General features: G+C 71.0%; 59 protein-coding genes (1 of these 59 only partly in view). 31 read left to right on the top strand and 28 right to left on the bottom strand.

What is annotated here, in order from left to right; all coding sequences use genetic code 11:
* Positions 1 to 265 carry the 5' portion of a Fur family transcriptional regulator gene (locus tag ACWCPY_RS17880; protein ID WP_451265965.1) on the bottom strand. Its footprint begins 185 nt before the window's first position, so only the first 265 of its 450 coding nucleotides appear in the window; it begins with the start codon at positions 263 to 265; the stop codon falls past the left edge of the window.
* Positions 266 to 303: 38 nt separating this feature from the next.
* Complete coding sequence (locus tag ACWCPY_RS17875) at positions 304 to 876, bottom strand: FABP family protein (protein ID WP_362450025.1); 573 nt, start codon at positions 874 to 876, stop codon at positions 304 to 306.
* 425 nt (positions 877 to 1,301) lie between these two features.
* Here ACWCPY_RS17875 and ACWCPY_RS17870 point away from each other — a divergent pair.
* A protein-coding gene (locus tag ACWCPY_RS17870; RefSeq protein ID WP_451265962.1) for an IS5 family transposase occupies positions 1,302 to 2,182 on the top strand; the annotation gives its coding sequence in 2 pieces (ribosomal slippage) (positions 1,302 to 1,662 and positions 1,662 to 2,182; 882 coding nt in all).
* Between the two features lie 6 nt (positions 2,183 to 2,188).
* On the opposite strand, the gene ACWCPY_RS17865 is transcribed toward ACWCPY_RS17870, so the two are convergent.
* From ACWCPY_RS17865 to ACWCPY_RS17850, 4 genes are read right to left on the bottom strand one after another with little or no spacing between them, the layout of a single operon-like run.
* Positions 2,189 to 2,362: a hypothetical protein gene (locus ACWCPY_RS17865; protein ID WP_451265960.1), complete on the bottom strand. Its 174-nt coding sequence runs from the start codon at positions 2,360 to 2,362 to the stop codon at positions 2,189 to 2,191.
* Positions 2,363 to 2,384: 22 nt separating this feature from the next.
* Complete coding sequence (locus tag ACWCPY_RS17860; protein WP_451265958.1) at positions 2,385 to 3,245, bottom strand: hypothetical protein; 861 nt, start codon at positions 3,243 to 3,245, stop codon at positions 2,385 to 2,387.
* Entirely contained in the window at positions 3,242 to 4,066 is an 825-nt protein-coding gene (locus tag ACWCPY_RS17855) for a hypothetical protein (protein ID WP_451265956.1), read from the bottom strand. Before ACWCPY_RS17855 ends, ACWCPY_RS17860 begins: the two co-directional genes overlap by 4 nt.
* Complete coding sequence (locus tag ACWCPY_RS17850; protein ID WP_451265954.1) at positions 4,063 to 4,917, bottom strand: hypothetical protein; 855 nt, start codon at positions 4,915 to 4,917, stop codon at positions 4,063 to 4,065. Before ACWCPY_RS17850 ends, ACWCPY_RS17855 begins: the two co-directional genes overlap by 4 nt.
* A 106-nt stretch (positions 4,918 to 5,023) precedes the next feature.
* Between ACWCPY_RS17850 and ACWCPY_RS17845 the strand changes: the two genes are divergently transcribed.
* The gene (locus ACWCPY_RS17845; RefSeq protein ID WP_124717294.1) at positions 5,024 to 5,386 is read left to right on the top strand and encodes a DsrE family protein; all 363 of its coding nucleotides are present in this window, start codon (positions 5,024 to 5,026) and stop codon (positions 5,384 to 5,386) included.
* A gap of 10 nt (positions 5,387 to 5,396) precedes the next feature.
* On the opposite strand, the gene ACWCPY_RS17840 is transcribed toward ACWCPY_RS17845, so the two are convergent.
* From ACWCPY_RS17840 to ACWCPY_RS17805, 8 genes are all read right to left on the bottom strand, one after another.
* Positions 5,397 to 5,654: a DUF3099 domain-containing protein gene (locus ACWCPY_RS17840; protein ID WP_072488000.1), complete on the bottom strand. Its 258-nt coding sequence runs from the start codon at positions 5,652 to 5,654 to the stop codon at positions 5,397 to 5,399.
* A gap of 161 nt (positions 5,655 to 5,815) precedes the next feature.
* Positions 5,816 to 6,103 (bottom strand): DUF1416 domain-containing protein, encoded by a 288-nt coding sequence (locus tag ACWCPY_RS17835; protein ID WP_018490348.1) that lies wholly within the window; start codon positions 6,101 to 6,103, stop codon positions 5,816 to 5,818.
* A 51-nt stretch (positions 6,104 to 6,154) separates the two neighbouring features.
* The gene (locus ACWCPY_RS17830; RefSeq protein WP_451265952.1) at positions 6,155 to 7,000 is read right to left on the bottom strand and encodes a sulfurtransferase; all 846 of its coding nucleotides are present in this window, start codon (positions 6,998 to 7,000) and stop codon (positions 6,155 to 6,157) included.
* A gap of 159 nt (positions 7,001 to 7,159) precedes the next feature.
* Positions 7,160 to 7,267, bottom strand: a complete 108-nt coding sequence (locus tag ACWCPY_RS17825) for a putative leader peptide (protein WP_350983699.1) — start codon at positions 7,265 to 7,267, stop codon at positions 7,160 to 7,162.
* Positions 7,268 to 7,567: 300 nt separating this feature from the next.
* Positions 7,568 to 8,257 carry an LmeA family phospholipid-binding protein gene (locus ACWCPY_RS17820; RefSeq protein ID WP_451265949.1) on the bottom strand — a complete coding sequence of 230 codons (690 nt, stop codon included), beginning with the start codon at positions 8,255 to 8,257 and terminating at the stop codon, positions 7,568 to 7,570.
* Positions 8,258 to 8,389: 132 nt separating this feature from the next.
* Entirely contained in the window at positions 8,390 to 9,823 is a 1,434-nt protein-coding gene (locus tag ACWCPY_RS17815; RefSeq protein WP_451265947.1) for a hypothetical protein, read from the bottom strand.
* A 10-nt stretch (positions 9,824 to 9,833) separates the two neighbouring features.
* Positions 9,834 to 10,088 (bottom strand): MoaD/ThiS family protein, encoded by a 255-nt coding sequence (locus tag ACWCPY_RS17810; protein WP_072488004.1) that lies wholly within the window; start codon positions 10,086 to 10,088, stop codon positions 9,834 to 9,836.
* A 41-nt stretch (positions 10,089 to 10,129) separates the two neighbouring features.
* The gene (locus ACWCPY_RS17805) at positions 10,130 to 11,026 is read right to left on the bottom strand and encodes an alpha/beta hydrolase family protein (protein WP_451265944.1); all 897 of its coding nucleotides are present in this window, start codon (positions 11,024 to 11,026) and stop codon (positions 10,130 to 10,132) included.
* Positions 11,027 to 11,302: 276 nt separating this feature from the next.
* Between ACWCPY_RS17805 and ACWCPY_RS17800 the strand changes: the two genes are divergently transcribed.
* From ACWCPY_RS17800 to ACWCPY_RS17775, 6 genes are all read left to right on the top strand, one after another.
* The gene (locus tag ACWCPY_RS17800; RefSeq protein ID WP_451265942.1) at positions 11,303 to 12,106 is read left to right on the top strand and encodes a winged helix-turn-helix transcriptional regulator; all 804 of its coding nucleotides are present in this window, start codon (positions 11,303 to 11,305) and stop codon (positions 12,104 to 12,106) included.
* A 24-nt stretch (positions 12,107 to 12,130) separates the two neighbouring features.
* Entirely contained in the window at positions 12,131 to 13,168 is a 1,038-nt protein-coding gene (locus ACWCPY_RS17795; RefSeq protein WP_451265940.1) for a LacI family DNA-binding transcriptional regulator, read from the top strand.
* Positions 13,169 to 13,284: 116 nt separating this feature from the next.
* On the top strand, positions 13,285 to 14,400 hold the full coding sequence (locus tag ACWCPY_RS17790) for a S1C family serine protease (protein WP_451265938.1): 1,116 nt from the start codon (positions 13,285 to 13,287) through the stop codon (positions 14,398 to 14,400).
* A gap of 10 nt (positions 14,401 to 14,410) precedes the next feature.
* Positions 14,411 to 14,581 carry a hypothetical protein gene (locus ACWCPY_RS17785; protein ID WP_451265936.1) on the top strand — a complete coding sequence of 57 codons (171 nt, stop codon included), beginning with the start codon at positions 14,411 to 14,413 and terminating at the stop codon, positions 14,579 to 14,581.
* 47 nt (positions 14,582 to 14,628) lie between these two features.
* On the top strand, positions 14,629 to 15,360 hold the full coding sequence (locus tag ACWCPY_RS17780) for a response regulator transcription factor (RefSeq protein WP_451265934.1): 732 nt from the start codon (positions 14,629 to 14,631) through the stop codon (positions 15,358 to 15,360).
* Positions 15,357 to 16,781, top strand: a complete 1,425-nt coding sequence (locus ACWCPY_RS17775; protein ID WP_451265932.1) for a sensor histidine kinase — start codon at positions 15,357 to 15,359, stop codon at positions 16,779 to 16,781. Before ACWCPY_RS17780 ends, ACWCPY_RS17775 begins: the two co-directional genes overlap by 4 nt.
* Before the next feature lie 138 nt (positions 16,782 to 16,919).
* Here the strand turns inward: ACWCPY_RS17775 and ACWCPY_RS17770 are convergent, their stop codons facing one another.
* Both ACWCPY_RS17770 and ACWCPY_RS17765 read right to left on the bottom strand, forming a co-directional pair.
* Positions 16,920 to 17,813 carry a phosphatidylinositol-specific phospholipase C gene (locus ACWCPY_RS17770; protein WP_451265930.1) on the bottom strand — a complete coding sequence of 298 codons (894 nt, stop codon included), beginning with the start codon at positions 17,811 to 17,813 and terminating at the stop codon, positions 16,920 to 16,922.
* Between the two features lie 97 nt (positions 17,814 to 17,910).
* Positions 17,911 to 18,867: an ArsR/SmtB family transcription factor gene (locus ACWCPY_RS17765; RefSeq protein WP_451265928.1), complete on the bottom strand. Its 957-nt coding sequence runs from the start codon at positions 18,865 to 18,867 to the stop codon at positions 17,911 to 17,913.
* Between the two features lie 284 nt (positions 18,868 to 19,151).
* Here ACWCPY_RS17765 and ACWCPY_RS17760 point away from each other — a divergent pair, with 284 nt between their 5' ends.
* Entirely contained in the window at positions 19,152 to 19,610 is a 459-nt protein-coding gene (locus tag ACWCPY_RS17760) for a hypothetical protein (protein WP_451265926.1), read from the top strand.
* A gap of 89 nt (positions 19,611 to 19,699) precedes the next feature.
* The gene (locus tag ACWCPY_RS17755; protein WP_451265924.1) at positions 19,700 to 20,701 is read left to right on the top strand and encodes a hypothetical protein; all 1,002 of its coding nucleotides are present in this window, start codon (positions 19,700 to 19,702) and stop codon (positions 20,699 to 20,701) included.
* A 299-nt stretch (positions 20,702 to 21,000) separates the two neighbouring features.
* Here ACWCPY_RS17755 and ACWCPY_RS17750 read toward each other — a convergent pair whose 3' ends face one another.
* Positions 21,001 to 22,851, bottom strand: a complete 1,851-nt coding sequence (locus ACWCPY_RS17750; RefSeq protein ID WP_451265922.1) for a bifunctional metallophosphatase/5'-nucleotidase — start codon at positions 22,849 to 22,851, stop codon at positions 21,001 to 21,003.
* A 196-nt stretch (positions 22,852 to 23,047) separates the two neighbouring features.
* Between ACWCPY_RS17750 and ACWCPY_RS17745 the strand changes: the two genes are divergently transcribed.
* From ACWCPY_RS17745 to pstB, 12 genes are all read left to right on the top strand, one after another.
* Positions 23,048 to 23,365 (top strand): PDDEXK nuclease domain-containing protein, encoded by a 318-nt coding sequence (locus ACWCPY_RS17745; RefSeq protein ID WP_451265920.1) that lies wholly within the window; start codon positions 23,048 to 23,050, stop codon positions 23,363 to 23,365.
* A gap of 80 nt (positions 23,366 to 23,445) precedes the next feature.
* Positions 23,446 to 24,369, top strand: coding sequence for a mycothiol synthase (gene mshD / locus ACWCPY_RS17740; protein ID WP_451265918.1), 924 nt, complete (start codon positions 23,446 to 23,448; stop codon positions 24,367 to 24,369).
* 103 nt (positions 24,370 to 24,472) lie between these two features.
* The gene (locus tag ACWCPY_RS17735) at positions 24,473 to 24,883 is read left to right on the top strand and encodes a GntR family transcriptional regulator (RefSeq protein WP_259931416.1); all 411 of its coding nucleotides are present in this window, start codon (positions 24,473 to 24,475) and stop codon (positions 24,881 to 24,883) included.
* A complete protein-coding gene (locus ACWCPY_RS17730; protein WP_451265916.1) occupies positions 24,880 to 25,779 on the top strand; it encodes an ABC transporter ATP-binding protein in 900 nt (299 codons plus the stop codon). Before ACWCPY_RS17735 ends, ACWCPY_RS17730 begins: the two co-directional genes overlap by 4 nt.
* Positions 25,776 to 26,744: an ABC transporter permease subunit gene (locus ACWCPY_RS17725; RefSeq protein ID WP_451265914.1), complete on the top strand. Its 969-nt coding sequence runs from the start codon at positions 25,776 to 25,778 to the stop codon at positions 26,742 to 26,744. Before ACWCPY_RS17730 ends, ACWCPY_RS17725 begins: the two co-directional genes overlap by 4 nt.
* A 269-nt stretch (positions 26,745 to 27,013) precedes the next feature.
* Entirely contained in the window at positions 27,014 to 29,269 is a 2,256-nt protein-coding gene (locus tag ACWCPY_RS17720; protein WP_451265912.1) for an RNA degradosome polyphosphate kinase, read from the top strand.
* The gene (locus ACWCPY_RS17715) at positions 29,256 to 30,254 is read left to right on the top strand and encodes a CHAD domain-containing protein (RefSeq protein ID WP_451265910.1); all 999 of its coding nucleotides are present in this window, start codon (positions 29,256 to 29,258) and stop codon (positions 30,252 to 30,254) included. Before ACWCPY_RS17720 ends, ACWCPY_RS17715 begins: the two co-directional genes overlap by 14 nt.
* Positions 30,251 to 30,700 (top strand): NUDIX hydrolase, encoded by a 450-nt coding sequence (locus tag ACWCPY_RS17710; protein ID WP_451265908.1) that lies wholly within the window; start codon positions 30,251 to 30,253, stop codon positions 30,698 to 30,700. Before ACWCPY_RS17715 ends, ACWCPY_RS17710 begins: the two co-directional genes overlap by 4 nt.
* A gap of 200 nt (positions 30,701 to 30,900) precedes the next feature.
* Entirely contained in the window at positions 30,901 to 32,037 is a 1,137-nt protein-coding gene (gene pstS, locus ACWCPY_RS17705) for a phosphate ABC transporter substrate-binding protein PstS (protein ID WP_362449954.1), read from the top strand.
* A gap of 165 nt (positions 32,038 to 32,202) precedes the next feature.
* The gene (gene pstC / locus ACWCPY_RS17700; protein WP_451265906.1) at positions 32,203 to 33,198 is read left to right on the top strand and encodes a phosphate ABC transporter permease subunit PstC; all 996 of its coding nucleotides are present in this window, start codon (positions 32,203 to 32,205) and stop codon (positions 33,196 to 33,198) included.
* Entirely contained in the window at positions 33,195 to 34,280 is a 1,086-nt protein-coding gene (pstA, locus tag ACWCPY_RS17695) for a phosphate ABC transporter permease PstA (protein WP_451265904.1), read from the top strand. Before pstC ends, pstA begins: the two co-directional genes overlap by 4 nt.
* A 28-nt stretch (positions 34,281 to 34,308) precedes the next feature.
* Entirely contained in the window at positions 34,309 to 35,085 is a 777-nt protein-coding gene (gene pstB / locus ACWCPY_RS17690) for a phosphate ABC transporter ATP-binding protein PstB (protein WP_072488029.1), read from the top strand.
* A 158-nt stretch (positions 35,086 to 35,243) separates the two neighbouring features.
* Here the strand turns inward: pstB and ACWCPY_RS17685 are convergent, their stop codons facing one another.
* Both ACWCPY_RS17685 and ACWCPY_RS17680 read right to left on the bottom strand, forming a co-directional pair.
* On the bottom strand, positions 35,244 to 36,242 hold the full coding sequence (locus ACWCPY_RS17685) for an anion permease (protein WP_451265902.1): 999 nt from the start codon (positions 36,240 to 36,242) through the stop codon (positions 35,244 to 35,246).
* Positions 36,243 to 36,247: 5 nt separating this feature from the next.
* Complete coding sequence (locus ACWCPY_RS17680; protein ID WP_072488031.1) at positions 36,248 to 36,868, bottom strand: DUF47 domain-containing protein; 621 nt, start codon at positions 36,866 to 36,868, stop codon at positions 36,248 to 36,250.
* 200 nt (positions 36,869 to 37,068) lie between these two features.
* On the opposite strand from ACWCPY_RS17680, the gene ACWCPY_RS17675 reads away from it, so the two are divergent.
* On the top strand, positions 37,069 to 37,419 hold the full coding sequence (locus ACWCPY_RS17675) for a metal-sensitive transcriptional regulator (RefSeq protein WP_326766861.1): 351 nt from the start codon (positions 37,069 to 37,071) through the stop codon (positions 37,417 to 37,419).
* 30 nt (positions 37,420 to 37,449) lie between these two features.
* On the opposite strand, the gene ACWCPY_RS17670 is transcribed toward ACWCPY_RS17675, so the two are convergent.
* Positions 37,450 to 37,644, bottom strand: a complete 195-nt coding sequence (locus tag ACWCPY_RS17670) for a hypothetical protein (RefSeq protein WP_451265899.1) — start codon at positions 37,642 to 37,644, stop codon at positions 37,450 to 37,452.
* A gap of 132 nt (positions 37,645 to 37,776) precedes the next feature.
* Positions 37,777 to 38,685: a hypothetical protein gene (locus tag ACWCPY_RS17665; RefSeq protein WP_451265897.1), complete on the bottom strand. Its 909-nt coding sequence runs from the start codon at positions 38,683 to 38,685 to the stop codon at positions 37,777 to 37,779.
* Positions 38,686 to 38,818: 133 nt separating this feature from the next.
* Here ACWCPY_RS17665 and ACWCPY_RS17660 point away from each other — a divergent pair, with 133 nt between their 5' ends.
* Together ACWCPY_RS17660 and ACWCPY_RS17655 are read left to right on the top strand one after the other, a co-directional pair.
* The gene (locus ACWCPY_RS17660) at positions 38,819 to 39,046 is read left to right on the top strand and encodes a hypothetical protein (protein ID WP_451265895.1); all 228 of its coding nucleotides are present in this window, start codon (positions 38,819 to 38,821) and stop codon (positions 39,044 to 39,046) included.
* 94 nt (positions 39,047 to 39,140) lie between these two features.
* Entirely contained in the window at positions 39,141 to 40,769 is a 1,629-nt protein-coding gene (locus tag ACWCPY_RS17655) for an FAD-binding oxidoreductase (RefSeq protein WP_451265893.1), read from the top strand.
* 63 nt (positions 40,770 to 40,832) lie between these two features.
* On the opposite strand, the gene ACWCPY_RS17650 is transcribed toward ACWCPY_RS17655, so the two are convergent.
* The 7 genes from ACWCPY_RS17650 to ACWCPY_RS17620 all read right to left on the bottom strand — a co-directional run bounded on the left by ACWCPY_RS17650 (position 40,833) and on the right by ACWCPY_RS17620 (position 48,926).
* Positions 40,833 to 41,561, bottom strand: a complete 729-nt coding sequence (locus ACWCPY_RS17650; protein WP_451265891.1) for a phosphatase PAP2 family protein — start codon at positions 41,559 to 41,561, stop codon at positions 40,833 to 40,835.
* Between the two features lie 284 nt (positions 41,562 to 41,845).
* Positions 41,846 to 42,793 (bottom strand): C40 family peptidase, encoded by a 948-nt coding sequence (locus tag ACWCPY_RS17645; RefSeq protein ID WP_451266109.1) that lies wholly within the window; start codon positions 42,791 to 42,793, stop codon positions 41,846 to 41,848.
* 216 nt (positions 42,794 to 43,009) lie between these two features.
* Positions 43,010 to 43,612: a hypothetical protein gene (locus tag ACWCPY_RS17640; protein ID WP_451265889.1), complete on the bottom strand. Its 603-nt coding sequence runs from the start codon at positions 43,610 to 43,612 to the stop codon at positions 43,010 to 43,012.
* The gene (locus tag ACWCPY_RS17635; RefSeq protein ID WP_451265887.1) at positions 43,609 to 45,912 is read right to left on the bottom strand and encodes an alpha/beta hydrolase; all 2,304 of its coding nucleotides are present in this window, start codon (positions 45,910 to 45,912) and stop codon (positions 43,609 to 43,611) included. The genes ACWCPY_RS17640 and ACWCPY_RS17635 overlap by 4 nt, the downstream gene beginning before the upstream one ends.
* Before the next feature lie 283 nt (positions 45,913 to 46,195).
* Entirely contained in the window at positions 46,196 to 46,651 is a 456-nt protein-coding gene (locus tag ACWCPY_RS17630; protein ID WP_451265885.1) for a hypothetical protein, read from the bottom strand.
* 101 nt (positions 46,652 to 46,752) lie between these two features.
* Positions 46,753 to 48,540: an alpha/beta hydrolase gene (locus tag ACWCPY_RS17625; RefSeq protein ID WP_451265883.1), complete on the bottom strand. Its 1,788-nt coding sequence runs from the start codon at positions 48,538 to 48,540 to the stop codon at positions 46,753 to 46,755.
* The gene (locus tag ACWCPY_RS17620) at positions 48,537 to 48,926 is read right to left on the bottom strand and encodes a hypothetical protein (protein WP_451265881.1); all 390 of its coding nucleotides are present in this window, start codon (positions 48,924 to 48,926) and stop codon (positions 48,537 to 48,539) included. Before ACWCPY_RS17620 ends, ACWCPY_RS17625 begins: the two co-directional genes overlap by 4 nt.
* Before the next feature lie 389 nt (positions 48,927 to 49,315).
* On the opposite strand from ACWCPY_RS17620, the gene ACWCPY_RS17615 reads away from it, so the two are divergent.
* The 6 genes from ACWCPY_RS17615 to ACWCPY_RS17590 all read left to right on the top strand — a co-directional run.
* Positions 49,316 to 50,071 (top strand): DUF4232 domain-containing protein, encoded by a 756-nt coding sequence (locus tag ACWCPY_RS17615; protein WP_451265880.1) that lies wholly within the window; start codon positions 49,316 to 49,318, stop codon positions 50,069 to 50,071.
* Between the two features lie 184 nt (positions 50,072 to 50,255).
* The gene (locus ACWCPY_RS17610) at positions 50,256 to 50,855 is read left to right on the top strand and encodes a hypothetical protein (RefSeq protein WP_451265878.1); all 600 of its coding nucleotides are present in this window, start codon (positions 50,256 to 50,258) and stop codon (positions 50,853 to 50,855) included.
* A gap of 295 nt (positions 50,856 to 51,150) precedes the next feature.
* On the top strand, positions 51,151 to 51,999 hold the full coding sequence (locus tag ACWCPY_RS17605; protein ID WP_451265876.1) for a serine/threonine protein kinase: 849 nt from the start codon (positions 51,151 to 51,153) through the stop codon (positions 51,997 to 51,999).
* A complete protein-coding gene (locus ACWCPY_RS17600; protein ID WP_451265874.1) occupies positions 51,968 to 53,353 on the top strand; it encodes a serine/threonine-protein kinase in 1,386 nt (461 codons plus the stop codon). Before ACWCPY_RS17605 ends, ACWCPY_RS17600 begins: the two co-directional genes overlap by 32 nt.
* 114 nt (positions 53,354 to 53,467) lie before the next feature.
* Positions 53,468 to 53,941, top strand: coding sequence for an RICIN domain-containing protein (locus tag ACWCPY_RS17595; protein ID WP_451265872.1), 474 nt, complete (start codon positions 53,468 to 53,470; stop codon positions 53,939 to 53,941).
* A 102-nt stretch (positions 53,942 to 54,043) separates the two neighbouring features.
* Positions 54,044 to 54,757: hypothetical protein (locus ACWCPY_RS17590; RefSeq protein WP_451266108.1), on the top strand; the 714-nt coding region annotated here is incomplete at its 3' end.

The raw sequence follows: 54,757 nt of genomic DNA, 5'->3' as shown, positions 1-54,757 counted from the left end.
TGTGGTGGTGACGGTCGGCCAGGTGGTACGTGGGCGCCCCGTGCCCCAGGTGGGCGTGGCTGACCAGCCCCAGCTCCTCCAGGAGTTCGAGGGTCCGGTAGACGGTGGAGATGTTCACACCGGACGCGGTCCTGCGGACCTCGGAGAGGATGTCGTCGGGTGTCGCGTGTTCCAGCGTGTCGACGGCTTCCAGGACAAGCTGCCGCTGCGGCGTCAGCCGGTAGCCGCGCTGTCGGAGATCGGTCTTCCAGTCGGTGCTCACCACACGCCCAGTGTAGGACCGGGTGAGCACCCGCCCGCCGACTACTTGAAGAAGGCGATGCCGTCGTCCGGCAGGTCGCCGAGGCTCTTCGCCATCTCCTCGACCTCTTCCGGGGTGACGACCTTCTTCAGGTGCGCCGACATGTACGGACGCAGCTCCACCTCGGGGGTGGCCTTCTCGCCGACCCACATCAGGTCGCTCTTCACATAGCCGTACAGCCGCTTGCCACCGCTGTACGGGCCGGAGGCCGCGGTCCGGGCCACCGCGTCGGTGACCAGGTCGATCTGCGGCTTCTTGTCGGCCAGCTCGCCGTACCAGATCTCGATGACGCCCTGGTCGCGGGACATGACGACCTCGACCTTGCGGTCCTTGTCGATGCGCCAGTAGCCGGACTCGGACTCCAGCGGCCTGACCTTCTTGCCCTCGGAGTCGAGCACCCAGGTGTGCGAGACGTACTCCAGGAAGTCCCGGCCGTCGTGGCCGAAGGAGACTTCCTGGCCGAAGTTGCACTGCTCGGCGCCGGGGAAGTCGGAGACACCCGCGCCCGCCCAGTTGCCGAGAAGGAAGGCCAGCGGGACGAGGTCCGGGTGGAGGTCGGACGGGATCTCGATCATGAGCGGCTCAGGCGATCTGTGAGGTGGGGTGGCTGCGGACGGAGGCGGGGACCGGGAAGGAGAACGGTCAGCGCTGACCCTGGTAGAGCTTCTTCACGGTCACGCCGGCGAAGGCGAGAACGCCGACGCAGACCAGGACCAGCAGGGCGGAGAAGAATGCCTCAAGCACGGGAACTCCTTGCAACGAGCGTTATGGCAGCAGTACGGGGCCGGGCCCCAGCCTAATGGGTTGGGGCCCGGCCCGCCGGTCCGGGGTTTGCCCGGGGACCGGCGGGGGGCGGGTCAGCCCAGCAGCTGGTTCTGCAGGATCAGCGTCTGGTGGAACGGGACGCTCCGGGTGCTCTCCTCGCCCTTGCGGGACTGGACGACTAGGGCCTGTCCGGCGGATCATGTGACTTTCTGACCAGTCGCTCGTTGCTTGGGGCATGGGTCGGGGGGAGCTAACGAATCGCGAGTGGTCATTGCTGGAGCCGCATCTGCCTTCGCCGGGTGGCCGGGGCGGCCGGTGGAACGATCACCGGACGGCGATCAACGGGATCCTGTTCCGGGTCCGCACCGGTGTTCCGTGGCGGGACCTGCCGGAACGCTACGGATCGTGGAAGACCGTCTATGAGCGGCACCGCCGCTGGTCGGCGGACGGTACTTGGGACCAGCTCCTGCAGGCGGTCCAGGCCGACGCCGACTTTGCCGGGGGGATCGACTGGGGCATGGTCGGCGTCGACTCGACGTCCTGCCGGGTCCACCAGCACGCGGCCGGCGCCCGCAAGGCGAGGCCGCGGGTCCCGAAAAAAGGACGACGCCCCGGCATCACCGCCCCGATGAGGGACTCGGGCGGTCCCGGGGCGGTCTGACCTCCAAGATCCACCTCGCCGGTGAAGGCGGCTGCCGCCCCATGGCTCTTCTGGTCACTCCAGGTCAGTGGGGTGATGCCCCGCAGATGATTGAGGTCCTGGACCGGATTCGGGTTCCCCGCCCGCTTGGCGGACGGCCCCGGACCCGACCCGCTCACGTCAGTGGCGACAAGGCTTACAGCTCCCGCCGCAATCGCCGCTACCTGCGAAGACGCCGCATCAAGCACACAATCCCCGAGCCGAAGGACCAGCGGGCCAACCGACGGCGCAGAGGCAGCGCGGGCGGTAGACCTGCCGGCTTCGACCGCGAGCGCTACCGGCGACGCAACGAGGTCGAGCGGACCATCAACCGACTCAAGAACTCCCGTGCGGTGGCCACCCGTTATGACAAGAGGGCCTACGTCTTCCACGGCACAGTTACGGTCGCAGCGATCCGACTCTGGCTTCGCCCCTGAGCGGGCTCACTCTTTCTGAGTCGACGCCCAGGAAAACAGCAGCAGCGCGACAAACGAGACCACGGGATAGACACCCGCGCTCCACGGTTGCGGCACGATCTTCCCGGCCGCAACCGCCACGACTGCGAGCACAACCCAGCTCAGGATCAGCCATGGACGCTTGACCAGCGTCCTAGCCACGAACGCCCAACGGCTCCGGAAATTATCCCCCATTGATCCCATGGCCAGACGATAGCCCCCGCGGGGAGCAACCATCCAAGATCCGCCGGACAGTGCCTAGGGCGAGCGTGTCGCCGGCGACCACGTAGCCCTGGCGGACCCGCGCCTCGCCGTACGGCTTCGCCTCGTCGTACACGTAGGACGAGGTGCCCTCCACCTTGCCGCCGCCGCTCCAGCCTTCGTCGAGAACCGTCTCGGGCGCCCCGGCGAGCGGCACCGGTGATCCGCTGACGGTGATCGAGTCCAGGAAGGACTGGGCGAAGGCCGTCGAGTTGAACCGGACGAGATAGATCCGGGTCGATGTGCCGTCCGGCATGGTCCAGCCGCGGGCGGCCACGTGCCGCGGAGCCGAGTCCTTCAGCGTCTGCGCGATGCCGGAGCGCCCGCCCTTCGCGTACTCGGAGAGGTACAGCTCCGTGCTCACCCAGCCGCCGTCCAGCTTCTTGTCCGCGGTCGCTCCGGCCGGGGCGGGCAGCAGCAGGCGCCGCAGGTCGGCGTGGTGGATCTCGGCGACGTTGCCGTCGCTGTACGGGCGGGGCGAGCCGGCCGGGAGCGCGGGCAGGCTGAGCTCGGGGTAGTCCCAGCGGCCGTCGCTCTCGGTGGCCAGGCCGGGCACGTCGGTGCGCTCCATCGAGGTGATGCCGAAGGCCGTACCGGCACCGAACCCCCCGAGGACCAGGGCGGCGACGGTCCACCGGGCGACGGCCCGCAGCACGCGCCGCGGCGGCTTCGGGTCCGGGGCCGGAAGGGGCTCGGGCGCCTGCGGTACGGGGACGGCCCCGGCGGACGCGGCGGGCGCGGCGGGCGCGGTCCCGGCGGGTGTTCCCGTCGTCTGCTCGGTCATACGTACTCTCCCGGGGACGCGATGTGGTCGAGCTGGTCCTTCAGGAGTTCGGCGACGGCCTTCCGGTCGAAGGGCCTGGTGCCGGACGCGGAGAGGCTGACGCTCAGCTCGCCGTCGTACGCCAGGCAGTTCATCGACTCGATGGAGTCCTCGCTGCCCTTGCGCAGGACGTAGCACCTGGCGTTCCTCGTGTGCCCCTTGATCTTCGGCTCCGTGCGGAAGATGCCGATGCCCTCGAAGAGGCCGGTCCTGAAGGCGTAGAGGTTCCGGACGGCCCTCTTGTCCTTCATCCGCGTGATCTCGGTGCTGATCGCCAGGGTGTTGGCGTCCTCGGTATAGGAACGGGTGGCGATGCCCTCGATACGGAGCTTGTCGATCCGCTTCTCGTAGGCCCGGCGCTCCCTGCCCGCGAGGCCGCGGGCGTTCTGCTTCATGGCGGCGGCCGCCTTCTTGCCGCTCAGCTCGCCGTCGTTGCCCAGCTCCCCGTTGTCGGGGCCGAGCCGGTAGCCGGCCGGGACCGGCAGCAGCAGCTTGCTGAGCTCGGTGGAGGCCCGGCCCCGGGACACGTCACCGGCCGGGTCCTTGCCCGGCTCGTGCTCGCTCTCCGCCACGAGGCGGGTCCCGACGCCGCGGTCGGCGCCGTCCACCGAACTCTTCGTGTACGCGGCCGCGCCCGCGACCGCGGCGACCACCAGCACGACGGGAAGCGCCAGGAGGATCGTCCGGCGCGGACGGCCGGAGGCAGCGGTCCCGGAAGCGCCGGTACCGGAGGGGTCGGCGTTCTCGTCGGGCGTGGTCACCTGCGGGGTCACGTCGCTCACAGGCGCTCCAGCTGTCTCTCGGCCAACGTCCGGATGTCCTTCTTGCTGATCGGTACGGTGTCGTACAGGTGGATGTCGGCCACGATGTCGCCGCGGTACACGGTGGCCCTGGCGTGGTAGGACGGCAGGTAGCCCGGTTTCCGGTCGACCTCGTAGAGGAAGTAGCGGCCGTTGCCGCTGCCCTTGATCGCGTCGCCGCTGTTGCCCGCGCCGATCTCGGTTCCGGGCATGTACCTGAGCTGGGCCTCGGCGAATTCCTGGGCCCCCTGGAAGGTCGACGAGCCGAACTGCACGAGACTGGTCTCGGCGGTGCGGTGCTGCCCGCGCTTCCAGGCGGCGCCGGCGATCCGGCGTACGTCGCTCTCCAGGAAGTACTCGTACATGGAGCCCTCCTCCTCGTAGGAGCGGGCGTAGACGTCCGGGCTCAACCAGCCGTCGCCGATGCCCGGCACCGAGCTGTCGTCGTCGCTCCAGCCCGCGGGCCGGTCGGCGATCAGCTTGCGCAGGTCGCCGTCGGTCCTGACCCGGCGGTCCTGGGACGCGGGCAGCGGGTCGGGAGCCCTGCCCGGGGGCAGTGCCTTCGCCGGGTACGCCAGATCGGGCTGCGACAGGGCGGGCAGCGGGGTCGGGGCGCGCTCGGCCTGCACGTCGTAGCCCACGGCGGTGCCGCCCGCGATGCCGAGCACCGCGGCGGCTACGACGATCAGTGCCGTACGCCCGCGCGGGCGCTTCGTGACGGGCGCGGCGACCGGTGCGGTTTCGGGCTCGGCCACGAGGGCCTCGGGAACGGGCCGGGGCTCGGGTCCGCCCTCGGGCGGCGACCCGTCGGACATGGTGTTCTTCGGTTCCAATTGGGGTCCCCCCACGAGACCAGAGGCGCTGATTCCGTTATCCGCGCACACCCCTGACTGCCACCGGGGAACCGAGGTTGCCCTCCCGACGATTACAGTTCGGCATATGCCGAAGAAGCTCGTGATCAAGGTGACCGCAGGTGCCGACTCCGCCGAGCGCTGCTCGCAGGCGTTCACGGTGGCCGCGGTCGCCGTCGCCAGTGGCGTGGAGGTCTCGCTCTGGCTGACCGGGGAGTCCTCCTGGTTCGCGCTGCCGGGACGCGCCGCCGAGTTCGAACTGCCGCATGCCGCGCCGCTGCCGGACCTGATCGAGTCGATCCAGGCGGGCGGGCGGATCACCCTGTGCACGCAGTGCGCGGCCCGGCGTGACATCACCGAGCAGGACGTCCTGGAGGGCGTGCGGATCGCCGGTGCCCAGGTCTTCGTCAGCGAGATCATGGCCGACGGCGTCCAGGCGCTCGTCTACTGACGCGAGAGCGTCACCGCCGCTTCTTGCCGTCGAGTTCGTCCCACCACTCGTCGGACTTCGGGTCGCCGGACGGATCGTCCCACCAGCGGTCCTCCGGCCCCCGCCGGTTGGCGACCATGGCCGCGACGGGCGGGATGACCATCGCGACGAGGCACATCGCTATAGCGGCCGGCATCGACCACAGCCTGACGAACGACCAGGCCGACACGAAGAGGACGATGCAGGCCCCCATCATCAGGAAATAGCCGCGACGGCGTCGCGCGTACATGCCTCCAGGGTAGGTCCCGGGGCCGCCCGTGCGACCGGCGCGCACCCGCCCGCACGGCACGAAGGGCCGTACCCCGTCCAGGAAGGCGTCCAACCCCCTGGGGTACGGCCCTTCGGCCGATCTGTGTCGCGGTACGCGGACCGCGGCGGGACCCGCCCGTACTAGACGGCGATCGCGACCTCGGAGAGGCCACCGGTCTGCGCCACGACCGTGCGGTCGGCGCTGCCGCCCGGGACGAGGGCGCGCAGCGTCCACGTGCCCTCGGCCGCGTAGAAGCGGAACTGTCCGGTCGCCGAGGTCGGGACCTCGGCGGTGAACTCGCCGGTCGAGTCCAGCAGGCGCACGTAGCCGGTGACGGGCTCGCCGTCGCGGGTCACGCTGCCCTGGATCGTGGTCTCACCGGGCTTGATGGTCGAAGCGTCGGGGCCGCCGGCCTTTGCTCCACACATGGTGTCTCGTCCTTCTGGGTCGGGGGTCGTGCTGATCCGGGTCGTGCGGAGTTACTTGTTGGCGCCGAGCTCGATCGGCACACCCACGAGGGAGCCGTACTCGGTCCACGAACCGTCGTAGTTCTTGACGTTCTCCTGGCCGAGCAGCTCGTGCAGCACGAACCAGGTGAGCGCGGAGCGCTCGCCGATGCGGCAGTACGCGATGGTGTCCTTCGCCAGGTCGACCTGCTCGGCCTCGTAGAGGGCCTTGAGCTCCTCGTCCGACTTGAAGGTGCCGTCGTCGTTGGCGTTCTTCGACCACGGGATGTTGCGGGCGCTCGGCACGTGGCCGGGGCGCTGGGACTGCTCCTGCGGGAGGTGTGCCGGGGCGAGCAGCTTGCCGCTGAACTCGTCGGGCGAACGCACGTCGACCAGGTTCTGGCTGCCGATCGCCTTCACGACGTCGTCGCGGTAGGCGCGGATCGACTCGTCCTGCGGCTGGGCCTTGTACTCGGTGGCCGGGCGGGACGGGATCTGGTCGCCGTCGACCAGGTCGCGGGAGTCGAGCTCCCACTTCTTGCGGCCGCCGTCGAGCAGGCGGACGTCCTGGTGGCCGTAGAGCTTGAAGTACCAGAACGCGTAGGACGCGAACCAGTTGTTGTTGCCGCCGTACAGGACGACCGTGGTGTCGTTGCCGATGCCCTTCTCGGACAGCAGCTTCTCGAACCCGGCCTGGTCGATGAAGTCACGTCGGACCGGGTCCTGGAGGTCCTTGGTCCAGTCGATCCGGATCGCGTTCTTGATGTGGTTCTTCTCGTACGCCGAGGTGTCCTCGTCGACCTCGACGAGAGCGACCTTCGGGTCGTCGATGCGGGCCTCGACCCAGTCGGCGTCTACCAGGACGTCACTGCGGCTCATTCTGTTCTCCTCCGGGGCAGTCTGCGGCGAGATGATGCGAGACGGTGCGTGATGCGGGTGTACGGCGGCGCGGCGTGCGGCACACGTACAACGGCGATCGGGATGGGCCCTGACATCGGTCGAAGGGCCGGGGGAACGCGGGGCGCCGAGGGCTCCCGCTCAGACAGTGCGACAGAGCATGGCGGCGACGCGGCACAGGTCCACTGCCCGCCGCTTCGTGAGATCCGCCCGTCCCCGCTGCGGGAGACCGCCAATAGAGCACTGCATGGGACCGATCGTAGGGAGGTACGGGCGGACATGTCACCGCCGTGTCGAATTCTGAGACACGATCGTCCGCCATGCGAGACGGGAAGGGGGTCGCGGCATCCCCCGCACGGCTCCCGTGCCGTCGGCGGCCGTCGGCCATCTACAGATCGGACACGGCCGTCTCAGTATGTGGCGCGCCGAGGCGTCGAAGCGCGCGGCGCGCGGGGTGTGGTCCGCCGGACGGGGCGGGGCGCCCAGGGTCTTTCGTTCGGATCGGGCCGGATCAGGCCCCGCGAGCCCGGCATGATCCGAACGAGAGACCTAGGCGGCGAGCTTCACGTCCGTGCCCGTCACCGAGATCTCCAGGCCGTCGGCGGTCGGCTGGATCCGCTGGAGCTTCAGGCCGCTCGGCAGGGCGCCGACCTCCCGGTCGAAGTCGGTCTTCTGGCGGACCAGCCCCTCCAGCCCGGGGATGCCCTCGCCCGGCACCTTGTCCGCGTGCACCCGGAGCGTGTGGCCGTCGACCAGGGTGACGGTGGAGAGCACGCTGCGCGAGACCGGGTTGCCGAGGACGTCGACCGTGCCGGTCACCTTCACCTTGTTGTTGCCGCCGTACTCGACGGCGACGCCGTCGCTGGCGGCCTTGGTGAGGTCCTCGTACGAGATGACGGCGGTGCCCGTGGCGCGGGCGGCGGTGGCGCTGGTGTAGCCGTCGGCGAGCTTCACGTCGTGCAGTGCGGCGTTCATCCTGCTGATCCGGAGCCTTCGGCCGTTGGCGGCGGTCTCGATGCCGGTGATCTCGACATCGACCTCGTCGAGCCGGGCACCGGCGATCTGCGTCAGGAACGGGAATCCCTTGATGGAGACGTCCGTCGAGCCGATCGTGGCGTCCGTGATCCGGATCCGCCCCGCGGCCTCCGACTCGGCGAAGTACACCGCGGCCCGGTCGACGGCGACGAAGATCCCGCCCAGGACCACCACGATGACCAGCAGTATCCGCAGTGCACGCATGCCCGCTCTTTCCCCCACCCTGCATTCCGGCCGGACCCCCGGCGCCCCGCACGTCCGGATGAATGTGCGCGGCGCCCCGGGGGATCGACGAGCAGGCACCCCTCTTCGGTTCCCTGGGTGGTGCGGCCCCCGTTACGAGAGTGCGCGGCCGAGCAGGTACACGGCGGGCGCCGCGGCGGTGAGCGGCAGTGCCACACCGGCGGTCATGTGGACGAAGCGGGACGGGTAGTCGTAGCTCGCCACCCGCAGCCCGATCAGCGCGCAGACACCCGCCGCGAGGCCGAGCAGCGCGCCCTTCGTGCCCAGGTCGGTGAGCGCGCCGGCCACGGCGCCACCGCCCGCCGAGGCGAGCAGCGCCGCCACGACCGAGGCCGGTCCGGGCAGCGGCAGCGCGCGGACGAGCACCGCGACCGCGACGGCCACCGCGCCCACCGTCACCGCGTCCGGGACCGCCGCGAGGTGTCCGGCGGCCAGGACCGAGAGGGCGGCCGACGCGACGGTGGCCATCAGCCCCTCCATCCGCTCGTCGGCGCCCGCGTGGCTGCGCAGCTGGAGGACCACGGTGAGCAGCACCCAGACGCCGAGGGTGCCGAGGATGGCGGCCGGTCCGTTCTCCCGGCCCGCGGCGAGCAGCGCGACGTCGGCGACGAGGCCGCCCGCGAAGGCGAGCGCGATGCCCTGCCGGGCCGGCCACATGCCGTTGAGCCGGAACCAGCCGGCCGCGGTCACGGCCTGGAGCAGCACGAGGGGCACGACCAGGGCGTACTGCCCGATCGCGGCGCCCAGGGCGAGCAGCAGCCCGAGTCCGGCGGTGATCGCGGCGGGCTGCATGCCGGGCGGGATGATCGGCGAGCGGCCCTCGGCGCGGGCGCGCTGGGCGTCGGTGATCCGGCTGTTGCCCAGGGTGGTGGGGGCGCTGTAGCCGTCCGTGCCGTGTGCGGATGCGGGTGCGGGTGCGGGTGCGGCAGCGGCGACCGGCTCGGCGGCGGGGGGCGCCGCCGGTGCCTCGGGCGGCAGCGGGTACGAGCCCGAGGCTCCCTGCGGCGGCAGAGGGGGCGGCAGGTAGGCCGTCTCGTCGGCGGCCGGACCGGGCCCGGCGGGCCGGGAGGGCTGCGCGGGCTGGGAGGACTGGAGGACCGGCTGGTACTGGGTGTCCCAGGTCTGGCCCTCCCAGGTCTGCGCGACCGCGGGGTCGTGGGCCACGGGCGCGGCGGGCTCCTGGGCGTACCCGGCCGGCCAGCCCTGGCCGGGGTCCGCCTGCGGTGCCTGCTGCGCGGCTCCGTACGAGGGGTACGGGGGCTGCTGCCCGTACGGCTGCGCGCCCTGGGCCCCGCCGCCGTAGGACTGGTCGCCGTAGGACTGGTCGCCGTAGGACTGGTCGCCGTAGGACTGGTCGCCGTACGGCTGCGCGCCGTAGGCCTGCGCGCCGTAGGCCTGCGCGCCGTACGACTGATCGCCGTACGGCTGCGGCTGCGGCTGCCCGCCGTTCGACGGGTCGTGGCCGGGGCCGTACCCGTAGCGCGGGTCCTGTCCGTACGGATGCTGCTGATCGTTGCTGCTGCTCATGTTCTGCGGTTCACCCTCCTGCGAACGGCGGGAGCACCTCGACCGTGCCGCCCTCGGCAAGGCGTACGGTCTCATGGCCGCGGGTCCCCACGGGGTCACCGTCGATGAGGAACGAGCACCTTTGCAGCACTCGGGTGAGCTCTCCGGGGTGCCGTTCACGCACCGCGTCGAGCGCCTCGGCGAGGGTCGCAGCCGTGTACGGCTCCTCCGCGGTCCCGGCCGCGGCCTTGGCGGCGGCCCAGTAGCGGATCGTTACCGCAGGCATGGCGCCACTCCTCTCGTCTCTCGTCAGCTGTCCATCATGGGTCACGGCGTCACCGCCCAGTCGGCGATGCGGGTGAGCAAGGTCTCGTCCGCGGCGTTCTCGGCATGCCCCATGCCGCGCTCCAGCCACAGCTCGGCTCCGTTGCCGGCCGCGTCGGCCAGCGAGCGCGGGTGGTCCAGCGGGAAGTACGGGTCCCGGTCGCCGTGCACGATCAGCAGCGGGGCCGGGGCGATCAGCCCGACGGCCTCGACCGGCGGGAGCGGCACCGGATCCCACTCGTTGCGGTCGATCCGGGTGCGCAGGCCGTAGCGGCCGACCACGCGGCCCATCGGCCGGGTGACCACCCAGTGCAGGCGGCGCATCGGGGCGGTGCCCCGGTAGTACCAGCGGGCGGGGGCGCTCACGGCCACCACCGCGTCCGCGTGCGCCTCCGGACGCGCCCCGGTGCGCCCCTCGCGCTCCGCGGTGCCACCGGCTTCCGCACCGTCCGCCGGCCGTCCCGCGTACAGCGCCCCGTGCCGCAGCACCACGGACCCGCCCATCGAGAAGCCGACGGTCACGACCCGGCGGTGTCCGAGCTCCCGCGCCCACGCCACCGCCGCGGCCAGATCCAGCACCTCGCGGTCCCCCACCGTGGACCGCCCGCCGGACCCGCCGTGCCCCCGGAACGAGAACGTGACCACGGCCGCACGCCCGGCGAACACCCCGGCGGCACGCCGCACCGCGGGCCGGTCCACCGACCCCGTGAAACCGTGCGCGAGCACGATCGCAGTACCGTCGGAGGATGACCCCGCACCGGCCCCGGCACCCGCCGTACACGGTTCGTACACCGCCTCGATACGCACCCCGTCATCGGTACGCAATGCGGTGCGCAGGGGACCGGGCGTGATCGAGGGAACAGCGGAACTCCGAATTCGCCCCTCGGACACAGAACTCATGTGGGCTATTGTGCTGGGAAGAGGATCCGGGCAGAGCAGCCCCCGGGTCCTTTTGTGCTTTCCAGGCGTTGTTACGGCGACGTTTCCACAAGCTCAGCGGTCCCGGGGCGCGGGACCGCATCCGTGGGACCAGCACGAAAACGTACGAAGAAGTGCCGCATACTCCCCCGGGCCCGGCCCGGGAGTGCCCCTCTCGCAGGGAACGAGGAGGACCGACGTAATGGGCGAGCGAACCGTGCACGATCATCGACCGACGACCCAGGCAGGTGGGCGGCGATGAGTTCACTGCTGCTCCTGACGAATGCCCTTCAACCGTCGACGGAGGTGCTGCCCGCCCTCGGTCTCCTGCTTCACAGCGTGCGGGTGGCACCGGCCGAAGGCCCCGCCCTCGTCGACACCCCCGGTGCCGACGTCATTCTCATCGACGGCCGCCGCGATCTCCCCCAGGTGCGGTCGCTCTGCCAGCTGCTGCGGTCCACCGGACCGGGCTGTCCGCTGCTCCTCGTCGTGACGGAGGGCGGTCTCGCGGCCGTCACCGCCGACTGGGGCATCGACGACGTGCTGCTGGACACGGCGGGACCGGCCGAGGTCGAGGCCCGGCTGCGGCTGGCCACCGGCCGGCAGCAGATCAGCGCCGACGACTCCCCGATGGAGATCCGCAACGGCGACCTCTCGGTCGACGAGGCCACGTACAGCGCGAAGCTGAAGGGCCGGGTCCTGGACCTGACCTTCAAGGAGTTCGAACTGCTCAAGTACCTCGCGCAGCACCCGGGCCGGGTCTTCACCCGTGCCCAGCTGCTCCAGGAGGTCTGGGGCTACGACTACTTCGGCGGTACGCGCACCGTCGACGTCCATGTGCGGCGGCTGCGCGCCAAGCTCGGCCCCGAGCACGAGTCCCTGATCGGCACGGTCCGCAACGTCGGCTACCGCTTCGTGGTGCCCGAGAAGGTGGAGCGTGCGGCCGAGGAGGCCAAGGACCGGGCCGCGGCGGGAGCGGCCGCCGAACCCGTAACCCGTTCGGAGCAGTCACGGGCGGCCGCACCGAGGGAAGAAGCCCCGGTCCGGCCTGCCGGAAGGTAGGTATATCCGCGTAGACTGCCGCGCGTGGCCAAGGTGACGCGGGACGATGTGGCGAGACTGGCGGGGACGTCGACCGCGGTCGTCAGCTACGTCATCAACAACGGACCGAGGCCGGTCGCCCCGGCCACGCGCGAGCGGGTACTCGCCGCGATCAAGGAGCTGGGCTACCGGCCGGACCGGGTTGCCCAGGCGATGGCCTCACGGCGGACCGATCTCATAGGGATGATCGTGCCGGACGCCCGGCAGCCGTTCTTCGCGGAAATGGCGCACGCGGTCGAACAGGCCGCCGCCGAGCGCGGGAAAATGGTGCTCGTCGGCAATTCCGACTACCGCGACGAACGCGAGGTCCACTATCTGCGGGCCTTTCTCGGCATGCGGGTCTCCGGCCTGATCCTGGTCAGCCAGGGCCCCAGCGAGCGGGCGGCGGCCGAGATAGAGGCGTGGGACGCGCGGGTCGTGCTGCTGCACGAGCGGCCGGAGGCGATCGACGACGTCGCGGTCGTCACCGATGACGTCGGCGGCGCCCAGCTCGCCACCCGGCACCTGCTGGAGCACGGCAACGAGTACGTGGCGTGCCTCGGCGGCGTGGAGTCCACCCCGGCGGTCGGTGACCCGGTCGCCGACCACGTCGAGGGCTGGCGCCGGGCGATGCACGAGTCGGGGCGCTCGACGGAGGGCCGGCTCTTCCAGGCCCCGTACAACCGTTACGACGCCTATCAGGTGGCGCTGAAGCTGCTCGCCGGGCCGGACCGGCCGCCGGCGATCTTCTGCTCGACGGACGACCAGGCCATCGGGGTGCTGCGGGCCGCGCGCGAGCTGCGCATCGATGTGCCCGGGGAACTCGCGGTGGCGGGCTTCGACGACGTGAAGGAGGCCGGTCTGACCGATCCGCCGCTGACGACGGTCTCCTCGGACCGCCCGGCGATGGCGCGGGCCGCGGTGGACCTGGTGCTCGACGACTCGTTGCGGGTGTCGGGGTCGCGGCGGGAGCGGCTGAAGCAGTTCCCGTCGGCGCTGGTGGTACGGCGCTCCTGCGGCTGCGGGGAGCCGACGGCCGGGTAGCGGGCGGGGCCGGTCCCTGTGACGGGCCGGGTCCTTATATCGGGCATACGAGCTTCTGCCGGGCTTCTCAGCGCGTGCTCAGGCTTCTCTCATCTTCGCCGGACACGCTCATATGCATGACAGAGAGCCAGCGCCCGAGCGGCGAGTACCCGACGTACCCCTCGTACGGCAACGGCGACGCGGCCTACCCGCCGCCGCCGTCGTACCGGCCCGCACAGCCGATCGCGACGGGCCCCGGAACCACCGTGTGGCCCGGCGGGAACGGCTCCGACGGGCACGGCGGCAACGGCGGCGACGGACCCGGCTTCCCGCCGCCCGCGCCCCAGGAGCCGGCCGCGCCCCGGCACCGGGCCAGGCGGCCGGTCGCCCTGCTGGCGGCCGTGGCGATTGCGGCGGCGATCGTCGGCGGCGCCACCGCCACCGTCGTCGAACAGCTCACCGGCGACAGCTCGAACAGCGCGAGCAGCGTCATCCCCGGCACCACCGTCTCGCAGAGCAGCAAGGGCACCGTCGCCGGTGTCGCCAAGGCCGTCTCGCCGATGATCGTCGAGATCAACGCGACCTCGACGGCGGGCGAGTCCACCGGCTCCGGCGTGGTCATCACCTCCGACGGCGAGGTCGTCACCAACAACCACGTCATCTCCGGCGCCTCGTCGATCAAGGTGACGCTCAGCAACGGCAGGACGTACACCGCCGATGTCGTCGGCACCGACCCCGACAAGGACCTCGCGCTCATCAAGCTCCAGGGTGCGAGCGGGCTGAAGACGGCCACGCTGGGCGACTCCTCGGCGGTCGCGGTCGGCGACCAGGTCGTGGCGATCGGCTCTCCCGAGGGCCTCACCGGCACCGTCACCAGCGGCATCGTCTCCGCCCTCGACCGCGATGTCACCGTCGCCAAGGAGGACGGCAGCGGCCAGGGGCAGGGCGGACAGGGCGGCGGCGAGCAGTGGCCGTTCGAGTTCGGCGGCCGGCAGTTCAACGGCGACACCGGTGAGTCCACCACCACGTACAAGGCCATCCAGACCGACGCCTCGCTCAACCCCGGTAACTCCGGCGGCGCGCTCATCAACATGAACGGCGAGATCATCGGCATCAACTCCGCGATGTACTCGGCGAGTTCCACCAACGGGTCGAACGGTTCGAGCGCGGGCAGCGTGGGTCTCGGCTTCGCCATCCCGGTGAACACGCTCAAGGCCGACCTCGACACCCTGCGGGCCGGCAACGGCTCCTGAGGAGACATCCATGCACCACCCCGCCCACACCCCCACCGGCCCGGCCGACCTGGCCCTCCCCCTCGCCCTCGTGGCGGAACAGGCCGCGCACGGGCCGCGCCGGGCCCCCGAGCTCCGTGCCGCCGCCGGCCGCGACCGCCGGGCCGCACGACGACGGCGCGCGGCGGCCGTGCGAGGCTGAGAGCAGGAAGCCACAGCCGTACGGGAACGAGAAGAGGACGACGAGCGATGAGCCCCGCCGAAGACGATCCGCAGCGCATCCTGATCGTCGACGACGAGCCCGCCGTGCGCGAGGCCCTGCAGCGCAGTCTCGCGTTCGAGGGCTACGGCACCGAGGTGGCCGTCGACGGTCTCGACGCCCTCGCCCGGGCCGAGTCGTACGCCCCCGACCTCATCGTCCTCGACATCCAGATGCCCCGGATGGACGGCCTGACCGCCGCCCGCCGGCTCCGCTCCGGGGGCACCACCACCCCCATCCTGATGCTCACCGCCCGCGACACCGTCGGCGACCGGGTCACCGGTCTCGACGCGGGCGCGGACGACTACCTGGTCAAGCCCTTCGAGCTGGACGAGCTCTTCGCCCGCATCCGGGCCCTGCTGCGCCGCAGCTCGTACGCGGCCTCGGCGGGCGGCGCGGTCCCTGCCGACGACGAGCTGGTCTTCGCGGACCTGCGGATGAACCTCGCCACCCGCGAGGTCACCCGGGGCACCCGCCGGGTCGAGCTGACCCGTACCGAGTTCACCCTGCTGGAGATGTTCCTGGCCCACCCGCGGCAGGTGCTGACCCGCGAGCAGATCCTCAAGGCCGTGTGGGGCTTCGACTTCGAGCCGAGCTCCAACTCCCTGGACGTGTACGTGATGTACCTGCGGCGCAAGACGGAGGCGGGCGGCGAGACGCGCCTCGTGCACACGGTGCGGGGGGTCGGCTACGCGCTCCGCTCCGGCGGCGGTGACGGATGACCGGCGCCCTGCGACGGCTCCGCGCCCTGCCGCTGCGCTCCCGGCTCGCGCTGCTGGTGGCGACGGCGGTGGCGGTCGCGGTCGCGGCGGTCGCGGCGGGCTGCTGGTTCGCGACGAAGGCGCAGCTGGAGAGCCAGATGGATTCCTCACTGCGCAATGTCTCGGTCAGTGACGACTACATGCAGAAGCTGTTCATCGCCTGCACCCGCCCCGACCGGGCGACCGCCCCGCCGATCGGGGGGTACACCGTGCAGCTCGTCACCGCGTCCGGGAGCACCTGCACCTCCGCCGGGGCCTCACCGATCGGCGTGACGGCCGCCGACATCGCCGTGGCCGCCGGCGTGCGGGACGACACCCTGCACACGGCCAGCACGAAGAGCGGCAAGAAGATGCGCGTGCACACCTACGCGTACGAGACCCACACCCCGGCGCCCGGCCTGGTCCCGGGTACCTTCGCGGTCTCCGTCGCCCGTCCGATGAGCGAGATCGACGACCCGCTCTCCACCCTCGCCTGGGTGCTCCTGGCCGTCGCCGGCATCGGCGGCGTCGGCGCCGGCGCGGCCGGGCTCTGGGTCGCCCGCACCGGGCTGCGCCCCGTGGACGAACTCACCGAGGCCGTCGAGCACGTCGCCCGCACCGAGGACCTCACCGTCCGGATCCCGGTCGACGGCGAGGACGAGATCGCCCGGCTGTCCCGCTCCTTCAACTCGCTGACCGCGTCCCTGGCCAGCTCCCGCGACCGCCAGGCCCAGCTGATCGCCGACGCCGGCCACGAGCTGCGGACCCCGCTGACCTCCCTGCGCACCAACATCGAGCTCCTCGCCCGCAGCGACGACACCGGCCGCGCCATCCCGCCCGACGACCGCAGGGCCCTGATGAAGTCGGTCAAGGCCCAGATGACCGAGCTGGCCTCGCTCATCGGCGACCTCCAGGAACTGGCCCGCCCCGACGCCCCCACCCCTGGCCCGCTCCAGGTCGTCGCGCTGCACGACATCGCGGACACGGCCCTGGAACGCGCCCGGCTGCGCGGCCCCGAGCTGACCATCAGGGCGGACCTGGCCCCCTGGTACGTACGGGCCGAGCCCGCCGCGCTGGAGCGAGCGGTGGTCAACGTCCTGGACAACGCGGTCAAGTTCAGCCCGTCCCGCGGCACGGTCGAGGTCGCCCTGCGCGACGGCGAGCTGACCGTGCGGGACCAGGGCCCCGGCATCCCCGCCGACGAGCTCCCCCACGTCTTCGAACGCTTCTGGCGCTCCCCGTCCGCCCGCCAGCTCCCCGGCTCGGGCCTGGGCCTGTCCATCGTCGCCCGCACGGTCCAGCAGTCGGGCGGCGAGATCACCCTGCGCCCGGCGCCGGACGGCCCGGGCACGGTCGCCTCGATCCGGCTGCCGGGCGCCCCGACGCCACCGCCGGGGGCGTGAGCGCGGTGCGGTAGGGGGCGGCGCGAGTCAGAGGCGGCGGCGGAACTCGGCGGCGAGCTGCGGGGCGCTTCCCGTGTCCAACCGGTCCAACAGCCCATGCAGGTCGCGGGGCTCCCGCCGGTAGGAGGCCGAGGAGGCTCAGGCCCCCGGATTGTGCCGGATCAGTGACTCCACCAGGCCGGCCCGGGTGGCGGGGAAGTCCAGCGGGACGATGCCGAGCCCGGTCCAGCCCGCCGCCTCCGAGCCGTCTAGGAACGACTGCACCTGCGGGTTGAGCCGGTCCGCGTTCCAGCGCGGCGGCATCAGGGCGGCCGTGCTGACGTAGTTCATGTACAGCTTCCCGGGCTGCTGGGCGGCCTTGCGGAACTGGGCCTCGATCTTGGGGTACTTGGCGAACGGCTCCGCCATGTAGTCGTCCTGGATGTCGAAGAGTGCCGAATCGGCGTACCGGACGCCGGGCAGCCCGCCGTTGTCGGCCAGCAGCACGACCTTGCCCCGCGCCGCGCCCAGCGAGGGCAGTGCCGCATCGATGCGGAACAGCGGCCGCCAGCCCCTGTTGTCGAGGTAGTCGTCGAAGACCGCCCGGAACGCCGCGTCGCTCTCCTCCGAGTACTCCTGCTTGACCCGCATCAGCACGGTCTCGGTGGGGTGGGCCGCCAGGAAGTCCCAGCAGGCGCCCAGCACATCGCCGAACATCAGGTTCTGGTACGAGGCCCCGTGATGGATCGCGAACGAGCCGCCGGTGATCCGGCACCGCACGTCGAGGAAGCGGATCCCGCTGTTCAACTGCTCGGCGATCGTGGTGTTCTGGCACTCGGTCCAGGGTCCGCCGTAGCGGGCACCGGAGTCGTGCGAACCGGGGATCGTGAGGCGTTGCAGCGCGGTGGCGTCGGGGACGGCACCCATCCAGTCCTGGGTGGTGAGCGCCTGGCGGGTCGTGGCACCCGCGGGGCCCGTGCCGATCAGGACAGTGGCGGTGGCGGCGAGGGCGCCGGTCAGGAAGTTCCGGCGAGTGGCGGTGTACGGGCTCATGCGGGAAGTGCCTCCGTCTGCCGTGGGGGGGCCTGGGGGTCAGCCGTCAGAGTATGACGGGTGCACGTCACCACAGGAACAGGGCGTGCGGCATGCGTCACGGAGCCGCGGCGGTCCCGGTCAGCAGGTCCAGCCCCAGCGGGGTGCAGGAATGCCGGACCGCCTTGCCCTCGCGCTCCGTGACGATCAGGCGCGCGTCCCGCAGGGCCTTGGTGTGTTCGGAGGCCGACGACTTGCTGATGTCCAGCTCCCGGGCGATGTCCGTGGTGGTGCGCTGCTGGGTGAGCAGGCCGAGGGCGGCCGCCCGGGTACGGCCCAGCAGGGCGCTCAGCGGATCGCCGTCGGCGCGCGGGCCGAGCAGCGGCAGCGGGGTCAGGGCCGGGTAGATGAGGATGCTCGGGGCGTCGTCGTGCGCGGCCACCACGGGCGGGCCGTCCCACACGAGGGACGGCAGCAGTACGAGGCCGTGTCCGGTCAGCTCGACCTCACCGTGCTTCGCGCAGTCGAAGACCAGGGTCGTTCCCCGCCAGTGCGCGCCGGGGACGAGCCCGGCCAGCGTGGCACGGATTCCGTGCTCGGCGAGGAACCGGGTGCGCCAGGCGCGTTCGGTGTCGAATCCCGACCGGAGCCGGCTCCAGGACGGGGCCACCAGGCTCGCGTGCGCCGACCGCACGGCCTGCTCCAGGTCCTGCCATGCCTCCTTGTCCCGGTCCGCCAGCCCACGGATCCACGGGGTGACCGGACGGCTCGTCCGGCAGACCCGGCCCAGTTCCGCGCGGACAGTGCCGGTGGGCGCCGAAAGAACCGCGTCGAGGCCTTCCTCCAGCCCACGGCTCAGCGGGTCGAGGAACATCGGGCCCGTCGCCGTCGGCGGCACCAGCTCCAGCAGCCGGCGCGCCTCCTGCGGAAAACCGGCCCGTGCCGCGTGCTGCCACCGCCTGAACAGCGGGGAGACGTCCCGCTGAACCATCCCGGTGACCAGCACCAGATCCATCAAAGGTGCCGGATCGGTCGCGAATGTCACCCCCAGCAGATCCTCGGGCGTGAAACTCACACTCAGCATCCGTCCCCCTCGTTCCGATCCCGGGTTCCCGCGCGCCACTGTTCGGCCAGAACCGAAACCATCGCGGCCCCCCGGCCCCGTCCCGACCATGGACACGCAACGCCTTCGAGGGTGGCCCCGGCCGCCCCCGGGCGAAAGCCACTATCCGGCCCTGTGCGATCCGATCGCCCAGGGCCGCACCCGGACCGACGGGGGGATTTCCCGCAGCCGAGCCATGGCTACGGGAGCTGAGTGTCCGGCAGTACACCCGAACTCACGGATCACAGGAGTCACAGATGAACGTGTTACGAGCCATATCCCTGAAGCGGACGTCCATGGTGGGCATCGCCGTGGCCGCCACCGCCGCCGCCACCCTCGGACTCGCGCCGACGGCCGGTGCGACAGCGACGAACATCGACACCTGGTCGTCGTTCTGGCAGCCCTGCGGCACCTACATGTGCCTCTACTACAGCCCCAATCTCACCAACGCGAGCTGGACGCCGACCGGGACGTCGGACTCGGATCTGTCGGACAACAAGTTCGCCGACCACGGGACGGGCTCGGCGGGCGCCGGGCAGGTGGTGCGCAACAACGCCGCCTCCATGGGCAACAACACCATCAACTGTCACGTCCGTGTCTTCTACTCCCCCCGCTTCACGGGTGACTCGAACTGGCTCCACGCCGGGTACGCGGGAAACCTGAACGGCAGGCTGCGCAACGAGGACGCCTCGATCCGGGTGGAGAGCTGCACCTGAGCCGGACCCGCACGACCGCCCTGCCCGCGCCTCCGGTGCGGGCAGGGCTTCCAGCCTCACCGGAACCCGAGAGAGCGGAGAGTCCAGACATGGCAGAACCACCCGTGAACACGGAACGGGCCGCCTTCCGGCGTCGAACGGCCTGGCTCGCCGCCCTGTCGGCCGGTGCGCTGACCGCCACGCTCCTCGTCTCCGGGTGCGACGGAGAACCGGCGCGGCCGCCCGCCGCCCCCGGGCCGGTGGCGACGCCGACCCCGGCCACCACCGCCGGCCTCCGGCTGCCGCTGAACGCCTACCTCCCCACCCCCGAGGACCAGGCCACCGGCGAGTACCTCGTCTACCGCGTGCAACAGCACTGCATGCGCGGCTTCGGATTCCGGTACCTGCCCCATCTGTCCAGCGACTACATCGGAACCACGGTCGCGACGTGGCGCGAGTACGAGTCGCGCCGGTACGGGATCAGCGAGCGGACCATTGCCGCCGAACGCGGGTATCACCTCGCCGAGGAGCCCGACGGGGCTCGTGCTCCACAGGTCGCGACCGCTCTCTCCCTGCCGGAGCGCGAGGTGTTGTCGGGACGCACGGCGGACGGTCGGGCGTCGTCAACGTCCTTACGCGGCAAGACGGTTCCCCGCGACGGATGCGCGGGTCAGGCCGAACGCGCCGTGCACGCCGACGGCGCGGAGGCGGCGCAACGCGGCAACGACCTCGTCGCCCGGCTGCGCCACGAGGCGTTCGAGCGCTCCCGCTCCGACCCGCGGGTCGGAGCGGTGAACCGGACGTGGTCCTCCTGCATGCGGGGCAAGGGCTTCGCCTACCGCGATCCCGGCGCGGCTCTCGAAGACCCCCGCTGGGACCTGCGCAGCGCCCGGCCCGGCCGCGCGGAGATCGCCGTCGCCACGGCCGACATCTCCTGCAAGCGGCGGGTCAACCTGCTGGGCGTGAACTTCGCCGTCGAGGCGGAGTACGAGAACGCGGCCATCGGCGACCACGCCCGCGAGCTGGAGGAGGTCCGCGCGCGCACCGTCGCCGACGCCGCACGGCTCCCCCGCCTCATGCAGAGGTACGACCGGTCCCCGCAGCCCTCGTGAAGGGTTCACGGTGGCCACGCCTCCGGCCTCCGGTTCCCCCTCCTGTCCGCACAGGTCCTGGATACCCCGTCCGGTTCTCGCTGCGCGCGTCCTGCCGCGCCGAGAGCGCACACCCGAACCGCACACCGCCGGCCTCGAAGGTGACCGGCGCCGAGCCGGGTGTGTACAGGCAGGAGACCTTGGTGTGCGAGAGCGTGCGCTCGTCGTGGCGGGTCGCCACCGCGCGGGCGGAGCGGCAGAACGCGTAAGGGCGGTGGGCCCGCCGGCCCACCGCCCCGCTCACCCGCGTACGGGAGTTACTACTGGATGACCGTGATCCGGTCCGCCGCCGGCGGGGCCAGCGGTGCCTGGGCCGTGGAGTGGGCCGCGAGGTAGGCGTTGAACACGTCCAGGTCGGAGGGGCCGACCAGCTTGTTCGTGCCCTGGCCGAGAGCCGCGAAGCCGTCGCCGCCGCCCGCCAGGAACTCGTTCATCGCGACGCGGTAGGACTTCGCCGGGTCGATCGCCTCACCGTTGAGCTTGATGGTGTCGGTGACCACGCGGGCCGCGCCCGTCTTCGTCATGTCCAGGGTGTAGGTGAGGCCCTCGGAGATCTGGAGGATCTTCGGGCTGGCCTCGTTGGAGCCGCTGACCTGCTGCTGGAGCGCCTGGACCAGCTGGGCGCCGGTCAGGTCGACGACGTTCATCATGTTGGTGAAGGGCTGCACGGTGAAGGACTCCCCGTACGTCACCACCCCGTCGCCCTCGGCGCCGGACGCCTTGTGGACCAGGTCCGCGCGGATACCGCCCGGGTTCATGAAGGCGACGACCGCCCCGCCCTTGTCCGCCGGGGCCAGGCCCTCCAGCTGGGCGTCGGCGATCAGGTCACCGAGCGGCTTCTCGGGGGCCGTGGAGCCGCGGCCGTTGATGTCGGCGGTGATGTAGCCCTGCGGCCGGTTCGAGATGGGCGCCGCGAGGGTGTTCCAGCGGGCGATCAGGGCCGTCATGTCGTTGGCCTTGGGCTGGTCCCGGCTGACGATGTGGTTGGCCGACTTCGGGTTCTTGGCACCGGCCGACTTCACCGACGTGCGGACGATGTCCTTGGTGCGCCGGTCGTAGGTGAGCGTCGTGTCGGTGTAGAGCTTGCCGAAGGAGGACGCCGAGGTGACCATGCGCGGGTTGCCCGCCGGGTCCGGGATCGTGCACACGTACGCCTGGTGGGTGTGGCCCGTGACCAGGGCGTCGACCTTGGGCGTGATGCCCTTGGCGATGTCGGTGATCGGCCCGGAGATGCCGTCACCGGCGCCGGAGGAGTCGCAGTCGTAGTTGTACGAGGTGGAGGCCGGGGCCCCGCCCTCGTGGATCAGCGCGACGATGGACTTGACGCCCTGGCGGTCCAGCTCCTTGGCGTACTTGTTGATCGTCTCGATCTCGTCGTGGAACTTCAGGCCCTTGACGCCGTTGGCCGTCACGATGTTCGGCGTGCCCTCCAGGGTCACCCCGATGAAGCCGATCTTGACGCCGTTCTTCTTCCAGACCGTGTACGGCTTGAGGATCGGCTTGCCGGACTTCTCGTTCGTCACGTTGGCGGCGAGGTAGGGGAAGTCCGCGCCCTTGAACTTCTTGCCCTGCTCGTAGCACCCCTCGACCGGGTGGCAGCCGCCGTTCTGGAGACGGGCCAGCTCGGTGGCGCCCTCGTCGAACTCGTGGTTGCCGACGCTCGTCACATCGAGGTCGATCTTGTTGAGCGCCTCGATGGTCGGCTCGTCGTGGAAGAGACCGGACAGCAGCGGGCTCGCGCCCACCATGTCGCCGCCGGCCGCGGTGATCGAGTACGGGTGCCCCTTGCGCGCGGTGCGCAGCGAGGAGGCGAGGTACTCGACGCCACCGGCCGGAATCGCCTTGGTCGTGCCGTCGGCCTGCGTCTCGTTGACCGTGCCCGCCGAGCCGGCCGGCGGCTCCAGGTTCCCGTGCAGGTCGTTGAAGGACAGCAGCTGTACGTCGACCGTACGGTCCGGCTCGTGGTGCCCGTGACCGTGACCGTTTCCATGGCCGTGGCGGTCCTGGGCGCCGGCCGGCATCGCGGCGACGAGCGCGCCGACGGTGGCGAGCCCGGCCGCGGCGGCGAGCACCCGCCGGGACGCGCGGTTCTTCTGCGGTGTCGCTGACATCGGTCCCCTTGTGAGTTCAGCGGGAGGTTCGAAAGTGATGACGAGTCTGGAGACTTCGTGCGCAGCCTAGGGTCAACGCGCGTAGCGCGACAGGTTTCCCGGGTTACGAACTGGTTGCCATGCGGTGGGTATGGCCCCAAACAGTCACATGTCACTCGTATGACTCACATATGCGGGCAGAAACGTCCTGGCACGCATGTACGGCGCAAGCCTGTACGCCGTGGACGACGAACCGCGATCCAAGGCCGTCGCACACCGAAAAGCGCACCCCGAGCACTTCGGGCAGCTCGGGTCCCATGTGCCGGTGGTCGACGATCCGGTGCGGGACAAGGAGTTCGACGGGCCCACCGTCGGCATTCCCCTCGCCGGGAGCCGCGACCGGCCGATGGTCGAGTACGCGTTGCGCGGCCGCAACCAGCCGCCGGCCGTCAGCACCTACGCCGTCCGCCCGACCGCGTGCGCGAGCTGCTGCCCGGCGCCGAAGATCTCTCCCGCATCGCCGACGGCGCACTGACCACGCCACAGGCCAAAGCCTGAGTACCGAAGCGCCCGCGCACCGGCCCACAGCTGCCCCGCCCCCGTAGGCTCGTAGGCATGACGACTGACGTACCCCTCCCCGCACCCGGACGTGAGATCCGGACGCTCGATGTGCTCTCCCCCGAGCAGGCGGAAGCCGTATCCGATCTGCTCGCCGAGGCGGCCCGGTCCGACGGCCGGCAGGCCGTGTCCGAGCAGGGGCGGCTGCAGCTGCGGGGCGGGCGGCGCGAGGGGGTGCGGCATCTGCTGCTCACCAGCGGGCCCGTCCTGGTCGGGTACGCGCAGCTGGAGGACACCGACCCCGTCGAGGCCCCGGCCGCCGAGCTGGTCGTGCATCCCGCGTACCGCGGACAGGGACACGGGCGGGCGCTGGGCGCGGCGCTGCTCGCCGCGACCGGGAAGCGGCTGCGGGTGTGGGCGCACGGCGGGAAGTCCGCGGCCCGGCATCTCGCGCAGGTCCTCGGCCTCTCGCTCTTCCGTGAACTGCGCCAGCTGCGCCGCCCGTTGACCCCGCTGGACATCGGTGAGCCGGTACTGCCGCCGGGCGTCACCGTCCGCACCTTCGTGCCCGGTGAGGACGACGCCGCCTGGCTCGCGGTGAACAGTGCCGCCTTCGCGCACCACCCGGAGCAGGGTTCGCTGACCCAGCGCGACCTGGACGACCGCAAGGCGGAGCCGTGGTTCGACCCGAAGGGGTTCTTCCTGGCCGAGCGCGACGGCGAGCTGATCGGCTTCCACTGGACGAAGGTGCACGCGGAGGAGCAGCTCGGCGAGGTGTACGTCGTCGGCATCCGGCCCGACGCGCAGGGCGGCGGGCTCGGCAAGGCGCTCACCGCGATCGGGCTGCGCCACCTCGCCGCCGAGGCGCTGCCGACCGCGATGCTCTACGTGGACGCGGACAACAAGGCGGCCCTGGCCGTCTACGAGCGGATGGGCTTCGCGACGCACGAGGTGGACCTGATGTACCGCACGGAGTCCTGAAGCAGGGGCCGGAGCAGGCACAACTCCCCCGGGGGCGGCGTCGCTTGACGCCGCCCCCGCTTTGCGCCACCCTTTCACTACTCAATTAGTGAAAGGGGTGAACATGGCAGAGTCCGCAGCGGTCGAGTACCGCATCGACCGGCGCAGCGGCGTCGCCACGTACCTCCAGATCGTCCAGCAGACCAAGCAGGCGCTCCGCCTCGGCCTGCTGGAGCCCGGCGACCGGCTGCCCACCGCGCGCGAGGTCGTCGAAGCCACCGCCATCAACCCGAACACCGTGCTCAAGGCCTACCGGGAGCTGGAGCGCGAGGGTCTCGTCGAGGCCCGGCGCGGGCTCGGCACCTTCGTCACCCGGACCCTCGGCGGCGCGGCGGCCGCCGACGACGCACCGCTGCGCGCCGAACTCGCCGACTGGGCCCGCCGGGCCCGCGCGGCCGGGCTGGAGAAGGACGACGTGAGCGCGCTCTTCACCGCCGTACTGGACAGGACTTTCGAGGGGGATCAGGCCGGATGACAGGCGCTGCGATCGAGGCCACCGGCCTCGGCATGAAGTACCGGGGCAGGGGTTGGGCGCTGCGCGACTGCTCCTTCCGATTGCCCGCCGGGCGGGTGTGCGCCCTCGTCGGGCCCAACGGCGCGGGCAAGTCCACGCTGCTCGCTCTCGCGGCGGGCTTCCTGCGGCCGTCGGAGGGGGCGGTACGGGTACTGGGCAGGGCGCCCGGGGAGGTGCGGGCCAAGATGGCCTTCGTGGCCCAGGACAAGCCGCTGTACCCGCAGTTGACGGTGGCCGCGACGCTCTGGGCGGGCGCCGAGCTGAATCCCGCCACCTGGGACCAGGACACCGCCGAACGCATCGCCGGGGAGCTCCCGCGCGACGCCGGGGTCCGTCATCTCTCCGGCGGGCAGCGCACCCGGCTCGCCCTGGCCCTCGCCCTGGGCAAGCGGCCCGAACTGCTTCTGCTGGACGAGCCGATGGCCGACCTCGACCCGCTCGCCCGCCACCAGCTGATGGGCGCCCTGATGGCGGAGGCCGCCGAGCACGCCACCACCATCGTGATGTCCTCGCACATCCTCACCGAGCTGGAGGGCGCCTGCGACTACCTCCTGCTCGTCGACGGCGGCCGGGTCCGCCTCGGCGGCGAGACGGAGGACATCCTCGCCGCGCACACCCTGCTCACGGGCCCGGTGCGGGACACCGCACCGCACACCGTCGTCGAGTCCCGCACCGCGGGACGGCTTCGGACCGCACTCGTACGGAGGCAGGGACCCGTGGACACCGCCGTGTGGGAGGCCGCCGAGCCCTCGCTGGAAGAACTGCTGCTGGCACATCTGCGGTCGCCGGAGGCCCCGGCGCTGCTGACGCCGAGCGCGACGGCCGCCGAGGACGGCAAGGAGGTGGCGGCGGCATGAGCGCAATCGCCCTGCGCGGCCCGGAACGGGTCGTCGTCGCCCAGCACCGATGGGCCCTGTGGGTCATGGGAGTGCTTCCCGTCCTGGCCCTCGCCGCCCTTGCCGGCACCTGGCTGTGGACCGAGCACGTCGTGGACGCCTTCGCCTCGACCGGCTGCTCGGTGGTGCACACGACGCCCGACTGCGGTGACACGGTCGGCACGTACCTGAACCGTCAGCTGTGGATGCAGGACGTCCTCAACTGGTCGGGCCTGCTGATGATGGTCCTCCCCGCCTTCGTCGGGATCTTCGTGGCGGGCCCGGTGATCGCCCGCGAGCTGGAGAGCGGCACGTACAAACTGGCGTGGACGCAGTCCGTGACACCCGCCCGCTGGCTCACCGCCAAGCTCGCCGTGCCCGCCGTCGTGACGCTGGTCTCGGTCTCCCTGCTGTCGGCGGTCTGCACCTGGGGCCAGACCCGGGAGAACAGGATCCACCAGGCCCCGGACCGGTACTCCCGCGAGGTGTACGGCGCGATCGGCACCGTCCCGCTCGGCTACGCCCTGTGCATGCTGGCCCTCGGCGCGCTCGCGGGGCTGCTGCTGCGGCGCACCGTCGCGGCGATGGTCGTGACCGTGCTCGCGTACGTCCCGCTGGTAATGGTCCTGAACCGGGTGCGCGAGGATCTCTGGCCGACGGCCCGGTTCCTCGGGCACAGCCGGCCCGGGGGCGATGCCTGGTGGGTCGACTCGGGGATGATCACCGCCTCCGGGAAGGCCGTGTACTGGAAGGCCTGCGAGGGCCCCGACGTGTCGGTCGCGCTCTTCACCTGCATGCGCAGGCTCGGAGGCGCCACCGAATTCGCCGACTACCACCCCGCCTCGCACTTCTGGCCCCTCCAGCTCGTCGAGACCGGCATCCTGCTCGTCCTGGCCGCCCTCGCCGCAGCCCTCGCCTTCCGGGTGCTGCGCCGCCGCCACGGCTGACGTCCGAACCGGTTCCGGGCCCTCCCCGGGCCCGGAATCGGTTCGTATGACCAATCCGCGCACGGCACACCGCTTCCTGCACGTCATGTCGCCGTTACCAGCCATTCAGAAGCGCTTGCGACGCTCTCGGAATGCAGCCAGCTGTGCCGACCCCCCGCAACGGGAGAAACCCCGGCGGAGACCGCACGGACGACGTCAACCGTGCGTTCCCCGCGATCTCCGCGCCCTCCGGCGCGCCTTTGGAGCCCTCCGCGCGGAACAATAGGTCCATGAGCCAGCAGCCCAGCTCCGAGGTACCGGTCCAGTCCACCGTGCAGCCGTCGGTCGGCTCACTCGCCGCACACCGGCCGCACGCCGTAGCCAATGCCGCGTCCAACGGCGCCGCGCTGTCGACCGCGGCCGACCTGGACCCCGATATCGACGCCGACGTCGACGCCTACGAGCCCGATGTCGACGGCGACGAGCTGCCCCAGGGCCGCTTCCTGGACCGCGAGCGCAGTTGGCTCGCGTTCAACGAACGGGTGCTGGAAATGGCCGAGGACCCGGCGACCCCCCTACTCGAACGGGCTAATTTCCTCGCCATCTTCGCCTCGAACCTGGACGAGTTCTTCATGGTCCGGGTGGCCGGTCTCAAGCGCCGTATCGCCACCGGGGTCGCCACCCGTTCCGCCTCCGGACTCCAGCCCCGCGAGGTCCTGGACCTGATCTGGACCCGCTCGCGCGAACTCATGGCCCGGCACGCCGCCTGCTACCAGCAGGACGTGGCTCCCGCACTCTCGGACGAGGGCATCCAGCTGATCCGCTGGCCCGAGCTGACCGAGAAGGAACAGGCCCGGCTGTTCACCTTCTTCCGGCAGCGCGTCTTCCCCGTGCTGACCCCCCTCGCCGTCGACCCGGCGCACCCCTTCCCGTACATCTCGGGGCTCTCGCTCAACCTCGCCGTCGTCGTACGCAACCCGGTCAGCGGCCACCGCCACTTCGCCCGGGTCAAGGTGCCGCCGCTGCTGACCCGCTTCCTGGAGGCGTCGCCGCAGCGGTACGTGCCCATAGAGGACGTCATCGCCGCCCACCTCGAAGAGCTCTTCCCGGGCATGGAGGTCCTCGCCCACCACATGTTCCGGGTCACCAGGAACGAGGACCTGGAGGTCGAGGAGGACGACGCCGAGAACCTCCTCAAGGCCCTGGAGAAGGAACTGATGCGGCGCCGCTTCGGCCCGCCGGTCCGCCTGGAGGTCGAGGAGTCCATCGACCCGTACGTGCTGGACCTGCTGGTGCGCGAGCTGAAGGTGTCCGACGCCGAGGTCTACCCGCTGCCCGGACCGCTCGATCTGACCGGGCTCTTCGGCATCGCCTCGCTGGACCGGCCCGAGCTGAAGTTCCCCAGGTTCATCGCCGGCACCCACCGCGATCTCGCCGAGGTCGAATCCGCCTCCGCGCCCGACATCTTCGCCGCGCTGCGCGAACGCGACGTGCTCCTGCACCACCCGTACGACTCGTTCTCCACCTCCGTACAGGCCTTCCTGGAGCAGGCCGCCGGTGACCCCGACGTCCTCGCCATCAAACAGACCCTGTACCGGACCTCGGGCGACTCGCCGATAGTGGACGCCCTCATCGATGCCGCCGAGTCCGGCAAGCAGGTTCTGGTGCTCGTGGAGATCAAGGCCCGCTTCGACGAGCAGGCCAACATCAAGTGGGCGCGGAAGCTGGAGGAGTCGGGCTGCCACGTCGTCTACGGACTCGTCGGGCTGAAGACCCACTGCAAGCTGTCGCTCGTGGTCCGGCAGGAGGGCGACACCCTGCGCCGCTACTCCCACGTCGGGACCGGCAACTACCACCCGAAGACGGCCCGGCTGTACGAGGACCTCGGCCTGCTGACCGCGGACCCGCAGGTCGGCGCGGACCTCTCCGACCTCTTCAACCGGCTCTCCGGATACTCCCGCCGCGAGACCTACCGCCGTCTCCTGGTCGCCCCGAAATCCCTGCGGGACGGGCTGATCGCCCGGATCAACAAGGAGATCACGCACCAGCGGGCCGGGCGGACCGCCTACGTCCGCATCAAGGTCAACTCGATGGTCGACGAGGCGGTCATCGACGCCTGCTACCGGGCCGCGACAGCAGGTGTGCCGGTGGACATCTGGGTACGCGGCATCTGCGCGATCCGCCCCGGTGTCGCCGGCCTCTCCGAGAACATCCGGGTCCGCTCGATACTGGGCCGCTTCCTCGAACACTCCCGGGTCTTCGCCTTCGGCAACGGCGGCGAACCCGAAGTGTGGCTCGGCAGCGCCGACATGATGCACCGCAACCTCGACCGCCGGATCGAAGCACTGGTCCGGGTCACCGATCCCGCCCACCGCGCCGCGCTCAGCCGTCTCCTGGAGACGGGCATGGCCGACACCACCTCCTCCTGGCACCTGGGTCCCGACGGGAACTGGACCCGGCACTCCACGGACGCGGACGGCCAGCCGCTGCGGCACGTACAGGAAATGCTCATTGACGCCCGGAGGCGCCGGCGTGCGACGCCATGACCAGCAGACGACGCAGGCGGACCTCACGGCAGGCGCGGTGCTCGCGCCCTACCTCCAGGAACAGGCCGCCGAATTCCTCCGCAGCCTGCGCCTGCACCGCGAGACCAGCGCCCCCACGGACGCCGGGGCCCACGGGGCCGAGGAGGCCGCCGACGCGCTGCGCCGCTCCTCGCGCCGGATCAGCGGCACGCTGCACACCTTCCGGGGGGCGCTGGACACCGCCTGGGCCGAGCAGCTCCGTACCGAACTGGCCTGGCTCTCGGGCACCCTGGCCAGGGAACACGCCTACGCGACCCGGCTGAGCCGGCTCCTCGAAGCGCTGCACGCCCTGTCCGGCACCTCGCTGCCCTCCGCCCGCAACGGGGCCGGCGCCGACAGCGCCGCCGACAAGGAGCGCGCCGCTCTCGGCGTCGGCGCGGCCCGCGCCGGAGCCCTCCTCGAACGGCAGCTGACCCTCGCCCGGACCCGCGCCCACTCCGCCGCGCTCCAGGCGCTCGGCTCCTCCCGCTTCCACGCGGTGGCCGACGGCGTCGCGCTGCTCGCCTCGGAGGTCCCGCTCGCCCCGGCGGCCGCGGCCCCGGCCGAGGAGATGCTGCACGGGCCCGCCGACCGGGCCGAACAGCAACTGCTCACCGCGGTGGCGGCGCTCCCCTCCGATCAGGCGGTCGAGCCGTACAACGAGGCGCAGGACGCGCCCTGGCACCGGACCCGGCTGCTGCTCCGGCTGCACCGGTACGCCCACGAGGTGGTGCGGGGCGCCCCCGATCCGGTCCTGGCCGCGCCGGGCCGCGCGCTCGATCTGCACCGGGATGCCTCGGAGGCGGCCGCGGCGGCGTCGTCGGCGGCCCGCACCCCCCGCATCGCACCCGCGACCGCGTACGCCCTGGGGGTGCTCCACGCCGACCAGCGCCATGCGGTGGAGGCGGCCCGCGGCGTGTTCCGGGCGAGCTGGCCGTACACCGCCGCGGCGGTGACCGCGCCATGAGCGGGGCGGTGGGCGCCCGTGGCACGAGGCGCGCCGTGAACGGGCCGGTGCTCGCCGCGGGGTGCGTGCTGTGGCGCCGCTCGGAGCGCTCCGGCGAGCTGGAGATCTGCCTGGTCCACCGGCCCCGTTACGACGACTGGTCGCACCCCAAGGGGAAGCTCAAGCGCGGCGAGCCCGCGCTGGACGCCGCCCGGCGCGAGGTCCTGGAGGAGACCGGGCACCACTGCGCCCCCGGCGCCCCGCTCCCCACGGTCCGCTATCTCGCGAACGGCCGGCCCAAGGAGGTCGCCTACTGGGCGGCCGAGGCGACCGGCGGCTCCTTCGTGCCCGGTGCCGAGGTCGACCGGGTGAGCTGGCTCTCCCCGGCGGCGGCCCGGACCCGCCTCACCCAGCCCCGCGACCGGGACCTGCTGGACGCCCTGCTCGCGATCCTGCCGGACGCCTGAGCGGGCGCCCGGCCCGGGGCCGGAACCGCACCGTCCGACACGGTTCACCTTCCGTTCACTCTCTCCCGTAGGCCGCTTCACCTGTCCTGCCTAACTTCGGCAGTGCACGGTGCGCGGCGCAACGCCGGAGCACCCACCACATCGCACGCCGTCGTAGAACGAAAAAGACCTCGGCGGCTCCTGGAAGGAACACCCGAAAAGTGAAGCTTCAGCGCAAGAACCGGCTTCGTGCCACCGCGCTCGGTGCCCTCGCCGTCTCCGGCGCCCTGGTCCTCACGGCGTGCGGTTCGGACGACAACAGCGGCGGCTCGACCGGCGGCAACGGCGGCAAGACGAGCGCCGCGTCGAACATCAAGTGCGACGACGCCAAGGGCCAGCTGCCCGCCTCCGGCTCCAGCGCGCAGAAGAACGCCATGGACCTCTGGGCCAAGAACTACATGGCCGGCTGCTCCGGCGTCGAGATCAACTACAAGTCGTCCTCCTCCGGCGAGGGCATCGTCGCCTTCAACCAGGGCACGGTCGGTTTCGCCGGCTCCGACTCGGCGCTGAAGCCCGAAGAGGTCGCCGACTCGAAGAAGATCTGCAAGGGCGGCCAGGGCATCAACCTCCCGATGGTCGGCGGCCCGATCGCCATCGGCTTCCACCTGGAGGGTGTCGACAGCCTCACGCTGGACGCCCCCACGCTCGCCAAGATCTTCGACGGCAAGATCAAGAAGTGGAACGACCAGGCGATCGCCAAGCTCAACAGCGGCGCCAAGCTCCCGGACAAGGCCATCCAGGCCTTCCACCGCTCCGAGGACTCCGGCACCACGCAGAACCTCGGCAAGTACCTCGGCGCGGCCGCCCCGAGCGACTGGAAGTACGAGGCCGAGAAGAAGTGGCCGGCCCCCGGTGGCCAGGCCGCGTCCGGCTCCTCCGGCGTCGCCGCCCAGGTGAAGCAGGTCGACGGCTCGATCGGCTACTTCGAGCTCAGCTACGCCACCTCGCAGTCGATCTCCACCGTCGACATCAACACCGGTGGCGCCACCCCGGTCAAGGCCACCCCGGAGAACGCCTCCAAGGCCATCGCCGCCGCCAAGATCAAGGGCACCGGCAAGGACCTGGCGCTGGACCTCGACTACACGACCAAGGCCGAGGGTGCCTACCCGATCGTCCTGGTGACGTACGAGATCGTCTGCGACAAGGGCAACAAGGCCGAGACCCTCTCCACGGTCAAGTCCTTCCTGAACTACACCGCCGGTGACGAGGGCCAGAAGCTCCTCACCGACGCCGGCTACGCGCCGATCCCGACCGAGATCAACAGCAAGGTCCGCGAGACCATCGCCTCCCTCTCGTAACCGGGACGCGCAAGCGCCACCAGCAACACCAGTAACACCTTCAGCAACACAGGCAACATCCGGCTGACCGGTCCGGTGCACCCCTCCGGACCGGTCAGCCACCACCCATCCGGTGCACCGCCGCCAGGGGAGCCAGACCGCTCCCCCACACAGACCGGAAAGACCATGGCTTCCACCACACCGATAGACAAGCCGCCGGCCCCGCCGGTGGCGCTCAAGCGCGCCGGGACCAAGTCCGGCCGCGCGGGCGACAAGGTCTTCCTGGGCCTCTCCAGGGGCTCGGGCATCCTGCTGCTCGTGATCATGGCCTCGATCGCCGTGTTCCTGACCTACCGCGCCTCGCTCGCCGTCTCCAAGAACGAAGGCAACTTCTTCACCACCTTCGACTGGAACCCGGCCGGCGACCCGCCGGTCTTCGGCATCGCGGTCCTCCTCTTCGGCACGATCGTCAGCTCGGTCATCGCGATGGCCATCGCCGTCCCGGTCGCCGTCGGCATCGCCCTGTTCATCTCGCACTACGCGCCGCGCAAGCTGGCCGCACCCCTCGCGTACGTCGTCGACCTGCTCGCCGCAGTGCCGAGCATCGTGTACGGCATCTGGGGCGCCCTCGTGCTCGTCCCGTACCTGGAGGGCCCGAACCTCTGGCTCGACCAGTTCTTCGGCTGGACGTACCTCTTCGAGAAGACCGAGGTCGGCGTCGCCCGCTCGCTCTTCACCGTCGGCATCCTGCTCGCGATCATGATCCTGCCGATCGTGACCAGCGTCAGCCGCGAGGTCTTCCTCCAGGTCCCGAGGATGAACGAGGAAGCCGCCCTCGCACTGGGCGCCACCCGCTGGGAGGTCATCCGCCTCTCGGTGCTCCCCTTCGGCCGCTCCGGCGTGATCTCCGCCTCGATGCTGGGCCTGGGCCGCGCGCTCGGCGAGACGATGGCCGTCGCCACGGTCCTGTCGCCGAGCTTCGTCATCTCCGGTCATCTGCTCAACCCGGGCGGCGGCACCTTCGCCCAGAACATCGCCGCGAAGTTCGACGAGGCCAACGAGTTCGGGCGGGACGCCCTGATCGCCTCGGGCCTCGTGCTCTTCGTCCTCACCCTGCTGGTCAACGGCGCGGCCCGGCTGATCATCGCCCGCCGCAAGGAATACTCGGGGGCCAACGCATGAGCCAGGCAGCCAACACCGGCATACAGGAGCGCCCCGTCCCGACGGCGCCCAAGCGTTCGACGAGCCTGAGCAGCCGGGCGCTGCCCCGCTGGGCCCCCTTCGCCTTCGCGGCCGTCGCGATCGCGCTGGGCGTGGGCACCGGCATGGCGGCGGGCTGGCAGAGCCGCACCCAGTGGGGGCTGGTCTCCGCCCTCCTCTTCGTCGTCATCTCGTACATCACGACCTCGGTCGTCGAGAACCGGCGCCAGGCCAAGGACCGGCTCGCCACCAGCATCGTCTGGGTCTGCTTCCTGCTGGCCGTCGTGCCGCTCGCCTCGCTGCTGTGGACGACGATCAGCCGCGGCGCGGAGCGCCTGGACGGCTACTTCCTGACCCACTCCATGGCGGGCGTGCTCGGCTCCGAGCCGACCGGCGGTGTCTACCACGCACTGATCGGCACGCTGGAACAGGTCGGCATCGCCACCCTGATCGCCGCCCCGATCGGCATGCTGACCGCCGTCTACCTGGTGGAGTACGGCAAGGGCGCCCTGGCCAAGGCCGTGACCTTCTTCGTCGACGTCATGACGGGCATCCCGTCCATCGTCGCGGGTCTCTTCATCCTGTCGATCATGCTGATGACGAAGACCCAGCCCTCCGGTCTGATGGGCGCGCTGGCGCTCACGATCCTGATGATGCCGGTCGTGGTCCGCTCCACCGAGGAGATGCTCAAGCTCGTCCCGAACGAGCTCCGCGAGGCATCGCTCGCCCTCGGCGTCCCGAAGTGGCGCACCATCCTGAAGGTGGTCCTCCCGACCGCGATCGGCGGCATCACCACCGGTGTGATGCTCGCGATCGCCCGCATCGCCGGTGAGACCGCGCCGATCATGCTGCTGGTCTTCGGCAGCCAGCTGATCAACCCCAACCCGTTCCAGGGCGCACAGTCCTCGCTCCCCTTCTACATCTGGGAGCAGTACAGGGTCGGTACCGACCAGTCGTACGACCGTGCCTGGGCCGCCGCGCTGGTCCTGATCGCCTTCGTCATGATCCTCAACCTGGTGGCCCGCGGCATCGCCCGCTGGAAGGCCCCGAAGACCGGCCGCTGACCGCGGCACGAAAGAAGCAGTGATTCAGATGGCCAAGCGCATCGACGTCAGCGGCCTGTCCGCCTACTACGGCTCCCACCTCGCCATCGAGGACATCTCGATGACCGTGGAGCCCCGCTCCGTGACCGCCTTCATCGGGCCGTCCGGCTGCGGCAAGTCCACCTTCCTGCGCACCCTGAACCGCATGCACGAGGTCACCCCCGGTGGCCGCGTCGAGGGCAAGGTGCTGCTGGACGACGAGAACCTGTACGGGGCGAACGTCGACCCGGTCACCGTGCGCCGCACGGTCGGCATGGTCTTCCAGCGCCCGAACCCGTTCCCGACCATGTCGATCTTCGACAACGTCGCCGCCGGCCTGAGGCTGAACGGCTCGTACAAGAAGAGCGAGCTGTCCGACATCGTCGAGAAGTCGCTGCGCGGCGCCAACCTCTGGAACGAGGTCAAGGACCGGCTGAACAAGCCCGGCTCCGGTCTCTCCGGCGGTCAGCAGCAGCGTCTGTGCATCGCCCGCGCGATCGCGGTCGAGCCCGAGGTGCTGCTGATGGACGAGCCGTGCTCCGCCCTGGACCCGATCTCCACCCTCGCCATCGAGGACCTGATCGGCGAGCTGAAGGAGCGCTTCACGATCGTCATCGTGACGCACAACATGCAGCAGGCGGCCCGGGTCTCGGACCGCACGGCGTTCTTCAACCTCGCGGCGGTCGGCAAGCCCGGCAAGCTCATCGAGATCGACGAGACGGAACGCATCTTCTCCAACCCGTCCGTCCAGGCCACCGAGGACTACATCTCGGGACGCTTCGGATAGTCACCCGGCAGCGGGGCCGGCGGACCGGCCCCGCCCCCAGACGGCCTTGAGGTGCTGCATGGCGGTGCCACCGCAAGGCGAAGGGGCCGCCCCCGCTCCCCGCGAAGGGAGTGGGGGCGGCCCCGTTTCCGTACCGCCGTGACAACGGCCGACGGCCGTCAGCCGAAGAGCAGGACCACGACCCCGTAGCTCGCGGCGGCGACCAACGCCGCGGCCGGCATCGTGATGAACCAGCCCAGGATGATGTTCTTCGCGACACCCCAGCGCACGGCGTTCACCCGCTTCGTCGCGCCCACACCCATGATCGCGGAGGTGATGACGTGCGTCGTGGAGATCGGCGCGTGGAACAGGAACGCCGAGCCGAACATGATCGACGCGCCCGTGGTCTCCGCCGCGAACCCCTGCGGCGGGTCCAGCTCGATGATCTTCCGGCCGAGCGTCCGCATGATGCGCCAGCCGCCCGCGTACGTACCCAGCGAGAGCATCAGCGCACAGACCAGCTTGACCCAGACCGGGATCGGGTCGCTCGGGCTCTCGACATCGGCGATGACCAGCGCCATCACCACGATGCCCATGGTCTTCTGCGCGTCCTGCAGACCGTGGCCGAGCGCCATGCCCGCGGCCGAGACCGTCTGGGCGATCCGGAAGCCGCGCTTGGCCTTGTGCGGGTTGGCCTTCCGGAACATCCACATGATCGTGACCATCACCAGGTAGCCGACGACCAGGCCGATGACCGGCGACACGAACATCGGGATGACGACCTTGTCGAGCACCCCGTCCCAGTGCACCAGCGTCCCGCCGGCCAGCGCCGCGCCGACCATGCCGCCGAACAGGGCGTGCGAGGACGAGGACGGCAGCCCGAAGTACCAGGTGACGAGGTTCCAGATGATCGCGCCGACGAGTGCGGCGAAAAGGATCCCCATCCCCTTGTGGCCCTCGGGCGTCGCGATCAGCCCCTCGCTGACGGTCTTGGCGACCCCGCTGCCCAGGAACGCGCCGGCGAGGTTCATCACCGCGGCCATCGCCAGCGCCGCGCGGGGGGTGAGTGCCCGGGTGGAGACGGAGGTGGCGATGGCGTTCGCCGAGTCGTGGAAGCCGTTCGTATACGTGAAGCCGAGCGCGACACCGATGGTCACGATCAGCGCAAAGGTGTCCACGTGGTTCAGGACTCCTTGACCGCGATGGTCTCCACCGTGTTGGCGACGTGCTCGAACGCGTCGGCAGCCTCTTCCAGCACGTCCACGATCTGCTTGAGCTTCAGCACCTCGATGGCGTCGTACTTGCCGTTGAAGAGATGAGCGAGCAGTTTGCGGTGGATCTGGTCGGCCTGGTTCTCCAGGCGGTTGACCTCGATCCAGTACTCGGTGAGGTTGTCCATCGTCCGCAGACCCGGCATCGCCTCGGCGGTCAGCTCGGCCGCGCGGGCCAGCACCTCGATCTGCTGGGCAATGCCATTGGGGAGTTCCTCGACCTGATACAGCACGACCAGGTCGACGGCCTCCTCCATGAAGTCCATGATGTCGTCGAGCGACGACGCGAGGTTGTAAATGTCCTCGCGGTCGAACGGCGTAATGAAAGAGGAGTTCAGCTGGTGGAAGATCGCGTGGGTGGCATCGTCCCCCGCGTGCTCCGCTGCCCGCATGCGCTCCGCGATCTCGACTCGGGAGGCAGAGTCCGCCCCGAGCAGTTCCATCAGGAGTTTCGAGCCCGTGACGATGTTGTCCGCGGACGCGGAGAACATGTCGTAGAAGCTCGTCTCCCTGGGGGTCAGACGAAAGCGCACGTGGGGTCCTCGGGGTGCTTTGGATTCGGTCAGGCTGATGCTAGGCGCATCATCCGGCCACGGCTAACCGGCGTTCTTCAGTGTCGCGCATCGGGCACAGTGATCAGCACGGACCCCCGGTCACGTTTCAGCTGAATTCGTTAGGATATACCCACCAGGGGTATATAAACGCCAGGGTAAAGGGAAAACGGGAGGCAGTAATGACCACCACCGAGACCGCCGGGACCACCGCGGAGACGGAATCCGCCGTCACCGATCACGACCGGGGCATACACGGTTATCACCATCAGAAGGCAGAACACCTCAAGCGGCTGCGCCGGATCGAGGGCCAGATCCGCGGCCTCCAGCGCATGGTCGACGAGGACGTCTACTGCATCGACATACTGACCCAGGTCTCGGCGTCCACGAAGGCGCTCCAGTCGTTCGCCCTCCAGCTGCTGGAGGAGCACCTGCGGCACTGCGTCGCGGACGCGGCGGTCAAGGGCGGCGAGGAGATCGACGCCAAGGTCGAGGAGGCCACGAAGGCGATCGCCCGGCTGCTCCGCACCTGATGGCGGGGGCCCCGGGCCGCGCGGCCACGCTCACCCCCGGCGCTCTCCCTGCCGGGGGACGGTGGTGCACTCGGCGATCGCCCGGACGTTGAGCACCTCGTCGATACGGTCCGCGCTGAGCCGCTCCCCGATCGCGGCCGACGCGGCGATCATCAGCTCACCGCAGAGCTCGATCTCGGCGAGGGCCACATGATCGGATACCGTCCGCGCGCCGAGCGTCACCACGTCACTCACCTCTCACTGCCGTCGCCGGCTTCCTAGCGTAGGGAGCGGAGCACACGCCGCGCATGGCACGGACGGACCATTTCGCCGCCGCCGGCATGCCTATGCCTCCGTCCGCACCCGCCCGCCCCTCGGCTATCGCTGTCGGATCCGCCCCGTATAGATGTCGTGGTCGTCCGGCAGGCCCACGGAGACCGGCACCCCGAACCCGTACAGCAGTGTGGTCGACACCACTTCCACCTCCGGCCCCTCGTTGGCGAAGCTGAACCGGTGGCGCACCTTGCGCAGCCGCCCCTGCTCGTCGAGGTACGCGTCGAACGGCACCGTGCCCGTGCGGAACCCTTTCGCTGCCGCGGCCAGCGCCCCGCGCGACCCGGGCGCGGCCTCGCGCGCCGCCAGCCCGATGTCCGCCGTCCCCCGGTAGTGCCGCACGGGGACCCCGGCGAGCACCGTCTTCTCCACGTACGTCACCTGCCGCGCCCCGCGCAGCAGTTCGGCGGCGGCCAGCGGATCGGTCACCCCGCCGGTGACGAGATTGCCGTCCTCCAGGGCCGTCGTGTCGACCCTGACCCATTTGCCCGCGGGCACTCCGGCTCCGCGGTTCATCATGTAGAGCGCGCCGGGGACCAGCAGTTCGGTGATGGGGCGGTGCTCGTCCTCACCGGCGGCGTCCTTGGGCAGCACGACCGTGAGCCGGCCCCTGCCGTCGCGGAAGTCGTACGAGCCCCGGCCCCTGATGGTCACCCGTGTCCCGCCCGCCGCGGTCTCCATCGCCGTACGCACCTCGGCGGTTCCGGCGACGGCCCCGGAGGCGGGGGCGACCCCGGCCGCGGCCGTTCCGGTCCCGCTCACCGTCCCCGCGAGCACCGCGGCCGCACGGCGGACCGCGTCGAGGGCGTCGGCCCCGCCCCGGTCGTCGGCCACGGCACGGTCACCGCCGCCGGCGTCGCCCGAACATCCGGCGGTCGCCGCCATCACGCCCACCACGGCGAGGGCGCAGACAGCGCGCGCCCCGCTTCCGGACCTGTGCTGCCGCACCACCATCGCCTGCCAACCCCCAACGCCGTAACGCGTGCCCGAGAGGCCCATCCGTTCCGCATAACGACGCCCCGTGTCCCCCGTCACGCCGCCCCCGTCGGCCACACCGCCGGGTGGCCCTGCCCAGTACCGTGGACGGGTGCATGAGCGACACACCGACGAGCTCCCGCCGACCGTCCCCGCCCCCGCCCCCGCCGCGGCACCCACCGGGCGCTCCGGGCACTCGGGGCACTCCGGGCACGAACCCACGACCGTGGAGCGCGGCTCCTTCTGCACCGCACGCTGTGCCTGCGGCTGGTCCGGCCCGGCCCGCCGCTCCAGGGACCGGGCCCGTACGGACGCCGCGGAGCACCGAGCGGCCCCCTGATCCCTCCGGCCGAACCCCACACCCGGCCTCCCGCGCACCCGGCCTCCGCCACCCCCCACCGTCCGGCACGTCAGCGCCAAGACTCGGAGATCCGATGAACCTGCCGCCCCTGCCCGCCCGGCGCACCCTGCTCACAGCGGGCGCCGCGGCCGCGCTCACCGGCGTCACCACCACCGCGTGCAGCGGCAGTTCCGGCGCTTCGGGCGACGCCGGGAAATCCGGCAGCACGGGAAGCACCGGAAGCTCTCCCGCGCCGTCGGCCCCGCCGGCCTCATCGGCCCCGCCGAAGCCCTCCCCCGCCGGGCCGGCGGACTGGTCCGCCCTGGCCAGGAGCCTCGACGGCAGTGTCATACGGCCCCAGGACGCCTCCTACCCGACCGCCCGTCAGCTCTACAACACCCGCTTCGACGGTCTGAAACCCGCGGCCGTCGCCTATGTACGGCACGAGGCGGACATCCGCGAGTGCCTGTCCTTCGCCCGTCGCACGGGCACCCCCGTCTCCATCCGCAGCGGCGGCCACTCGTACGCGGGCTGGTCGAGCGGGGACGGGCGCCTCGTCCTCGACGTCTCGTCACTGTCCCGCGTCGAGCGGAACGGCACGATCGGCGCGGGCGCCAAGCTCATCGACGTCTACCAGGGCCTCGCCCGCAGCGGCCTGACGATCCCGGGCGGCTCCTGTCCCACCGTCGGCATCTCCGGCCTCACCCTCGGCGGCGGCCATGGCGTCGCCTCCCGCGCATACGGCCTGACCTGCGACAGCCTGACCGCGGCGACCCTTGTCACGGCCGACGGCAAGACCCTCGCCGTGGACGCCAAGCACCACCCGGACCTCTTCTGGGCGCTGCGCGGCGCGGGCAACGGCAACTTCGGCGTGGTCACCGAGCTGACCTTCCGCACCCGCCCGGCCCCGCAGACCGTCACCGCGTACATGTCGTGGCCGTGGTCCCGCGCCCGGTCCGTCGTCACGGCCTGGCAGGAGTGGGGCCCGTCCCAGCCCGACGAGATCTGGTCCTCCGTGCACCTCGCCGCCGGCCCCGGAGGCGGCAACCCGACCGTCTCGGTCGCCGCGTTCAGCCTCGGTACGTACGGGGACCTGCAGAACGCCGTGGATCTGCTCGCCGACCGGATCGGCGCCCCCGCCTCCTCCGTCTCGCTGCGCCGCCGCAGCTACCAGGAGTCGATGCTCGTGTACGCGGGCTGCTCGGGCATCACCGACGCGCAGTGCCATCTGCCGGGGACGACGCCCGGCCGCACCGCCCAGGGCACGCTCCCGCGCGAGACCTACGCCGCCGCCTCCGACTTCTACGACCGTTCCCTGTCCCCGGCGGGTGTGCAGGCCCTGCTCGACGGGACCGAGGCGTTCACCCGGATTCCGGTGACGCAGGGCGGCGGTGGCGGCTCCATCGCGCTCACCGCGCTCGGCGGGGCGATCAACCGGGTCTCCCCGCAGTCGACCGCGTTCGTCCACCGGGGCTCGCGCGTGCTCGCCCAGTACATCGGTTCCTGGAACCCCGGTACGCCGGGCAGCGCCCAGCAGGACTGGCTGAAAAACACTCATGCCGCGATGCGGCGGCACGCGTCCGGAGCGGCGTACCAGAACTACACGGATCCGGCGCTGACCGACTGGCGCCGGGCCTACTACGGCTCGGCGGCCGAGCGGCTCGCCGACCTGAAGAAGCAGTACGACCCGGAGCGCCTCTTCGACTACCCGCAGGCGCTCTGACGCACGGTCGCCTCCCCGTGGCGACCCGGCCCGGCCCCGCACGGTCGGACCGGCAGGCCGGCCCTAAGCGGCCAGGTCCTTCTCGCCGTCCCCGCCGCCGGTGCCCGGTCGCGGCTCGGGGATCCCGAACGCCCCGGCCGGGTTCCCGACCCTCTGCGGAACCGGCCGGCGCGAGCGTACGAGCCGGCCGAGCCGGTCCGATCGCGAGACGGCCGCCGTCAGCGGGGTCAGCAGCATCATCGCCAGCGGGGCGAGCAGCAGGGCGACGGCCGTGCCGAGCGCGAATCCGCCGATGACATCGGTCGGGTAGTGGACACCCATGTAGATCCGGCAGAAGCCCTCCACGAGGGCGAGCGCGATCGCGGCGATGCCGAACTTCCGGTTGGCCACGAAGATCCCGACGGCCAGCGCCATGGCCATCGTGGCGTGGTCGCTCACGAAGGAGAAGTCGTTCTTCCCGGACACCAGGACCTCCAGCCCCTGGTGGTCCTTGAACGGGCGGGGCCGGTGCACGAATCCACGGATCGGAATGTTGATCAGGAGCGCGATCCCGGCTGCGAGCGGCGCCCAGACGATCCCGGAGACCGCCGCCACCGAGTCGTCGGCCGTGCCGCGCCGGCGCACGCTCCACCAGCACCACAGGACCACCAGGACCATGCCGAGCATGATTCCGTACTCACCGACGAACTCCATGACCCGGTCGAACCAGGTGGGAGCGGACTTCGCGAGTCCGTTGATGTCGTAGAGCAGGCTGACGTCGGGGTTCGACCCATCCAGTGCGAGTCCAGCCATCTGCTGCGGCCCCTTGCCTTGTCTGCTGCTGCGGGCACACCGGTGTGCACCGCTTTGACGAACCCCCGTGTCGGTTCGATCGCTGCGTGGATCACTACTGCGTAAGTCGGTGCTGCGCCGCACGGTCGATGCGCCGTCGTCCCGGTCCACCCAGGGAACGACGTCCCCTGCGCGGGCGTTCCGCTCTCCACCGAATGATCACCATGACGTTATCGAAGAGTGACTCATCGCCGCAGCTCAGGGCCCAGGCTTCACGGAGAGTTCCGGCCACCGCCGTCACCGCGTCATGCCCTCGGAAGGGCCGCGGCCCCGTCCTTGGTCACGCGCGTCGCGCCGAAGTAGTCGGGCGCGTCGATCTTGTCGAAGCGGATCACGGCCCCGGTGTACGGAGCGTTGATCATGTACCCGCCGCCGACGTAGATCCCCACGTGATGGATGGCCCGCGAGTTGCCCAGGTCGTTCGAGAAGAACACCAGGTCGCCCGGGAGCAGCTCGTCGCGGGAGGGGTGCGGCCCGGCGTTGTACTGATCGTTCGCCACCCGGGGCAGCTCGATGTCCACGGTCCGGTACGCGGCCTGGGTCAGCCCCGAGCAGTCGAACCGCCCGTTCTGCTCGGGCGTGCCGTTGCCGCCCCAGAGGTACGGCGTACCGAGCTTCTTCTGCGCGAAGTAGATCGCCCCGGCCGCCTGCTCCGAGGGCTGTACGCGGCCGACGGGCCTGGCGAAGCTCTTCTCCAGGGAGCGGATGATGGTGACGTAGTTCTGCGTCTCCGAGATGTCGGGAATCCCGCCGGACCGGATGACCCGGTACGCGCCGGCGTTGTACGCGGCCAGCATGTTGTCGGTCTGATCCCCCGGCACCTTCTTCACGTAACCGGCCAGTTCGCAGTCGTACGAGGCGGCGGACGGAATCGCGTCGGCGGGATCCCATACGTCCCGGTCGCCGTCGCCGTCCCCGTCGATCCCGTGTCCGGCCCAGGTGCCCGGGATGAACTGGGCGATGCCCTGCGCGGCGGCGGGACTCTCGGCCCGGGGGTTCCAGCCGCTCTCCTGGTACAGCTGGGCGGCGAGCAGGGCCGGGTTGATGGCGGGGCAGAGGTTGCCCCACTTCTGCACCAGCGACTGGTACTTCGCCGGCACGGCCCCCTTGGCCAGCGCGACGGCGCCGCCGGAACCCGCGAGTCCGGCGGCGGCGGAGTACGTACCGACGACGAGCAACGCCACGAAGCACATGGCCATGCCTACACCGATGCCACCGACCACCCAGAATTTCCGCACCCCTCAACCATCCCCCATCGAGGACGCGTTCATGGGCGTTTTCGACGGTGTGTGCGAGTCTTCCGGGTCATACGGGGTCATCGGCCCGCCGTTCCGGCGCACGGAGCCACGGGACGGGCGCACCGGGTGCACCGGCCGGATCAACCGGCGCACCCGGACGAAGAGCGACCGTCAGGACGCCCCGGCGGACCAGTGGTCGGAGCGGACATTGGGACTCGGCGGCGGGTAGACGCCCTTGTAGGCCGGTCCGTTCGGCTTGGACGTGGAGTCGGCGACCTTCGACTCCTTCACGCAGGGGGTGTCCGCCTCGAAGAAGACCTGCCCCTTGGCGCGCACGCTCACGCTGATGCCGAAGCCGTCCTTCGTCACCGCGTAGACCGCCGGGAAATCCGCGTCCGTGTTCTTCGCCCTGATGCGGTAGTCGCTCGTCCGCCAGAACTCCTCGACCTGGTCGAGGAAGCCCTGCCTGCGGTCCGCGGACACGATGGTCATGACGGTGCGCCTGCGCGTCACGTCGCAGCTGCCCTTGGTCGTCAGGCCGTGTGCCCACTGCACCTCGGGGTCGATCTTCTTCAGCACTGCGTCGAGCATGCTGTCGGCCCGGTCGGCGGCCTCCTGCATGTCCATGTTGTTCCCCTTGGTGCCTTCGGAGCCCGCGCTTCTGGTGGTCGTGGTGTTCGCGTCGGCCCCCGGGTGCGCCTTCTCGCTGCCGCAGGCGGACAACGTGAAGCCGACGGCCAGAGCCACCGCGACGATCTGGAACCTTCGGCTCATCGGTATTCCTCCATCTTGAGCCGGTCGGCGTGCCCCGACACGATAAGAGCAATGCTGTCGGCGGACACGGCGTCCCGTGACGGGGTGAAGTAGTTGGAGTGCGAATCAAAGCTCATGGGCTTGCCGGGATCCACCGGGAACCGCCGGGCCCCGAACGCCTTGCTCGCCGGGTCCTTGCCGAACCAGAGGTCGTCGTCGCCCGGGTCGGCCAGGTCACCGGCGATGTAGGAGCCGGCCGGTCCGCCCAGGACCATCCCGATCGCGCCCACGACGACCTGCGTCTTGGACGGGAGCTTGGTCACCGGGTCATTGGCCGCGGCGCCGACGAAGACGTGCTCGGCACCGACGCCGAGGTCCACGGCACGGTCCACGCCCACACCGGGGCTGCCGACCAGGATGATGTCGTCCACCCCCGGAATCCCGCCGAGGCGCTGGGTCGCGGCACCGACGGTGCGCGAGCCGTAGGAGTGCCCGATGGCCGTGATGTGCGGGTCCTTGTTCTGGTTGGTCGCGACGATACCGCTCATGAAGTCGTTGTACGCCGCGCCGCCCTTCTCCGCCCGCGCGGTACCGGCGACCGCCAGGCTGTGCAGCCCGTCCGGCGTCTGCGGGGCGTCGTACCCGAGCCAGACGATCGCCGCGCTGGACGGGTCGTACCCCTGGGCGCCGATCGCCGTGTCGCGGGCCCGCTTGAGGCCGCTCTTGGCGAACTCCTCGTCGAGGGCGGTGTTCAGCCCCGGCACATAGGCCGACACGTTCTTCGAGGTGTCGGGGTTCCCGTAGGAGACGATCGCCCGGCCGTTGCCCTCGTCGCTGATGCCGATGAGGTACATCGGGGGCTGGCTGCCCTCCTTCAGCTGACGGTCGATCTCCCGCAGCCCGGCCAGCTGCTCCTTCGACTTCTTGTCGGTCTGGCCCTCCAGCTTCGAGATCAGATCCGGCAGGTTGCGGCGGTTGGCCGTGTCCCGGTCCGCCACCGGAATCCCGTCCAGGCTGCCGATCTGGTCCGGGGAGAGCTCCAGGTACCGGTCACGCTGCTCCTGCGTCAGCCCCTTCCACCAGGCCTCTCGGCCGGCTGCGCTGGAGCCGCGGGGGATGCGGTCGTTGAGGTACTGCCGCTCCCCGTCCCGTACCGCCGACTCGACGCGGGTGCCGGAGCCGGGCAGCCCGGTGAGTGCGCTGCCGCCTCCGCCGGAACCCTTGGTCAAGTCCCAGGCGGCGGCCACGTACTTGCCCTTGTCCCACTTGTCGCCGGCCTTGTTCGCGGCCTGCGCGTACTGGTCGACGACGTTCTTCGCGGTGTCGACGGGGTGCGCGATCGTGTCGATGGCCCCGGTGACGTCGCCCAGCAGACCGTCGTCACCGACGACGCCGGTGAGGAAGTTGCCTTCCGAGCGGGGGGTGGAACCCGTGATCGGGTCTTGTCTACCCGCGTTGACTCCTACAGAAGAACCACCGGTTGCATCCGAACCACCAGCACCACCGGCACCACCGGCACCACCCGAGGCCTCGGATCCCGCGGTCCCATTGCCGCCGGAGCCGCTGCCACCGGACCCACTGCCGCCGGTTCCACTGCCACCGGACCCACTGCCGCCGGTTCCACTGCCACCGGTCGCATCCGCCCCGCCGGAGCCCGTACCACCGGTCACGGTGGCACCTTCGGTCCCGGCGCCACCGGAGTCGGCACCGCCGCTCCCGTTGCCGTTCCCGTTGCTGCCACCGGCGATGGCGCCGGGCGGCGGGCAGGCGCTTCCGGTCAGCTGGCAGATGGCGTTGCGGAGTTGGCCGGACACCTGCCCGCCGATCCCGGTGGCCACGAGCCCGCCGATGAGGGCCACGACCACGAGGATCATGCCCAGGTACTCCATCGCGGTCTGACCGTTGTCCCGGCGCCACTTGATCATCCGCTTGAGGACGCTGAACGGGTGGTGCTCGACGCGCTGTTCGGGGGCGAGCCGGAACCAGGAACGCGAACTGGCCCGGCACAGAAGGACGATGACGGTGACGGGCAGCACCAGCTGCGTCACGCCCCGCCCGTTCTCCGCGTCGTTCAGCGTCGCCAGCGCCCCGAGCGTGAGCCAGGCCTGCACGGCCAGGAGCCCACGCCAGATCCAGACGCCACCGGTGCGCAGGTACAGCGACAGCACGAACCCGGCGATCCCGGGGAGCGACGCGTACAGCGCCATGCCCAGCAGCCGGCCGTCCACCGCGTCGACCGACGAGGCCACGACCAGCACGTCGAACGCACCGACGACCGTGAGGACGAAGAGCAATCGGACGAGAATCAGTACCGCCTGCAAGGGGCGCGACAGTGGTTGTCTACCCGGAGGGACCTCGGCGGCGCTCAAATCAGCACCGCCCGGTACCGCTAGTTCTCGTATGCCCGACACGGCGAGTCTCCCCAGCTTTGTGAGTGGGTGCAGCGACAGTTCCCCCCGGTACTCCGTATGCGACCACAACAAAGCGGGGCCCGGCATGGGCCCCAGGGCCCAATGCCGGACTCAATATCCGGGCCCTGCCCCACCAGCCCCTTTACCCCCACCGATCGCCCTGTTACGGGTCATTGGGGGCGGTGACGTTGCGTCAGGAGACTTCGGCTGACCAGAAGTCGGAGTGGATGTTGGGACGAGGAAGGGGATAGACGCCGTCGTAGCCGGGTCCGTTCGGCGGTGTAGTGGATGCAGCGACCTCCGATTCGTCCACGCAGGGGCTGTCCACCTCGAAGAAGGCCTGGCCTGCGCCGCCGATACTGAGACTGACTCCGAAGCCGTCCTTCGTCTGCGCATAGATCGCCGGAAAATTCGCGTTCTTGTTGACGGCCTTGATTCTGTACCCGCTCCGACGCCAGAAGCGGTCCACAACGCCGAGAAGATTTCCCCTCCGCCCCTCGGACACGACTGTCATGACGACACGCATACGAGAAACATCACAGCTACCAGCACTGGTTGGCCCGTGTGCCCATTGGACTTCCGGCTTGATCTCTCCCAACACGGCATCAAGGATCCGATCAGCGCGATTTGCCGCATCCTGCATATCCATGCCTCCCTGCCCTCCCGGACTTGACGAAGTAAGTCTTTCTACGCATCCAGAAAGCGCCAGCGACAACGCCATCGCTGCGACAACAGCCCGAACTCGGCTCCTCACCGGGGCTCCTCCATCTCGATATCACGAGACTTCCCCGCCGCGATCAGCGCGATGCTGTCTGCGGACACGGAGTCCTTCTCCGGGTCGAAGTACTGGGAATGCGCATCGAGCGAAAGGCCGTGCCCACCGACAAGGAGAGGCCCTTCTTTGACCGGGAAACGTCGAGCGCCGAAGGCCTCACTCGCCGGATCCTTGCCGAACCAGAGGTCGTCATCCCCTTGATCGGCAGCGTCCCCCGCCAAATACCCGACCACCGGACCAGCTGCGATCGTCGCCACGGCACCCACGACGACCTCCCGCCCAGACGGGAGCTTGGTCACCACGTCATGCTGAGCCGCCCCGACGAAGACGTGATCCTTTCCGACCCCGAGGTCCTCAGCACGATCGACACCCACCCCCGGGCTGCCGACCAAGACGATGTCGTCGACCCCTGGAATGCCATGGCCATGTTGCGTCGCAGCCCCTACCGTGCGCGAACCGTAGGAGTGGCCGATTGCCGTCAGATGCGGATCCCCCGTTTCATTGGTGGCCGAGATTCCATCCATGAATCCGTTGAAGGCAGCACCACCCTTTTCAGCCCTCCCGATTCCCATCACCGAAAAACTGTCGACGCCATCCGGTGATTGCGGTGCGTCATATCCGAGCCAAGTGATGGCCGCAGTGGAGTGGTCGTACTTGTGGGCACCCTTCGCAAGGTCCCAGGCACGCTTGACGTCACCTTTGGCGAACTCCTCATCCAGTGAAGTGTTCAACCCAGGAACATAGGCGGCCACGTTCTTGGCCGTATCCGGATTACCGAAAGAGACAATCGCCCGCCCGTTCCCCTCGTCCCCGATGCCGAGCAGGTACATCGGCGGCTGCGTGCCCGCCCACAACTGACGATCGATCTCCCGCAGCGCCGCCAACTGCGCCTCCGACTTCGCGTCGTCCCGCCCCTCCAACTTGCCCATCAACAACTGGATGTTGTCCCGGTTCGCCGCATCCCGCACCAGAGCCGGAATGCCGTCCAGGTTGCCGATCTGGTCCGGGTACACCGCGAGGTACTCCTCGCGCTGTTCGTCCGTCAGGGCGGCCCACCACGCCTTCCGCTCGGCCGGTGTCGCGTCGCGGGGGATCGCGTCCTTCAGGTAGCCGCGTGCCGCGTCCCGGACCGCTGCCGCGTCGCCCGCCGCGTCCTGCCAGGTCGAGTCCGGGACCTTCAGGCCCTCCTCGGCCTTCAGCTTCCGCAGAATGCGGGCGTACCGCCAGTCGATCTCGGCCGCCGTCCGCACGGCCTTCGCCACCCGGTCCGCGACGTCCTGCGCCTTCGCCACGTTCGGGTTGGGGGCGACCAGGCCCGAGGGCGTGTGCAGTCCGGGTGCCACGGACCCCACCGTCGCCGTGCCGCCCGGCAGCGGTCTGCCGTCGATCAGGCCCTCGCCCGCCGCCGGGTACGTCACCGAACCGTCCCCGTGCACGGTGAACTTCAGGGCCTCCGCGTCGTCCAGCGCCTCGCGCAACGCCCGCTGCTGAGCCCGCAGTTCATGGGCCATGCTGTTCAGCGCCGTACGGAGCAGGCCGCACTCCGTGTAGACGTAGCCCAGGTTCCTGCTCATCTGCCGCAACCGTCCGACCGCCGCCTTCGCCGCCTCGCCGTGCTGCGTGTCCCGCAGGCCGGTCAGCAGCTGGGTCTCGATCCGGTCCCGGCCCGCGTCGGCGCGGTTGCTCGCCCTTCCCCACCCGTCGGCCGCGCCCTCCAGCTCGCCGCACTTCAGGTCCCGCAGCTGCGCCCAGGTCAGGGTCATCGCGCCCCGCCCCGCCCCGCCGACGCCACGGGCCCGAAGGCCGACCTCACGGTCTCGTTCGTCTCACCCTGGGCCCGTGCGACGTCGCGCAGTTTCCCGGCCAGTGCCCGGCACTCCCCACGCGCCGCCTCGAACCTCCGCGTCCACGACTCCCGCACGGCGTCCAGTTCCGCCGGCGCGGTCAGCCCGCCGGTCCCGGCGAGGAGGCCCTCGTGCGCCGTCTCCAGTTCCGACTTCACCGGACCGAGGTGCGTGCACATGCCCTCCGCCCCTCCGGCGGCCCTCAACCACGCACTGTCGCTGTGCTTCAGTACGTCCCCGCCGCCCGCCAGGTCGCTCAGCCGCTGCCGGCCCCCGGGCTGTCCCACCACTGCCACTGCGCCCACCCGTTCCTTGATCGCGGAGCGGCACTGTGCCAAATCCGGGGCCCGCGACACGCCCACGCGTCCGGGCGCCGACGGTCGGGCGGGCCCCGGTTCCCGGGCGTCCCAACGCGGGATCGCCGGGGGCGGATCACCCGAACGGTGGACGGGCGCCGGGCCCTGCCCGCGTCCGGTGCCCCGCCTCCGGCCAAGCCGCCGCCCACCGGGCCACAGACCGCACGCGGCCCGCCCACGAGTCCGTTGGAGCGGCATTTCGAGGACGTCAGCAGGACGTCAGTGAGGCATCAGCGGAACGTGAGCGATCCACACGATGCTTTGGATGTCAAGAGGTCAGAGAGAGCGGCTCGCCGCAGGATCCGGGCCTTGCCTCACCCTCGTCCTGGGAGAAACTCATGCGTAAGCTCCGCACCCGCAAGCACACCGCCGCTCTCGGCGCCGTCACCGCGGTGCTCGCCCTGTCCCTCACCGCCTGCGGCGGTGACGACACCGGCACGAAGTCCGCCGGCTCGGCGGGCGACGCCGCATCGGCCGCCGCCTCGACCGACTCCAAGTCCACCGACACCTCGAAGACCACGGACGGCTCGAAGTCCGACACCACCGCGCAGAACACCGGGGCCACGAAGACGGGCACCTCGAAGGCGGGCACGTCCGGCGGCACCGCGAACGCGGGCGGCAACACCAGCGACAGCTACGCCTACAAGCACCCGTGCAAGAGCTCGGACCTGTCGGTGCGCGTGTACCCCCGCGAGGGCTCGGCCACCCAGCACGTGATCGAGATCAACAACACCGGCGCCAACTCCTGCGGCCTGAGCTATTTCCCGCGGGTCAGCCTGGGTGCCGCGAAGGCCTCGGACCACAGCGGTGACATCATCCCGGCGGTCCCCGGTGGCCTGGGCGGCGCGCCCGCGTACCCGGTCAAGCCGAAGACGGCCGCCATCGCGGTGATCGACCTCAACCCGGGCGGCAAGAACGGCGTGACCTGGGTCGACGAGATGAACGTGCTGCCCGACGGCGACCACATGCCCAACGCGGAGACGCAGAACTTCCCGCTCGGCCCCGACGTCAAGGTGGGCGACGCCAAGCTCGGCCTGTACCGGAGCACGGTCGCCGAAGCCGTGGCCTCCATGCAGTCGGCGGGCAAGTCCTGACCCACCCGGCACCCGACACCCGAGGGCCCGGATCCGACGTGATCCGGGCCCTTCGCGTCGACCGTGGGCGGAGGCCTCCTACGCCGCGCGGAGGAGAACGCCCAGCCCTACGTCCTCCTCCCGGGAGCACGGAACCGCCTCGGGGGACGACGAACGGCGCCGGGCGGCACGACACGCTGTTGCCATGGAAACCAGACGGACCGCACCGGCCGACCCGCACGCCGACTCCGTTCGTCCCGCGCCTCGTTGGGCAGTGAGGGCCGCCCATCTCACCGCCCTCGTCGTGCTGCCGACCGGCCTGTGGCGCATCGCGCTCGTCCTCGGATTCCCGTCCGGCTACACCGCCGAGGGGGTCGCGGGCTTCGAGACCCCTGGCGCAAAGGCGTGGATGCTGTTCCTGAGCGTGACCTGCGAGCTGGTGGCCCTCCTGACCGTCGGCCTGGTACGCCCCTGGGGCGAAGTGCTGCCACGCTGGATACCGCGCATCGGCGGGCGCACCGTCCGCCCCCTGGCCGCCGCCGTGCCGGCCCTCCTCGGCTCCGTCGTCCTCACCGCCCTGTGGGCCCCGATGCCGTGGTGGTGGACGTTCCCGCACAAGGACATGACACACACCGGCCACGTACTCGTCGGCATCCTCTACCAGCCGCTCGTCCTCTGGGGGCCGCTGGTCGCCGCGGTCGCCGTCTCCTACTACCGGCGCCGCCGCCACGCGGTCACCGGAGCCGCCCCCCGGCCCCGTACACCGCTTGCACCGCCTACACCGCGTACACCGCACAGGCGCTAAATCGAGCCAGTTAGCCGAAGCGGGCAACCTCGCACTCCGCGCCGAACGCCCCCTGCCGAACGCCGAGTTCCGCGCCCGCCGGTCCTGTCCCGCGCTCTCCTCACCGCACAAGAACCTGAAGCTGGGCGCCCAGTGCGCGCACCCCCCGACGGCCGTTCCGGAATCGGCTCCGCACCGCCGCGGACGACCTGACGACAGTCCGAAAACGACCAGAATCCGGACGGGGACCGCCCCCTGGGATGGGTAACGTTCGACCGGTGCGGTAGTCGTTGCCACGGGGGACGAGGTGAGGGCAGTGAGCGGCATTGTTGTCCATCTGCCACGGGTGGGCGGTGACGTCGCGGGGGCGCCGGGCGGTGCCCCGGTGACCTTGCGGCTCGGCCCGGGGGAAGTGGCGCGTTTCGGGCGGGGCTCGGCGACGGTCCCGGTGGAGCTGCGCCTCGACGACGAGGCCATCTCCCGGCTGGCCGGCGAGATCCGGGTGACCGACGACCACTGGCAGCTCAGCAACCACAGCGCGACCCAGAGCTATCTGGTGGAGAACCCGGAGGGAGCGGGAGAGTATCTGCGGGTCCCGCCCCGGCGGGCCGGGGCACCCATTCCCTTCGAGTTCTCCCGGGTCGTGCTGCCCACCCGCCGCGGCACCACCGTCGCCTTCCAGGTGTTCGCGCCCGACCACGTCTATCTGGACCCCGACGGCATGGCGGGCCAGTGGGGCAGCCGCACCGTCATGGCGTACTCACTGGACGAGACCGCGCTCTACTTCCTGGTCCTGGTCGCGCTCTGCGAGCCGCGGCTGCGCGACGAGTCGCCGGTCGCGGTGCCGACCACCCCGCAGATCGTCGAACGGCTCAGGGGACACCCCGCGTGCGGCGGTTTGAAGGCCCGGGCGGTCAGCTCGCACATCGACTACCTCGCCGAGGAGAAGATGCGGATCAGTACTCCGCCCGAGCACGGATGCGGCGGAGCGCGCCGCAACGGGAAGCGGGAGGCCCTGGTCGGGACCGCGCTGCGGTTCGGACTCGTACGGGAGGAGCATCTGGCGCTGCTGCCGCCCCGGGCCGTCACGGGGCTCCGGGACCGGGAGGCGGTCCGGACCGGAGGGGGAGACGGTGCGCGGCCGGGGCGACACATCGGGAAGTGACCGTACCGAGCCGCTGCCGCGCGGCTACCGGATCGGCGCCTGGGAGGTCACCGGGCCGATCGCGTCCGGCGGCTGGGCGACGGTGTACGCGGGCCGCCCGGCGGACCCGGCGAAGGAGCCGGCGGAGGTCGCGCTGAAGATCCTGCCGACCTCGGGGCTCGCGCCGCGCCAGGCCCGCAAGGTCGCGGAGACCGCCCGGCGGGAGGTCGAACTGGATCGCCGGGCTGGCCACCCGCGGCTGATCCGCCTGCTGGACTCCGCCGTGATCAGCGATCCGGACCGGGCGTTCCTGGACGGTGCGATCGTGCTGGTGATGGAACGGGCCGAGCGCAGTCTGCGGGACCTGTTCGATGCCGGGGGCGCGGAGGCGGACGTGGCCCGGCTGTTCGCCGAGATCTGCGAGGGCCTGGCCCATCTGCACGGCAGCGGCTGGGTGCACGGCGACCTCAAGCCGGAGAACATCCTGCTGATGGCCGACGGTGCGCTCAAGCTCTCGGACTTCGGGCTCGCCACCGAGCTGACCGGCACCGACGGCACCCACGGGTACGCCCCGCCGATGGGCACCCTGGACTACCTCCCGCCCGAGCGCTGGCAGGCCCCGCTCGGCGAGCACGGCGTGGAGATCCGGCCCAGCGCCGACATCTGGGCCCTGGGCATCATGGTCCACGAGGTGTTCGCCTCCGGCGCCTCGCCGTTCCCCGGTGCGACGCCGGTGGCGCGCGGCGCGGCGGTGCAGGAGTACGCCGCCGGGCGTGCGCCGCTGCGGATCGACGGCGCGGTGCCGCCGTTCTGGCGTGCCCTGGCCATGGACTGCCTGGCCCCGAACCATGCCGACCGCGCCGCGCACAGCGCCGAGAGCCTCCTGGCGCGCATCGCCGCACGGTCGTCGCCGCCCCGCCCGGCCCCCCGCCGGTGGGGGATGCGCGCCGTCCTGGTGACCGTCGCGGTGTGCGCGGTGGCCGCGACGGTCTGGTCGCAGGCCGTCGGCGGCACCGCGTCCGGCGCCGGGGACGAACCGCCGGGCCGGCTCAAGGTGTTCAACGCCGACGACGTCTGCCGGGAACGTACGGACCGCAGCCCGCAGTGCAGTCTCGGCCTGGCGATCGACCCCCTTCGGCCCTACACCGTCGACAACGTCGTACCGACCCGGGTGTGGCACGGTGACGTCCTCGCCGTCGACTGCCGCCTCCCCCAGGGGGTGCCCATCATCGACGAGTCGGACGCCAGTTCCACCGAGTGGTACCGCGTCCGGCTGCCGGCGGGCTCCGCCGCCTCCTCGGCCTGGCTGCCCGCCGTGCGCACGGCGGACCACCCCCGCGTTCCCGACTGCCCTCGGCCCACGCCTGTCCGTTGAGTGTCGGTGCTCGCGTCGCGGGCTGTCACTCCGGATCGTTCCGGATGTCCTGCCCGACGGTCCGACGGCTACCTTGCGGACCCACAGCCACCGCGAAGGAAGAGGGAACAGCCCATGCGCGGCACGCGCTCGCTCCTGCTCGGCGGGGTCTTCGTCCTCGCCTCCCTGGCCGCGCCGCCCGGCGCCCTGGCCGCCGAGAACGGCTCCGCGTCCCCCGCGCGGGTCGCCGACGCCACCCAGAGCTTCCGCAATCAGGCCACGGGCCGTTGCATGGACGACACCGACAACGGCTTCCGCACCTGGAGCTGCAACGGCAGCGGTCCACAGCTGTGGGACGTGAAGGTCTGGGACGACGGAACGCGCCAGCTGCGCAACGTCAACACGAACCGCTGCGTCGAGGACAGCGACAACGGGTTCCGCACCGTCGGCAGCTGCAGCTCCAGCCCGGAGCAGAGCTGGTGGATCAAGGTCTGGGACGACGGCACCGTCCGCTTCCAGAACCAGGCGACCCTGCGGTGCATCGACGACAGCTCCCTGGGCTTCCGCACCTGGCCCTGCAACGACACCCCGTACCAGAGCTGGTTCTGACACCCGCGCCACCGCGACGCGGACCCCAACCCCCTTTCCCGCAAGGCTATTCCGACGCGAAGGAGCAGTCAGGTGCGTGGCTCGACCCAACGACGACGTGCGATGTGGAGATCAGCGGTCCTGCTGGTCGTGGTGACCGTGACCGGCCTCGGCAACCCGGCCTTCGCCAAGGACGGCGGCGACGTGCCGGGCCCGCTCGGGAACTCCGCCCCGGCCACCCTGTTCTGCGACATCCCGCCGGACCGGGACATCGCCGTGACCCGCAAGGTGTACGAGGTCGGGCAGCGCCGCGGCGTGTCCGACAAGGTGATGCTCGCCGGCTTCGAGACCGGCTGGGTCGAGTCCCGCATGAACAACCTGGCGTGCGGGGACCGGGATTCGCTCGGCGTCTTCCAGCAGCGGCCCTCGATGGGCTGGTGCGAACCCGCCCAGTGCCTCGACGTCGACTTCGCGGCGAACAAGTTCTTCGAGGTCGCCCAGCAGATGGAGCCCGACTGGGACACCGCGGGCGAACTGGCCCAGGCCGTCCAGCGCTCCGCCTACCCGGAGCGCTACCCCCAGGCGGAGGGCTACGCGCGGGAGCTGATGGCCGAGGCGTTCCAGCCGTACGGCACGATCGGGACGAAGTACGCCGATATGGGCGGCCCCGGCGGCCCGCTCGGTCCGCCGCTCCGCGCCGAGGAGAACTCCTCGCTGGGCGGACGGTTCCAGCTCTTCGGGAACGGGATCATCCTCTGGCACCCGGACGAGGCCCACGCGATCTACGGCGACATCCTCACCAAGTTCTGGGACACCGACGCCGAACGCCGCTGGGGC

This window comes from Streptomyces sp. NPDC002403 (genome assembly GCF_053593015.1).
The sequence above is the reverse complement of the archived record's forward strand: the minus strand, read 5'-3'. Positions and strand labels throughout refer to the sequence as shown.

Excerpts from the sequence above, each read along its gene's own strand:
- ACWCPY_RS17770 (WP_451265930.1), bottom strand. The coding sequence starts at position 17,813 with ATGAGCCCGTACACCGCCACTCGCCGGAACTTCCTGACCGGCGCCCTC.
- ACWCPY_RS17785 (WP_451265936.1), top strand. The coding sequence starts at position 14,411 with ATGCACCACCCCGCCCACACCCCCACCGGCCCGGCCGACCTGGCCCTC.
- ACWCPY_RS17665 (WP_451265897.1), bottom strand. The coding sequence starts at position 38,685 with ATGGTGGTGCGGCAGCACAGGTCCGGAAGCGGGGCGCGCGCTGTCTGC.
- ACWCPY_RS17675 (WP_326766861.1), top strand. The coding sequence starts at position 37,069 with ATGACCACCACCGAGACCGCCGGGACCACCGCGGAGACGGAATCCGCC.
- ACWCPY_RS17755 (WP_451265924.1), top strand. The coding sequence starts at position 19,700 with ATGGCAGAACCACCCGTGAACACGGAACGGGCCGCCTTCCGGCGTCGA.
- ACWCPY_RS17630 (WP_451265885.1), bottom strand. The coding sequence starts at position 46,651 with ATGGATATGCAGGATGCGGCAAATCGCGCTGATCGGATCCTTGATGCC.
- ACWCPY_RS17845 (WP_124717294.1), top strand. The coding sequence starts at position 5,024 with ATGCCGAAGAAGCTCGTGATCAAGGTGACCGCAGGTGCCGACTCCGCC.
- ACWCPY_RS17720 (WP_451265912.1), top strand. The coding sequence starts at position 27,014 with ATGAGCCAGCAGCCCAGCTCCGAGGTACCGGTCCAGTCCACCGTGCAG.
- ACWCPY_RS17820 (WP_451265949.1), bottom strand. The coding sequence starts at position 8,257 with ATGCGTGCACTGCGGATACTGCTGGTCATCGTGGTGGTCCTGGGCGGG.
- mshD (WP_451265918.1), top strand. The coding sequence starts at position 23,446 with ATGACGACTGACGTACCCCTCCCCGCACCCGGACGTGAGATCCGGACG.
- ACWCPY_RS17835 (WP_018490348.1), bottom strand. The coding sequence starts at position 6,103 with ATGTGTGGAGCAAAGGCCGGCGGCCCCGACGCTTCGACCATCAAGCCC.
- ACWCPY_RS17750 (WP_451265922.1), bottom strand. The coding sequence starts at position 22,851 with ATGTCAGCGACACCGCAGAAGAACCGCGCGTCCCGGCGGGTGCTCGCC.
- ACWCPY_RS17810 (WP_072488004.1), bottom strand. The coding sequence starts at position 10,088 with ATGCCTGCGGTAACGATCCGCTACTGGGCCGCCGCCAAGGCCGCGGCC.
- ACWCPY_RS17815 (WP_451265947.1), bottom strand. The coding sequence starts at position 9,823 with ATGAGCAGCAGCAACGATCAGCAGCATCCGTACGGACAGGACCCGCGC.
- ACWCPY_RS17800 (WP_451265942.1), top strand. The coding sequence starts at position 11,303 with ATGAGTTCACTGCTGCTCCTGACGAATGCCCTTCAACCGTCGACGGAG.
- ACWCPY_RS17650 (WP_451265891.1), bottom strand. The coding sequence starts at position 41,561 with ATGGCTGGACTCGCACTGGATGGGTCGAACCCCGACGTCAGCCTGCTC.
- ACWCPY_RS17625 (WP_451265883.1), bottom strand. The coding sequence starts at position 48,540 with ATGACCCTGACCTGGGCGCAGCTGCGGGACCTGAAGTGCGGCGAGCTG.
- pstA (WP_451265904.1), top strand. The coding sequence starts at position 33,195 with ATGAGCCAGGCAGCCAACACCGGCATACAGGAGCGCCCCGTCCCGACG.
- ACWCPY_RS17735 (WP_259931416.1), top strand. The coding sequence starts at position 24,473 with ATGGCAGAGTCCGCAGCGGTCGAGTACCGCATCGACCGGCGCAGCGGC.
- ACWCPY_RS17645 (WP_451266109.1), bottom strand. The coding sequence starts at position 42,793 with ATGTGCTTCGTGGCGTTGCTCGTCGTCGGTACGTACTCCGCCGCCGCC.
- ACWCPY_RS17780 (WP_451265934.1), top strand. The coding sequence starts at position 14,629 with ATGAGCCCCGCCGAAGACGATCCGCAGCGCATCCTGATCGTCGACGAC.
- ACWCPY_RS17830 (WP_451265952.1), bottom strand. The coding sequence starts at position 7,000 with ATGAGCCGCAGTGACGTCCTGGTAGACGCCGACTGGGTCGAGGCCCGC.
- ACWCPY_RS17610 (WP_451265878.1), top strand. The coding sequence starts at position 50,256 with ATGGAAACCAGACGGACCGCACCGGCCGACCCGCACGCCGACTCCGTT.
- ACWCPY_RS17875 (WP_362450025.1), bottom strand. The coding sequence starts at position 876 with ATGATCGAGATCCCGTCCGACCTCCACCCGGACCTCGTCCCGCTGGCC.
- ACWCPY_RS17615 (WP_451265880.1), top strand. The coding sequence starts at position 49,316 with ATGCGTAAGCTCCGCACCCGCAAGCACACCGCCGCTCTCGGCGCCGTC.
- ACWCPY_RS17730 (WP_451265916.1), top strand. The coding sequence starts at position 24,880 with ATGACAGGCGCTGCGATCGAGGCCACCGGCCTCGGCATGAAGTACCGG.
- ACWCPY_RS17825 (WP_350983699.1), bottom strand. The coding sequence starts at position 7,267 with ATGCAGTGCTCTATTGGCGGTCTCCCGCAGCGGGGACGGGCGGATCTC.
- pstB (WP_072488029.1), top strand. The coding sequence starts at position 34,309 with ATGGCCAAGCGCATCGACGTCAGCGGCCTGTCCGCCTACTACGGCTCC.
- ACWCPY_RS17775 (WP_451265932.1), top strand. The coding sequence starts at position 15,357 with ATGACCGGCGCCCTGCGACGGCTCCGCGCCCTGCCGCTGCGCTCCCGG.
- ACWCPY_RS17790 (WP_451265938.1), top strand. The coding sequence starts at position 13,285 with ATGACAGAGAGCCAGCGCCCGAGCGGCGAGTACCCGACGTACCCCTCG.
- ACWCPY_RS17710 (WP_451265908.1), top strand. The coding sequence starts at position 30,251 with ATGAGCGGGGCGGTGGGCGCCCGTGGCACGAGGCGCGCCGTGAACGGG.
- ACWCPY_RS17805 (WP_451265944.1), bottom strand. The coding sequence starts at position 11,026 with ATGAGTTCTGTGTCCGAGGGGCGAATTCGGAGTTCCGCTGTTCCCTCG.
- ACWCPY_RS17760 (WP_451265926.1), top strand. The coding sequence starts at position 19,152 with ATGAACGTGTTACGAGCCATATCCCTGAAGCGGACGTCCATGGTGGGC.
- pstC (WP_451265906.1), top strand. The coding sequence starts at position 32,203 with ATGGCTTCCACCACACCGATAGACAAGCCGCCGGCCCCGCCGGTGGCG.
- ACWCPY_RS17725 (WP_451265914.1), top strand. The coding sequence starts at position 25,776 with ATGAGCGCAATCGCCCTGCGCGGCCCGGAACGGGTCGTCGTCGCCCAG.
- ACWCPY_RS17840 (WP_072488000.1), bottom strand. The coding sequence starts at position 5,654 with ATGTACGCGCGACGCCGTCGCGGCTATTTCCTGATGATGGGGGCCTGC.
- ACWCPY_RS17595 (WP_451265872.1), top strand. The coding sequence starts at position 53,468 with ATGCGCGGCACGCGCTCGCTCCTGCTCGGCGGGGTCTTCGTCCTCGCC.
- ACWCPY_RS17745 (WP_451265920.1), top strand. The coding sequence starts at position 23,048 with ATGTACGGCGCAAGCCTGTACGCCGTGGACGACGAACCGCGATCCAAG.
- ACWCPY_RS17860 (WP_451265958.1), bottom strand. The coding sequence starts at position 3,245 with ATGACCGAGCAGACGACGGGAACACCCGCCGGGACCGCGCCCGCCGCG.
- ACWCPY_RS17655 (WP_451265893.1), top strand. The coding sequence starts at position 39,141 with ATGAACCTGCCGCCCCTGCCCGCCCGGCGCACCCTGCTCACAGCGGGC.
- ACWCPY_RS17640 (WP_451265889.1), bottom strand. The coding sequence starts at position 43,612 with ATGAGCCGAAGGTTCCAGATCGTCGCGGTGGCTCTGGCCGTCGGCTTC.